This is a genomic window from Nitrospirota bacterium (genome assembly GCA_040755395.1).
In the GTDB taxonomy this organism is placed as follows: Bacteria; Nitrospirota; Nitrospiria; order Nitrospirales; family Nitrospiraceae; genus DATLZU01.
On the sequence record JBFMAX010000014.1, the window covers coordinates 1 to 56,881 of the forward strand.

General features: G+C 62.5%; 53 protein-coding genes, 2 tRNA genes and 1 pseudogene (1 of these 56 cut by a window edge). 37 read left to right on the forward strand and 19 right to left on the reverse strand.

The window, feature by feature from the left end; all coding sequences use genetic code 11:
* Both AB1555_16695 and AB1555_16700 read left to right on the forward strand, forming a co-directional pair.
* A partial coding sequence (locus AB1555_16695; protein MEW6248329.1) for an RHS repeat domain-containing protein occupies positions 1-130 on the forward strand: 130 nt, incomplete at its 5' end.
* A complete protein-coding gene (locus AB1555_16700) occupies positions 127-1,167 on the forward strand; it encodes a hypothetical protein (GenBank protein ID MEW6248330.1) in 1,041 nt (346 codons plus the stop codon). The genes AB1555_16695 and AB1555_16700, both read left to right, overlap by 4 nt.
* Here AB1555_16700 and AB1555_16705 read toward each other — a convergent pair.
* From AB1555_16705 to AB1555_16725, 5 genes and pseudogenes are all read right to left on the reverse strand, one after another.
* Positions 1,166-1,393: pseudogene (locus AB1555_16705) on the reverse strand (transposase). The gene AB1555_16700 and the pseudogene AB1555_16705 overlap by 2 nt on opposite strands.
* A 12-nt stretch (positions 1,394-1,405) precedes the next feature.
* Positions 1,406-1,813, reverse strand: a complete 408-nt coding sequence (locus AB1555_16710) for an ATP-binding protein (protein ID MEW6248331.1) — start codon at positions 1,811-1,813, stop codon at positions 1,406-1,408.
* An 85-nt stretch (positions 1,814-1,898) separates the two neighbouring features.
* Positions 1,899-2,114: a MoaD/ThiS family protein gene (locus AB1555_16715; protein MEW6248332.1), complete on the reverse strand. Its 216-nt coding sequence runs from the start codon at positions 2,112-2,114 to the stop codon at positions 1,899-1,901.
* Between the two features lie 112 nt (positions 2,115-2,226).
* Positions 2,227-3,231 carry a galactose-1-phosphate uridylyltransferase gene (galT, locus tag AB1555_16720; protein ID MEW6248333.1) on the reverse strand — a complete coding sequence of 335 codons (1,005 nt, stop codon included), beginning with the start codon at positions 3,229-3,231 and terminating at the stop codon, positions 2,227-2,229.
* Between the two features lie 136 nt (positions 3,232-3,367).
* Positions 3,368-5,569, reverse strand: coding sequence for a glycoside hydrolase family 57 protein (locus AB1555_16725; GenBank protein MEW6248334.1), 2,202 nt, complete (start codon positions 5,567-5,569; stop codon positions 3,368-3,370).
* 59 nt (positions 5,570-5,628) lie between these two features.
* Between AB1555_16725 and AB1555_16730 the strand changes: the two genes are divergently transcribed.
* A complete protein-coding gene (locus AB1555_16730) occupies positions 5,629-6,123 on the forward strand; it encodes a VanZ family protein (protein MEW6248335.1) in 495 nt (164 codons plus the stop codon).
* Positions 6,124-6,165: 42 nt separating this feature from the next.
* Here AB1555_16730 and AB1555_16735 read toward each other — a convergent pair whose 3' ends face one another.
* Positions 6,166-7,137 carry an aldo/keto reductase gene (locus AB1555_16735; protein MEW6248336.1) on the reverse strand — a complete coding sequence of 324 codons (972 nt, stop codon included), beginning with the start codon at positions 7,135-7,137 and terminating at the stop codon, positions 6,166-6,168.
* A gap of 125 nt (positions 7,138-7,262) precedes the next feature.
* On the opposite strand from AB1555_16735, the gene AB1555_16740 reads away from it, so the two are divergent.
* Together AB1555_16740 and AB1555_16745 are read left to right on the forward strand one after the other, a co-directional pair.
* Complete coding sequence (locus tag AB1555_16740; GenBank protein ID MEW6248337.1) at positions 7,263-8,366, forward strand: phosphotransferase; 1,104 nt, start codon at positions 7,263-7,265, stop codon at positions 8,364-8,366.
* 108 nt (positions 8,367-8,474) lie between these two features.
* A complete protein-coding gene (locus tag AB1555_16745) occupies positions 8,475-9,236 on the forward strand; it encodes an NDP-sugar synthase (GenBank protein ID MEW6248338.1) in 762 nt (253 codons plus the stop codon).
* A gap of 27 nt (positions 9,237-9,263) precedes the next feature.
* Here AB1555_16745 and AB1555_16750 read toward each other — a convergent pair whose 3' ends face one another.
* The 3 genes from AB1555_16750 to AB1555_16760 form a co-directional block, all read right to left on the reverse strand.
* Entirely contained in the window at positions 9,264-10,658 is a 1,395-nt protein-coding gene (locus tag AB1555_16750; GenBank protein ID MEW6248339.1) for a sigma-54 dependent transcriptional regulator, read from the reverse strand.
* Positions 10,659-10,763: 105 nt separating this feature from the next.
* Positions 10,764-12,107: a DUF1015 domain-containing protein gene (locus AB1555_16755; GenBank protein ID MEW6248340.1), complete on the reverse strand. Its 1,344-nt coding sequence runs from the start codon at positions 12,105-12,107 to the stop codon at positions 10,764-10,766.
* A gap of 66 nt (positions 12,108-12,173) precedes the next feature.
* Entirely contained in the window at positions 12,174-13,142 is a 969-nt protein-coding gene (locus tag AB1555_16760) for a polyprenyl synthetase family protein (GenBank protein MEW6248341.1), read from the reverse strand.
* Positions 13,143-13,410: 268 nt separating this feature from the next.
* Between AB1555_16760 and gltB the strand changes: the two genes are divergently transcribed.
* The 8 genes from gltB to AB1555_16800 all read left to right on the forward strand — a co-directional run bounded on the left by gltB (position 13,411) and on the right by AB1555_16800 (position 24,230).
* The gene (gltB, locus tag AB1555_16765; protein MEW6248342.1) at positions 13,411-17,958 is read left to right on the forward strand and encodes a glutamate synthase large subunit; all 4,548 of its coding nucleotides are present in this window, start codon (positions 13,411-13,413) and stop codon (positions 17,956-17,958) included.
* An 88-nt stretch (positions 17,959-18,046) separates the two neighbouring features.
* Positions 18,047-19,483, forward strand: a complete 1,437-nt coding sequence (locus tag AB1555_16770; protein MEW6248343.1) for a glutamate synthase subunit beta — start codon at positions 18,047-18,049, stop codon at positions 19,481-19,483.
* Positions 19,480-19,635, forward strand: a complete 156-nt coding sequence (locus AB1555_16775) for a hypothetical protein (protein ID MEW6248344.1) — start codon at positions 19,480-19,482, stop codon at positions 19,633-19,635. The genes AB1555_16770 and AB1555_16775 overlap by 4 nt, the downstream gene beginning before the upstream one ends.
* 352 nt (positions 19,636-19,987) lie before the next feature.
* Positions 19,988-20,998, forward strand: a complete 1,011-nt coding sequence (locus AB1555_16780; protein MEW6248345.1) for an AAA family ATPase — start codon at positions 19,988-19,990, stop codon at positions 20,996-20,998.
* Positions 20,995-21,501: a hypothetical protein gene (locus tag AB1555_16785; protein MEW6248346.1), complete on the forward strand. Its 507-nt coding sequence runs from the start codon at positions 20,995-20,997 to the stop codon at positions 21,499-21,501. Before AB1555_16780 ends, AB1555_16785 begins: the two co-directional genes overlap by 4 nt.
* A 156-nt stretch (positions 21,502-21,657) precedes the next feature.
* Positions 21,658-22,413 carry a DUF72 domain-containing protein gene (locus AB1555_16790; GenBank protein MEW6248347.1) on the forward strand — a complete coding sequence of 252 codons (756 nt, stop codon included), beginning with the start codon at positions 21,658-21,660 and terminating at the stop codon, positions 22,411-22,413.
* Positions 22,410-23,576 (forward strand): hypothetical protein, encoded by a 1,167-nt coding sequence (locus AB1555_16795; GenBank protein MEW6248348.1) that lies wholly within the window; start codon positions 22,410-22,412, stop codon positions 23,574-23,576. The genes AB1555_16790 and AB1555_16795 overlap by 4 nt, the downstream gene beginning before the upstream one ends.
* Before the next feature lie 201 nt (positions 23,577-23,777).
* The gene (locus tag AB1555_16800) at positions 23,778-24,230 is read left to right on the forward strand and encodes a hypothetical protein (GenBank protein ID MEW6248349.1); all 453 of its coding nucleotides are present in this window, start codon (positions 23,778-23,780) and stop codon (positions 24,228-24,230) included.
* Between the two features lie 196 nt (positions 24,231-24,426).
* Here AB1555_16800 and AB1555_16805 read toward each other — a convergent pair whose 3' ends face one another.
* From AB1555_16805 to AB1555_16815, 3 genes are all read right to left on the reverse strand, one after another.
* Positions 24,427-24,594: a DNA gyrase inhibitor YacG gene (locus AB1555_16805; GenBank protein MEW6248350.1), complete on the reverse strand. Its 168-nt coding sequence runs from the start codon at positions 24,592-24,594 to the stop codon at positions 24,427-24,429.
* 61 nt (positions 24,595-24,655) lie between these two features.
* A complete protein-coding gene (locus AB1555_16810; GenBank protein MEW6248351.1) occupies positions 24,656-25,570 on the reverse strand; it encodes an SUMF1/EgtB/PvdO family nonheme iron enzyme in 915 nt (304 codons plus the stop codon).
* Entirely contained in the window at positions 25,567-26,328 is a 762-nt protein-coding gene (locus AB1555_16815) for a hypothetical protein (GenBank protein MEW6248352.1), read from the reverse strand. Before AB1555_16815 ends, AB1555_16810 begins: the two co-directional genes overlap by 4 nt.
* A gap of 111 nt (positions 26,329-26,439) precedes the next feature.
* Between AB1555_16815 and AB1555_16820 the strand changes: the two genes are divergently transcribed.
* The 3 genes from AB1555_16820 to AB1555_16830 all read left to right on the forward strand — a co-directional run bounded on the left by AB1555_16820 (position 26,440) and on the right by AB1555_16830 (position 28,404).
* Positions 26,440-27,108, forward strand: a complete 669-nt coding sequence (locus AB1555_16820) for a hypothetical protein (protein ID MEW6248353.1) — start codon at positions 26,440-26,442, stop codon at positions 27,106-27,108.
* 103 nt (positions 27,109-27,211) lie between these two features.
* Positions 27,212-27,841, forward strand: coding sequence for an MBL fold metallo-hydrolase (locus tag AB1555_16825; protein MEW6248354.1), 630 nt, complete (start codon positions 27,212-27,214; stop codon positions 27,839-27,841).
* A 38-nt stretch (positions 27,842-27,879) separates the two neighbouring features.
* Positions 27,880-28,404 carry a bifunctional nuclease family protein gene (locus tag AB1555_16830; GenBank protein ID MEW6248355.1) on the forward strand — a complete coding sequence of 175 codons (525 nt, stop codon included), beginning with the start codon at positions 27,880-27,882 and terminating at the stop codon, positions 28,402-28,404.
* 3 nt (positions 28,405-28,407) lie between these two features.
* Here AB1555_16830 and AB1555_16835 read toward each other — a convergent pair whose 3' ends face one another.
* Genes AB1555_16835 through AB1555_16855 form a run of 5 tightly spaced genes read right to left on the reverse strand, consistent with a single transcriptional unit; the run spans position 28,408 to position 32,910 of the window.
* Positions 28,408-28,725 (reverse strand): hypothetical protein, encoded by a 318-nt coding sequence (locus AB1555_16835; GenBank protein ID MEW6248356.1) that lies wholly within the window; start codon positions 28,723-28,725, stop codon positions 28,408-28,410.
* A gap of 45 nt (positions 28,726-28,770) precedes the next feature.
* On the reverse strand, positions 28,771-29,190 hold the full coding sequence (locus AB1555_16840; protein ID MEW6248357.1) for a PEGA domain-containing protein: 420 nt from the start codon (positions 29,188-29,190) through the stop codon (positions 28,771-28,773).
* Positions 29,187-30,176, reverse strand: coding sequence for a tryptophan--tRNA ligase (trpS, locus tag AB1555_16845; protein ID MEW6248358.1), 990 nt, complete (start codon positions 30,174-30,176; stop codon positions 29,187-29,189). The genes AB1555_16840 and trpS overlap by 4 nt, the downstream gene beginning before the upstream one ends.
* Complete coding sequence (locus tag AB1555_16850) at positions 30,173-30,901, reverse strand: site-2 protease family protein (protein MEW6248359.1); 729 nt, start codon at positions 30,899-30,901, stop codon at positions 30,173-30,175. Before AB1555_16850 ends, trpS begins: the two co-directional genes overlap by 4 nt.
* A 26-nt stretch (positions 30,902-30,927) precedes the next feature.
* Positions 30,928-32,910: a penicillin-binding protein activator gene (locus tag AB1555_16855; GenBank protein ID MEW6248360.1), complete on the reverse strand. Its 1,983-nt coding sequence runs from the start codon at positions 32,908-32,910 to the stop codon at positions 30,928-30,930.
* 172 nt (positions 32,911-33,082) lie between these two features.
* On the opposite strand from AB1555_16855, the gene xerD reads away from it, so the two are divergent.
* The 17 genes from xerD to AB1555_16940 all read left to right on the forward strand — a co-directional run bounded on the left by xerD (position 33,083) and on the right by AB1555_16940 (position 49,049).
* Positions 33,083-34,054: a site-specific tyrosine recombinase XerD gene (gene xerD, locus AB1555_16860; protein MEW6248361.1), complete on the forward strand. Its 972-nt coding sequence runs from the start codon at positions 33,083-33,085 to the stop codon at positions 34,052-34,054.
* Between the two features lie 124 nt (positions 34,055-34,178).
* Positions 34,179-34,254: transfer RNA gene (locus AB1555_16865), tRNA-Val, on the forward strand.
* Between the two features lie 158 nt (positions 34,255-34,412).
* Positions 34,413-34,491 (forward strand) — tRNA-Asp (locus tag AB1555_16870).
* A 252-nt stretch (positions 34,492-34,743) separates the two neighbouring features.
* Positions 34,744-35,472 (forward strand): MotA/TolQ/ExbB proton channel family protein, encoded by a 729-nt coding sequence (locus tag AB1555_16875; protein ID MEW6248362.1) that lies wholly within the window; start codon positions 34,744-34,746, stop codon positions 35,470-35,472.
* Positions 35,469-35,930, forward strand: a complete 462-nt coding sequence (locus tag AB1555_16880; protein MEW6248363.1) for a biopolymer transporter ExbD — start codon at positions 35,469-35,471, stop codon at positions 35,928-35,930. Before AB1555_16875 ends, AB1555_16880 begins: the two co-directional genes overlap by 4 nt.
* A gap of 26 nt (positions 35,931-35,956) precedes the next feature.
* On the forward strand, positions 35,957-37,111 hold the full coding sequence (locus tag AB1555_16885; protein ID MEW6248364.1) for a TonB family protein: 1,155 nt from the start codon (positions 35,957-35,959) through the stop codon (positions 37,109-37,111).
* Positions 37,112-37,116: 5 nt separating this feature from the next.
* Entirely contained in the window at positions 37,117-38,439 is a 1,323-nt protein-coding gene (tolB, locus tag AB1555_16890) for a Tol-Pal system beta propeller repeat protein TolB (GenBank protein ID MEW6248365.1), read from the forward strand.
* Between the two features lie 192 nt (positions 38,440-38,631).
* Complete coding sequence (gene pal, locus AB1555_16895) at positions 38,632-39,294, forward strand: peptidoglycan-associated lipoprotein Pal (protein ID MEW6248366.1); 663 nt, start codon at positions 38,632-38,634, stop codon at positions 39,292-39,294.
* Positions 39,295-39,350: 56 nt separating this feature from the next.
* Positions 39,351-40,937, forward strand: coding sequence for a tol-pal system protein YbgF (gene ybgF / locus AB1555_16900; protein ID MEW6248367.1), 1,587 nt, complete (start codon positions 39,351-39,353; stop codon positions 40,935-40,937).
* Positions 40,938-40,954: 17 nt separating this feature from the next.
* The gene (gene ybgF / locus AB1555_16905; protein ID MEW6248368.1) at positions 40,955-41,725 is read left to right on the forward strand and encodes a tol-pal system protein YbgF; all 771 of its coding nucleotides are present in this window, start codon (positions 40,955-40,957) and stop codon (positions 41,723-41,725) included.
* Between the two features lie 68 nt (positions 41,726-41,793).
* Entirely contained in the window at positions 41,794-43,620 is a 1,827-nt protein-coding gene (gene mutL / locus AB1555_16910) for a DNA mismatch repair endonuclease MutL (GenBank protein ID MEW6248369.1), read from the forward strand.
* A gap of 13 nt (positions 43,621-43,633) precedes the next feature.
* Positions 43,634-44,680, forward strand: coding sequence for a tRNA (adenosine(37)-N6)-dimethylallyltransferase MiaA (miaA, locus tag AB1555_16915; GenBank protein ID MEW6248370.1), 1,047 nt, complete (start codon positions 43,634-43,636; stop codon positions 44,678-44,680).
* Complete coding sequence (gene mtnP / locus AB1555_16920; protein MEW6248371.1) at positions 44,677-45,576, forward strand: S-methyl-5'-thioadenosine phosphorylase; 900 nt, start codon at positions 44,677-44,679, stop codon at positions 45,574-45,576. The genes miaA and mtnP overlap by 4 nt, the downstream gene beginning before the upstream one ends.
* Before the next feature lie 45 nt (positions 45,577-45,621).
* Positions 45,622-46,536, forward strand: a complete 915-nt coding sequence (locus AB1555_16925; GenBank protein ID MEW6248372.1) for a PfkB family carbohydrate kinase — start codon at positions 45,622-45,624, stop codon at positions 46,534-46,536.
* Complete coding sequence (locus AB1555_16930; GenBank protein MEW6248373.1) at positions 46,533-47,237, forward strand: tetratricopeptide repeat protein; 705 nt, start codon at positions 46,533-46,535, stop codon at positions 47,235-47,237. The genes AB1555_16925 and AB1555_16930 overlap by 4 nt, the downstream gene beginning before the upstream one ends.
* Before the next feature lie 8 nt (positions 47,238-47,245).
* On the forward strand, positions 47,246-48,160 hold the full coding sequence (locus tag AB1555_16935) for a RodZ domain-containing protein (protein ID MEW6248374.1): 915 nt from the start codon (positions 47,246-47,248) through the stop codon (positions 48,158-48,160).
* Positions 48,161-48,599: 439 nt separating this feature from the next.
* Positions 48,600-49,049, forward strand: a complete 450-nt coding sequence (locus AB1555_16940) for a cytochrome c (protein MEW6248375.1) — start codon at positions 48,600-48,602, stop codon at positions 49,047-49,049.
* A 102-nt stretch (positions 49,050-49,151) separates the two neighbouring features.
* Here AB1555_16940 and AB1555_16945 read toward each other — a convergent pair whose 3' ends face one another.
* Entirely contained in the window at positions 49,152-51,098 is a 1,947-nt protein-coding gene (locus tag AB1555_16945) for a hypothetical protein (protein ID MEW6248376.1), read from the reverse strand.
* 142 nt (positions 51,099-51,240) lie between these two features.
* Here AB1555_16945 and AB1555_16950 point away from each other — a divergent pair, with 142 nt between their 5' ends.
* Together AB1555_16950 and AB1555_16955 are read left to right on the forward strand one after the other, a co-directional pair.
* Entirely contained in the window at positions 51,241-52,959 is a 1,719-nt protein-coding gene (locus AB1555_16950; GenBank protein ID MEW6248377.1) for a carbamoyltransferase C-terminal domain-containing protein, read from the forward strand.
* Between the two features lie 38 nt (positions 52,960-52,997).
* Positions 52,998-54,533, forward strand: a complete 1,536-nt coding sequence (locus AB1555_16955; GenBank protein ID MEW6248378.1) for a hypothetical protein — start codon at positions 52,998-53,000, stop codon at positions 54,531-54,533.
* A gap of 6 nt (positions 54,534-54,539) precedes the next feature.
* Here AB1555_16955 and AB1555_16960 read toward each other — a convergent pair whose 3' ends face one another.
* On the reverse strand, positions 54,540-55,355 hold the full coding sequence (locus AB1555_16960; protein MEW6248379.1) for a dolichyl-phosphate beta-glucosyltransferase: 816 nt from the start codon (positions 55,353-55,355) through the stop codon (positions 54,540-54,542).
* 196 nt (positions 55,356-55,551) lie between these two features.
* Between AB1555_16960 and AB1555_16965 the strand changes: the two genes are divergently transcribed.
* Positions 55,552-56,322, forward strand: coding sequence for a hypothetical protein (locus tag AB1555_16965; GenBank protein ID MEW6248380.1), 771 nt, complete (start codon positions 55,552-55,554; stop codon positions 56,320-56,322).
* A gap of 382 nt (positions 56,323-56,704) precedes the next feature.
* Positions 56,705-56,881 carry the 5' portion of a Do family serine endopeptidase gene (locus AB1555_16970; GenBank protein ID MEW6248381.1) on the forward strand. 1,290 nt of this gene lie beyond the right edge of the window, so the window shows 177 of its 1,467 coding nt (coding positions 1-177); its start codon is at positions 56,705-56,707; the stop codon falls past the right edge of the window.

The following is a 56,881-nucleotide window of genomic DNA, read 5'->3' on the forward strand; positions in this document are numbered from 1 at the left end:
GACCACGACGTTCACGTACGACACGCTCGGTCGGCTCCTCACGACCACCGACCCGTTGAACCGGACGATCACCTTGACCTACGATGCGGCGGGGAACGTGGCGACCAGTACGGATGCGCTGAATCGCTGACGAGCTTTGAATACGATGCGTTCAATCGGCTGAAGAAAGTGACGGACCCGGCCAATGGGGTGACGCTGTATACCTATGATGGGAACGGCAACTTGCTGACAGTGAAGGATGCCAAGAACCAGGTGACGACGTTTGCCTATGATCCGGTGAATCGCTTGGCATCCACCACCGACCCATTAGGAAAAACGGAAAGTTACACGTACAACGGGGCGGATAATTTGTTGACGAGAGTGACGCCGAAGAATGAGACAATTAGCTTTGCCTATGACGCGGTGAACCAACTGCTGAGCAAGACCTTGCCGGGCAACCTGCTCACCAGCTACACCTATGACCAGGTCGGCAATCTGCTGACAGTTGAAGATCCCGATAGTAAGCTGACCATGACCTATGATCTCGCCAATCGCCTGACGAGCGTGAAAACGGACGGGTCCCCGAACCAGCCGGCGGTCACGTTGACTTATACCTATGACAAGAATGGAAACCGGTTAACGCTGACTGACGGCACCGCGACGAACACCTACACCTATGACGCCCTCAATCGTCTCGGGAGTCTCGCCAGTCCCGCCGGTCTCGCGACCTTTGCTTACGATGGAGAGGAAAAAGGGGACAGGCTACTTATACGAAGACTTGCGGGGACGCCCACGCGGTCGCAGGGTCGATTCGAGCCCGTGCGTGGTCGCGATGTGCGCTTGCCACTCAGGTGCGCCATAGGGCGCTTGTCGTGTGACACTGCGGCGGAGTGCGTTCAACTCCGGTTCCGAGAACGGCTGCGCCAACCAGCCCTCCCAGTCGGCGGGCAGAGGGACAGGGCAGGGATCCAGCAGCGTGGGGGCATGCAGACTGGTCCAGGGCCAGTCCTGGACGCTCTGCACCAGTCCCGCGCGCACGGGGTTCCAGAGTATATAGCGGAGCACGGTGAGGAGATGTGCGTCCTGCTGGATCGGGAAACTCTTGAAGCGGCCCTGCCAGACATGGCCGCTGCTGTCGTAATGTTTGGTGATAGCGCCGGACGTGACTTGTCAACCACCACTGCATGAAGGGGCTGAGCGTGCTCGCGGTCGCGGGCTGCAGGACCAGATGGAAATGGCTCGGCATGAGGCAAAACCCGAGGAGGCGCACGGGGAAGCGGGCCTTGGCCGCGGCGAGCAGATCGAGGAAGGCCCGGTAGGTGCCGTCCTTGTGAAAAACTATGGCCCGGCCATTGCCGCGGTTGGGGACGTGATAAGCGTGGCCGGCCAAGAGGCCGCGAGGGATCCGGGGCATGGAGGACGGAGGTTAGCGCGTTCCGCGGGTGAGGATCAACGGAAAACCAGCCTGTCCCCTTTTTTTCTTCTCCTGTTCGACCTTGTGGATATGGAGCCTCGCACCGTGCGCGGCTGCGACGGTGTCGGCGAAGGTCTGCACCTTCTGCTGCGACTGCTCCGAGTAGCTCCCGATACCGAGGTTGACGTAGAGCGCGTCGGCGCGATAGCCGAGCTTGAGCAGAATGTCCCACAGCGCGAGGCTGTCCTTGCCGCCGGAGACGGCGACCAGGATGCGGTCCTGTTTCCCGAACATGTGCTCGGCCTTGATCGCCCGCGCAACCTGGTCGTGGACGAACTCGTTGAAGCAGGGCTTGCAGAAGGCCGCATTGTGCCGCGGGAGGCCGATGACTGCTTTGGTTTTGCATTTGATGCAGCGCATAGCCTGGCAAAATTCTGAATTAGGAATTATGAATGCTGAATTACCGGCACAAACCGTTTCGAAATGACAATTCAGAACTCACAATTCAGAATTCATAATTCCCGTCATTTCCTCCGGAAATGACGGGTCGCACTTCCACGCTGTCCGTGTCGGCCAGCAGCTCGTCCTCGGTGACCAGGTCGTCGCCGCGGATCACGAGGTGCGCTTCCGCCACCAGGCTCAGCTCGCGCAACAACTCGCGGACGCGCTTGGGGCCTTTGATTTCGACGGATCGTTCCGGGTGGCTGAGCCGGACCTTCATAGCCACATGATACGGGTGGCAAGAGGCGCGAGGCAATAGGCGATAGGTAACGGGATAGCGGGGTAACGGGGTAGAGGCGCCCCATCCACCTCTATCCCGCTCTCCCTCGCAACTAAATTTCCGCTTCGCGCAGAAATTTCGCGGATTCCTCGGGCGAGACGGGGTTGATGTAGAAACCGGTGCCCCATTCGAAGCCGGCGACCTGCGTGAGCTTGGGGATGAGTTCCAGGTGCCAGTGGTAGAAGTCGCCGGTCTTCTCGTGCTGGGGAGAGCTGTGGAGGATGAAATTATACGCCGGCTTGGCCAGGACCTTGTCCATCCGCCGCAGCGCCTCGGACAGAATCGGCGCCAGAAACTCGAATTGGCTTTTCTGGCTTTCCTCGAAGTGGCCGGCATGTCGTTTGGGTAGGATCCACATCTCGAATGGAAACCGCGCGGCGAAGGGGGTGAGGCAGAGAAATTCCGGATTCTCGGCGACGATACGCGACCCGTCGCCGAGTTCCTGGCGCAGGATATCGCAATAAATGCATCGCTCCTTTTGCTGGAAATGGGTCCGGCATCCTTCGATTTCGTTGACGACGCTGGTCGGCACGATCGGCAGGGCGATCAGTTGCGAATGCGTATGCTCCAGGGTCGCCCCGGCCGCCGCGCCGTGGTTCTTGAAGATGAGGATATACCGCAGCCGTACGTCTTTCTTGAGGTCGACGATCCGATCGCGATAGGCCCACAGCACGTCCTCGATCCGCTTGGCCGGCATCTCGGCCAGGCTGTCCTTGTGATTCGGCGTCTCGATGATCACCTCGTGCGCGCCGATCCCGTTCATGCGGTCGTACAGGCCGATCCCTTCCCGCCCCAGTTCGCCTTCCACCTGCAGCGCGGGGAACTTGTTGGGCACGACGCGGATGGTCCACCCCGGCGAATTGGGCTCGCCGGGCTGCGGGCGATAGGCCAGGATCTCTTTGGGTGTCAGGCGCTCCTGGCCCGGGCAAAACGGGCACAGCGCCGTCGACGGCGATCGCGCCGGCAGGTTGCGGAGAAAATCCTGCGGCCGGGCGCTCCGCTCCGTCGAAATGATGACCCATCGGCCGACAATCGGATCGCGTCTGAGTTCAGGCATGGTTCCTCCGGGAAATGAGAAATGTGGAATGTGGAATTGTGAAGGATTGAAGAGAAACCATATCCCTTCTCACGACCTCGTGAAGTCAGCATTCCTAATTCCTCATTCAACATTCCTCATTCAGCGCGCAGCGCCGTTACACTCTCCACATCGTGGCTTCAAAGTCCCGATCCGGCACCGTGATCGTGGCCGGTTGATGGTGCGGATAGCGGGCGACTTCCAGGCCATGCTCCGTCACGACGACGCTGAGCCGCCACTCCTGCCTGGCTTCGGCCTGCAGATCCTTGAACGGCACGGCCAGCTCGATGATCTTGCGGCGACGGATCGAACGGAAGCTTCCGACCTCGACGTAAGGCCCTCCGTCCGTCGCCAGCAGGGTGAACGATTCGGCGCCGGCCGGGGCGAGCGAAAAGACGAGCTTGTGCGCGCGGCCGCCGTGCGCCAGGTGGATCTCCGCCGTGAGCCCGGCTTGGCGTTCCAGCGTGCGCTCATCCGGGTCCAGCCGAAGGAACAACTGCTCGAGGCTGAAGCCGAACCAGATCGCGCGGAAGAGGCCCTCCGACTTCCACATGGCGCCGAGGGGTGGGTTGGGATTGATCGAACCCGCGCCCTGCCATTCGAAGAAATCCGTCACAAGTCCGTCGATGACGGGGTTCAGCAAGCCGGTCGGTTGGCGGACCTCGTCTCCATCCAATCGGACGCTGTCCCCGATGATCGGCAGGGTCAGCAACTCCGGCGGCGGGAGCCCGGCGCGCGTCCAGACGTTCCGCAGGTGCGCGCGGAAGAGGCGGTCGAATTCCACCTTGTAATCCGTGTCGAAGTCGTCGCCGTACCACCAGAACCAATCGCTGCCTTCCGCCGCGTAGAGTTCCTCCCAGGCCGTTCGCGCTTGCTCGGCCGGCAGGGTTCCACTGACCTCGGCCAACCGGGACCTGGTGTGCCGGAGAAGGTCCCAGGCGCGGTTGTCCTCCGGGTGCCCGATCCAAATCTTGTAATCCTGGTTGATCCAGGAACCCGAATGCAGATGGTCGAGCCGCGTTGTCGGCGGACAGGCGGACAGCGCCTCGCTGACGGTGGAGGGGGCCACCTGGGCCTGGCCGCTGCGGTTCAGGGCCCCGTCGGCCAAGGCCTTGTAGAGCAGCGACAGGAAGCGTTCCCCGCCGTCGTGGTAATGCTCCCAAGGATTTTCCCCGTCGAGGATCACGGCGATCAACGCGCGTTCGGCCGGCACGTCTTCCATGATGGCGCCGAGGCGGCGCAGGACGTCCTCCGCTGCCGACTCCGGGGTGGTCTTGTGGTAGACGAACCCGAACGCGTCGGAGAGGTCGCGGTCGCGAAAGACGATCGTGAGATCCTCTCCCGGTTGTCCGACCAGATACGGCCGGTAGAGCGCGGCGTGTCGATCCCACGGGTGGTGCTGAGCCTCCAACGACCGGGCCAGGATGCCTTCATCGGTGGCAAGCCAGCGGATTCCGGCCGCGCGCACCAGCGGAAGCATTTCGGGACAGACCGAACCTTCCGACGGCCAGAGCCCTGCCGGCGGCCGGCCGAACGTCGCGGTGTGAAAGGCGACGGCCTGGCGGATCTGGGCCTCCGCGTCTGCCTTGGCTTGGAAGCGCGCGGGCAGGGAAAGCTCGGGCCGCGCACGCCGGGCAAAGTCCGTGTCGATGATCAATGGAAGAATCGGGTGGTAGAACGGGGTCGTCGTCAATTCGATCTGGCCGCGGTCGGCGAGCTGCCGGTACATGGGGATGATCTCCCGCACGGCGGTCCGCTGCAGCGCCAGGACTTCCTGCTTGTCCTCCTCCGTGAACCCGCGGGCCTTCGCCCGGAGCGCGGCCAGACGCGGATACCGACCGACCATGCCGTATCCGAACCACGCCAGGTTGTGCCAGACCTGAAGATCCAGCAGTTCCTGCGTGGAAAACTGGCGGGCCAGCCGTTCCAGATCGCGCCCTGGCACGTCCGCGCCGCGCTTGACCAACAGCTCGTGATACCGGGGGAAGGGGCGGACCATCGTGGCCCAGTTGGCGGAGAAGAAGTGCCGGATGATAAACGCCTTCTCGGCCGAGGTCAGATCGGCCGTCGGCCGTTCCGCATGGTCCAGAAACACATCGCGCACCGAGCCCGCGCCGATCTCCTGCAGTTGGAGCAGCAACGAGGGCGTGAAATTGAACGTCGCCTTGACGACCGGAAACCGGTCCAGCAGGTGCGCCATATCGAAATAGGCCTTGGTGGCGTGCAAACGGACCCACGGCATGCTGGCACACCCGGCCACCGGGTCGGTGTAGTAGGGCTGGTGCATATGCCAGAGGAAGCAAAGCCGGACGGTTTTCATGGAGCGATGAATTCGCAGGACGCGCTTGCAGATTCAAGCGCAGTATGTCACAGGGGTAGATGGGTTGCAAACAATCCCGCGGATTGCAAGCCTGCTGGGCGGCCGTCTGCGCCGGGGCTGACGGTCATGGGCGAGGCGCCGTGCACGTCAACGGAATTCAAAACGGGTCGCTGATCCGCCGCCTCTCGTTCCTCTGTTGGTACTGGGCGCCGCCACTGGCCTACGCGACGCTGATCTTCGCCCTCTCTTCGGTCTCGCATCCTGAAGAGACGCTGCCCTCGTTTCTGACGGAGCTGGGGGACAAGACGTTGCACCTGGCGGAGTACGGTGTGTTGGGCGCGTTGTGCTATCGGGCCTTCCGATATGCGGCCGGAGTCCGGGGAGCGCGCTACAGTCTGACGCTCGCGATCCTTGCCGCGGCGCTCTACGGGGTGACGGACGAAGTGCACCAGGCATTTGTGCCGTTGCGGGAAGCGAGCGCATGGGATTGGCTCGCCGATACCGTCGGTGCGACGGTCGGGGTCATCGGCTGGCGGTATCTCAGCGAGGACTGACGAACCGCAAGGCTCGCGAGACAGGCGAGACTCGCGGGTCTGTCACCACGCGTAGGCTTCCGGCGCGGGACCGCCGGGGCCGGGAAAGATCTCGTCGAGGCGCTTGAGGGTCTCCGCGCTCAGCCTGATGTCCAGCGCCCGCATGGATCCGTTCAATTGGTCCAGCGTCCGGGGACCGAGAATAGGGGATGTCACCGCCTTCTGATGCAGCAGCCAGGCGATCGCGACGTCGGCCGGTTGCTCACCGAGGTCGGCACAGAGTTTCTCATAGGCTTCAAGTCTCGCGCGGTATTGATCCGCGTCTTTCTTCACATCCTCGTCGGCGCGCCGCCCGACCCGTGCCGATCGCAGCGATCCCGCCAAGAGGCCGCCCGCCAGCGGGCTCCAAGGAATGAGTCCGATCCCGTAGGCCTCGCAAGCCGGGATCACCTCCAGTTCGATCATCCGCTGGTTCAGGTTGTAGAGACTCTGCTCGGAAACCAGGCCGAGAAACCGGCGGCTCCCGGCCGTTTCCTGGGCCTGCGCGAGGTGCCAGCCGGCGAAGTTGCTGCTCCCGATGTAGATGGCCTTGCCGTCACGGACGAGCTGTTCCATCGTCTGCCAGATTTCGTCCCAGGGCGTCTCGCGATCGACGTGGTGCATCTGATACAGGTCGATGTGATCCGTGCGCAACCGGCGCAAACTGTCTTCGCAGGCGCGCGTGATGTGCAGCGCCGACAGTTTGGATTGATTGGGCCAGTCGCCCATGCGGCCGTACACCTTGGTCGCCAGCACGACCTTGTCGCGCCGGCCGCCGCCCTGCGCGAACCAGCGGCCGATGATCTGCTCCGTCAGCCCTTCACCTTTTTTGTCGCCGTACACGTTCGCCGTGTCGAAAAAGTTGATCCCCAGCTCCAGCGCCCGGTCCATGATCCGAAAACTGGAAGACTCGTCGATATGCGGCCCGAAGTTCATCGTGCCGAGGCAGAGCCGGCTGACCGTCAGACCCGAACGGCCGAGGTGCACGTACCGCATGCGGTCATCTTACAGGGTTGGACACCGCAAAGAAACTCCGTCGGGGTACCCATTGCTCTGCTGATGCACTGGGTCGTGGCCTTCTGATCGCAATCCTCGACGACTCGGAGTATAATGCGCGGCCGATGGCTACGGTCGATCCGGCTGCCCCGAAGACTCCGCTCGCCCCGCCAGATCCCGATCTCGTCGCGTATACCGTCCGAACCAAGCTGCCCTTCAGCGCGGACCTTGTCGCGCTCGCTCCGCTCGCCGGCGACGCGTCCAACCGTCGCTATTTTCGCGTCGAGTTACGCGACGGACCGCCGCCGTCGCTGATTCTCATGCAGCTTGCCGAGCCCGAAGCCTTCAAGCAATCGGAAGAAGCGGTCAGCGGGGCGTCGGCGCAGATCGCGGAGCTGCCGTTCCTGAACGTGCATTCCCATCTGGAACGGGCCGGAATTCCGGTGCCCGGACTGTACTACTACGACCGGGAGGCGGGCCTCCTCTATTTGGAGGATTTCGGCGACCTCACGCTGACGGAGGCGTGCCGGGATGCGTCTCCGGCCGAGGTCTTGGCGTTCTACCGGCAGGCGATCGACATCCTGGTGCGGATGCAGTTGAAGGCCACGTCTCCGGCCGATCCGGCCTGCGTGGCGTTCCACCGGAGCTTCGACGTGCCGCTGTTGATGTGGGAATTCGATCATTTTCTGGAGTACGGGATCGTGGCTCGGCGGGGGAAGCCCATGTGCGCGGATGATTGGGAGGCGATCCGGGCCGAGTTTCGGAAAATCGCCGAGATCCTGGCCGGCTTGCCGCGCGTCTTTACCCACCGCGACTATCATTCCCGCAACCTGATGGTCGACGGCCCGCGGCTGGGGGTACTCGATTTTCAGGACGCGCTGATGGGACCGGCCACCTACGACCTGGCCTCGCTGCTGCGCGACGCCTATATCTCGCTGGAGGAAGGGCTCGTCGAGGACCTGATCGACTACTATACGGCGCAGCTCGCGGAACACAAACACGTCTGGACCGACCGCGGCGCGTTTCAGCGGCTGTTCGATTGGACGAGCATCCAGCGGAATCTCAAAGCGGCGGGCCGCTTCGTCTATATCGACCGGGTGAAGAAGAACCCGAAATTCCTGGCCGACATTCCTCGGGTCTTGGGCTACGTGCGGCGCAATTTGGAGAAGTATCCTGAGCTGGCGGCGCTGCGGAAACATCTGACACCATACGTGCCGGAACTTCAGTAGCCGAATAATGAGAAATGAGGAATGTGGAATGAGTAATGATGGTGTGCAGAAGTTTTCCCGCCATGCCACATTTCTCATTCCTCATTTCTCATTGGCTCTATGAAGGCCATGATTCTCGCCGCTGGGCTGGGCACACGCCTGCGGCCCCTGACCAACACGATTCCCAAGCCGCTGTTGCCCGTCGCCGGCACGCCGCTCATCGTCTGGAACCTTCTGTTGTTGAAGCGGCACGGCTTCCGCGAGGTGGTCATTAATCTGCACCACCTGGGGCCGATGATCGAGCAGACGTTGGGCGACGGCGACCGGTACGGGCTGCGGATTTCGTACTCGCGCGAGCCGGTCATTTTGGGCACCGGGGGCGGGATCAAGCAGGTCGAGGCGTTTTTTTCCGGGGAGCCGTTCCTGGTGGTGAACGGGGACACGCTCTTCGAGCTGGACCTTGACGCGCTGGTCGAGTTTCACCGCCGGCGCGCGGCCGCCGCCACGCTGGTGCTGCGCAAAGATCCGGAGGCCGAACGGTGGGGACTCGTGGAAGTGGGGACGGAACACCGGATCGTCAGGATCACCGGACGAGGATTGCCGGACGCCGGCCCGACCGAGCCGCGCATGTTCGCGGGCATCCACATCCTGCATCCCCGATTGCTGCGCGACGTGCCGAAGGGCCGAGCCTCGTCCATCATCGACGCCTATGTCGCGGCGATCCAGCGCGGCGAGGCGGTGCTGGGCTACGATTCGGAAGGCTACTGGTCCGATGTGGGCTCGCCGGAGCGGTATGCGCAGACCGAACGGGACGCGGAGGCCGGGCTGATCAACCTGGCGGCGCGGAAGTCCGGGTGCGCGTCCGTCCCGGCAACAGGCGGGAATCGGTAGCGTCGGCCGCCGTCGTTCGGCTCGCGCTCACTCCTCCGCTTCATCGTCCGGCCGAACCTTCTTTTGCTTGATCAGCCTCGCCAGATACGTCCGCTGCAGCCCCAGTCGTTCGGCCGCTTTGGTCTGGTTCCCTTCCGCCTCACGCAACGCCTGGTCGATGATGAAGCGGCTGTGCGCTTCCATGGACTCGTGGTAGGGGAGGCGCACATACGCGAGCGCCTGATGGGGTCCGGCGGGATGGGTCGTGTCCTGGAACGACATCGCCAACACTTCCGGTTCGATCGTATCGGTGGGGCTCAACACGACGGCGCGCTGGATCGCGTTCTCCAGTTCACGGATATTGCCGGGCCAGACATACCGCTTCATGGCCTCGAGCGCGGCCGGGCTGAATTTCATGCCGGGCCGTTTGGTCTCCCGCATATGCCGTTCGAGGAAAAACTCCGCGAGCGCGGGGATGTCTTCGGTCCGTTCGCGCAGGGGCGGCAGGGTGAGGTTAATGACGCTCAGCCGGAAATACACGTCCTCGCGAAACTGGCCAGCCTTGACGGCCTGCTTCAGATCGCGGTTGGTCGCCGCGATCACGCGGATATTGACGGAGACGAGCCGCGTGCCGCCGACACGATGGAATTCGCGGTCCTGCAACACGCGCAGCAGCTTGGCCTGGAGGCTTAGAGGCATGTCCCCGATCTCATCGAGGAACACGGTCCCGCCGTCCGCCATCTCGATCTGCCCTTTCTTCTGACGATCCGCGCCGGTGAACGCCCCCTTCTCGTACCCGAACAATTCGCTTTCCAGCAGGGCTTCCGGGAGCGCGCTGCAGTTGATCGCCACCATCGGCATGGCCTGACGCGGGCTCCAATAATGGATGGAGCGGGCGAAGAGCTCCTTGCCGGTCCCGGTCTCTCCCAACAGCAGGATGCTGGCGTCCGACTTGGCCGCGCGCTGGGCCGCTTCCAGGAGCGATTTCATCTTGGGACTGTCGCCGACGATTCTCGCGTACCTGCTCTGAAGCTCCGACTCGAGCACGGCAATCCGGCGTTTCGCCGACACCCAGTCGAGCGCCTTGCGGATGACGATCAGCAGGTGGTCCTTGTCCAGAGGTTTGGTCAGAAAATCATAGGCGCCCAACTTCATGGCCTCGACGGCCGTCGGGATGGTGCCGTACGCGGTCATCATAATGATCGGAGTTTCCGCGAGCAGGCCCGGGCGGTTGGCGGAGAGGTGCTTCAACACCTCCAGACCGGACTGGCGCGGCAATTCCAGGTCGAGCAGCGCGAGATTGGGGGACTCCTGGTCGAGCGCCGCCAGCGCGCGCTCGCCGTCTCCCGCCGTGACGACGCGATAGCCGAGCGACTCCAGCCGATCCTTGAGCATCGTGAGGATGTCGGGGTTGTCGTCGACGACCAGGATCTTGGCGTTCATCTTCTCGGTCCGTAGCGAATAGCGAGCAGCAAATAGCTCCTAGCTGTCAACTATCACCTTTATAGCACTCGGTCCCGTCATGGAATGCGCCTGACCCCTTACGCGTTACGGGTTACGCGTCACGGGTTCCTCCATCACATTGATCACCAGCCCAGTCAGCGGCTTGGGGAAGAAATAGGTCGACTTGTGCGGCATGCGCTCGCCGGCGGACGCCACGGCCCGGACTTCGCCGACTTTCGTCGGATTGAGCAGGAGCGCGGCTTCCCCGGTTCCTTGGCGAACCCAGTCGAGCGCCTCGTCGTCGTCTTTGGTGTAGAGGATGGCTTCCTGTTCGCGCTGGGTCGGGCAGAGCTTGGCGATCACCTGGTGCTGGAGAATGGAGACGTCCAACCGGTCTCGGGGAGAGGCGGTAGAAGGACGGTGCTGCGGGCGAAGCGCGAGGATCGTATAGGCGCCGGCATCCCGGCAGGCGAGGCCGAACACCGTGGCGGACTGTCCCCGTTCGCGGAGCGCCTGCAGGAATCGCCGCCTGACGGCCGGTTCATCGGCGCTGGTGAAGGGGAACGCGTGGAACTCGAACGCTTCGCCCAGCAGGCTTTGCAGGCGCTGAACGGGCGGGACGGCGGCGCTCAGCACGCGGTGCGTCGGCAGCACGGTCAGGCCGGGGTCCTCCAGGCCGGCGAAGAGCATCAGCACGCTGTCGTAAGGCTGGCGGGCGATGGATGTGGAAGCGCCGGCCCGCTCGCGGCGAAGCCGCCGATACGTCAGCGCCGTCTCGTACCGATGATGCCCGTCCGCGATGAACAACGGCTTCGGCTTCATGGCGGCGATGAGCAGGTCGAGGACGGCAGGATCCGTGACCGCCCACAGGCGCTGGCGAAAGCCCGCGTCATCCTGAAACTCGATCCGCGGCTTGTCGGCCTCAACGGCTCGCTCCAGCAAGGCGATGATCGAACCGTCCGGGTCTGAATAGAGCGCCCAGATCGGGCTGAAATTGGCCCGGCAGGCTTCCAGCAGGCTGAGCCGATCCGTCTTGGCCGCGGCGCGGGTGTTTTCATGCGGGTAAATGTGACCGGTCCCGAACTCTTCCAGTTCGGCGGTCGCGAGAAACCCTTTGAGCGTCCGCATGGAACCGCCCGGGTCGCCCGCCGGCGGCCGGTACTCGATGGTGTGGTAGTACACGGCCGGTTGCGAGTCGCGGCGCAGCGCGCCGGTCCGCAGCCAATCCGTGAGCCACGCGGCTGCGCGCGTGTACTTGTTGGAGGTCGGCCCGTCGCCCGGCTCGTCGAGCCCCAGTTCCAACCTGACGATGTTCTGGGGATGCCGCTCGTACAGCGCACGCTGGGTTGCGGCGTCGATCACGTCGTACGGCGGCGCGACGACGTTGCGAATATCGCCCACGACGGCCGGATTGTAGAGTGTGCCTTGCAACGGAAGGATGCTCGCCATGACGACTCCGCATGAACGATGAACGTGATGGAGAAACGGTGGCGGCGGGTGTGTCTGTCGTCCAAGCTACCGGTCGCGGCTCACCATGTAGTCGGCGACGACCGACAGCGCTCGCCTGGGTGGGCAATCGTCGAACAACTCCAAATCGCGCTTCGCCGCGGTCACGAACGCGCGGGCCCGGTCCATCGCGTACGCGATCGATCCGTACTCCTGCATCAGCGCGATGATGCGCAGCAGATCCGGTTCGGTCAGGGTCCGCGTTTCCATGCAGTCTTTGATCATCTGCTTGTCTTCGTCCGAGCAATGCTGGAGGAGGTGCAGCAGCGGCAAGGTCGCCTTCCCCTGCCGCAGGTCCTGCCCCAGCGATTTTCCCAAACGGTCCCCGTTGGCCGCATAGTCCAACGTGTCGTCCGCCACCTGAAACGCGATGCCGAGGTGCTGCCCGAAGCGAAACAAGGCCTCCTGTTTCTCCTCGGACGCGCCGCCGATGATCGCGCCCATGCGGCACGAAGCGGCCATGAGGCCGGCGGTCTTATGTTCGGCGATGCGCAGGTACTCCGATTCGGGCATCGCCGGATTGCCGTTGTAGTAAAGCTGGAGGACCTCACCTTCGGCCATCTTCCGGCAGGCCTCCGAGAGCACTTCGTTGATCGCCTGGCTGCGGAATTCGACGATCTGGCAGATGGCTTTCGAATAGAGGTAATCCCCGACCAGGATGCTGATCTGGTTGCCCCAGACTTTGCGCGCCGTCCGGCGCCCCCGCCGCAGGTCCGCGTCGTCCACGACATCGTCGTGGAGCAGCGTGGCGGTGTGGATATATTCCACTAAGCTGCCCAGCAACAGATCGTCTTTGTCCGTATAGCCGCAGAGACGGGCGGAGAGGAGGAGCAGCAGGGGGCGGATGCGTTTGCCGCCGCTGCTGAGGATGTGGGCGGCGACGGTGTTGACGAGCGCGACTTTCGAGTCGAGGTTTTTCCGGACCTGATCTTCGACGCCTTGGAGTTCCTCGCGATAGGCCTCCCACACATCGGTCATCGTCTGGATCGTCGAGGCGACGGGTCCGTGAGACATGCGGCGGATAGTAGGGCAGCGGGTGAAACAAAGTCAAGCGAGTAGAGGCGCTCGTGCGCGCCCGAATCTTGACAGAAGAAGGGCCCATCCAGTAAGGTGTCGATTCAATTTCCCAATGAGTTACACGGTTACGTCGTTCACGGGCCCGCACGCGTTCTGCCTTCCAAGAACGGTCCGACCGACAGGCACAGCACCTGCCTTTTAGTTAGATAGAGACGTGAGAGACAACATGATGATGGTTCCCGGATTGCCCCCGAAGCAAGGGCTCTACGATCCTCGATTCGAGAAAGATTCCTGCGGGATCGGGTTTGTCGTCAACATCAAGGGACAGAAGTCCCACAGCATCGTGCAGAAGGGCTTGCAGGTCCTGGAGAATCTGTTCCATCGAGGCGCGCAGGGATGCGACCCCTGCACGGGCGACGGGGCCGGCATTCTGCTCCAGGTGCCGCACGAATTTCTCAGGCGGGCGGCGGCGGATGTCGGGATCAAACTGCCGGGCGCGGGCGAATACGGCGTCGGGATGGTGTTCCTGCCGCGCGACGCCGCCGCGCGCAAGCCATGCGAGGTGTTGGTCGAAAAGGTAATCGCCGAGGAACGCGCGCGGTTGCTCGGCTGGCGCGACGTGCCGGTGAAGAGCGAGGCGATCGGCACGGTGGCGCGCCGGACGGAGCCGGTCATCCGGCAGGTCTTCATCGCGCGCGACATCCTCAACGAGGGCCAGTTCGAGCGCAAGCTCTACGTCATCCGCAAACGCGTGGAGAAGGCGGTCCGGGAATCGGCCATCGAGGGCCGTGAACACTTCTATATCCCGAGCCTGTCCAGCAACACGATCGTCTATAAGGGGCTGCTGCTGCCCCGTCAGATTCCGCAGTATTACCAGGACCTGACCGATTCCAGCGTGGTGAGCGCGCTGGCGTTGGTGCACTCGCGTTTCAGCACGAACACCTTCCCCACCTGGCCCTTGGCGCATCCGTACCGCTACATTTGCCACAACGGCGAGATCAACACGCTCAAGGGCAACGTCAACTGGATGCGGGCCAGACAGGGCCGGTTGAAGTCGGACCTGTTCGGCGAGGACCTGCCGAAGCTGTTCCCCATCGTGTACGAGCATCAGAGCGACTCGGCCTGTCTGGACAATGCGCTGGAGTTCCTGGTCTTGGGCGGCCGCTCGCTGCCGCACGCGATGATGATGCTGATCCCGGAGCCCTGGGTCGGCAATCCGCACATGGACTTGGACCGTCGCGGGTTCTACGAATACCACGCGGCGATGATGGAGCCGTGGGACGGGCCGGCCGCCGTCTGCTTCACGGACGGGGAGCTGATCGGCGCGACGCTGGACCGCAACGGCCTCCGGCCCTGCCGGTATCAGGTCATGACCGATGACCTGGTCGTGCTGGCGTCCGAAGCCGGCGTGTTGCCGGCGGACGTGAAAGAAATCCGCCAGAAAGGCCGGCTCCAGCCCGGCCGCATGTTCCTGGTCGACACGGTACAGGGGCGGATCATCGACGACGAAGAAATCAAGGCCGATATCGTCGGCCGCAAGCCCTACCGTTCTTGGGTCACACAGTACCGCATTTCGCTCGACGAGTTGCCGGAGCCGCTGAACGTGCCGCAGCCGGACCACCCGACGATCCGCCAGCGCCAACAGGCGTTCGGCTACACGGTGGAAGAGCTGAAAATGGTCATCACCCCGATGGTGGTGACCGGCGAGGAGCCCGTCTCCTCCATGGGCACAGACACGCCGCTGGCCGTGCTGTCGGAGCGGCCGCAACTGCTGTTCAAGTACTTCAAGCAACTGTTCGCCCAGGTGACCAACCCGCCGATCGATCCGATCCGCGAGGAATTGGTCATGTCGCTGGTCACGAACATCGGGCCCAAACCCAATCTCATGGAGGAGCATCCGGAATCCTGCCGCCGGATCAGAGTCAAGCAACCGATCCTGACCAATGCGGACTTGCAGAAAATCCGGGAGCTCGAGGACCCGCATTTCCGGAGCAAGACCTTACGCATGCTGTTCCGCGTGGCCGAGGGCCCGGACGGGCTCGGCGCGGCGGTGGAGGAGTTGTGTCACCAGGCGTCCGAGGCGATCAGGGAAGGCGATCGGTTCCTGATCCTCAGCGACCGGGGCGTCAACGAAGAATGGGCGCCGATCCCCAGTCTGCTGGGCATCGCCGCAGTGCACCACCATCTGGTGCGGGAGTGCACGAGGACGGAAGTGGGCTTGATCCTCGAGACCGGCGAACCGCGCGACGTGCATCATTTCGCCTGTCTGATCGGCTACGGGGCGGGGACGATCAACCCCTATCTCGTGTTCGAGACGCTGGTGGACATGGAGCGCGACGGCTACTTGCCGGAGGGGTTGGACGCGCAGACGGCCGAGGGCAAGTTCATCAAGGCGATCAACAAGGGGCTGCTCAAGATCTTCTCCAAGATGGGCATCTCCACCGTGCAGTCCTACTGCGGGGCGCAGATCTTCGAGGCCATCGGCCTGAACCGTGAACTGATCGACCGCTATTTCACCGGCACGGCTTCGCGGATCGAAGGGATCGGGATCCGCGAGATCGGCGAGGAGACCCTGCGGCGGCATGCGCTGGCCTATGCGCCGGCGCCGATTCGCCAGCTCGACTTCGGCGGAGAGATTCATTACCGGGTGCAGGGCGAGCATCACAACTGGAATCCGGAGACCATTTATAAGCTGCAGCACGCTACGCGCGCCAACGATGCCAAGACCTACGCCGAGTTCGCCGCGCTGGTGAACGACGAGAGCAAGCGGCGCTCGAACCTGCGCGGCCTGCTGGACTTCAAGTTCCTGCCCGAGCCGATCCCGCTGGAGGAAGTGGAGCCGGCCAAGGAGATCGTCAAGCGGTTCACGACCGGGGCCATGTCGTTCGGCGCGATCAGCAAAGAAGCGCACGAGACCTTGGCCATCGCGATGAACCGGATCGGCGCCAAGAGCAACACCGGCGAGGGCGGCGAAGACCCCGAACGCTTCATTCCGCTCCCGAACGGCGACTCCAAGAATTCCTCTATCAAGCAGGTGGCGTCGGCCCGCTTCGGTGTGACGTCCCACTATCTCGTCAACGCCAAAGAACTGCAGATCAAGATGGCGCAGGGCGCCAAGCCCGGGGAAGGCGGACAGTTGCCCGGTCACAAGGTGGACGAGGTCATCGCCAAGCTGCGGTATTCCACGCCGGGCGTCCAGTTGATCTCGCCGCCGCCGCATCACGACATTTATTCGATCGAAGATCTGGCGCAGTTGATCTTCGACTTGAAGAACTCGAATCCGGAGGCGGATGTGTCCGTGAAATTGGTGGCGGAGGTCGGGGTCGGCACGGTCGCGGCCGGGGTGGCCAAAGCCCATGCCGACAAGGTGCTGATCAGCGGCGATTCCGGAGGGACGGGCGCGTCGCCGCTCTCTTCCATTAAATATGCCGGCATCCCGTGGGAACTGGGGCTGGCCGAGACGCATCAGACCCTGGTGGTCAACGACCTGCGCGGGCGGATCCGGGTCGAGACCGACGGTCAATTGAAGACCGGGCGCGACGTGGTGATCGCGGCCCTGCTGGGCGCGGAGGAGTTCGGGTTCTCGACGGCGCCGCTGATCGTCGAAGGCTGCATCATGATGCGCAAGTGCCACCTGAACACGTGCCCGGTCGGAGTGGCGACGCAGGACCCGGTGCTGCGCAAGAAATTCACGGGCCAGCCGGAGCACGTCGTCAACTATTTCTTCTTCGTGGCCGAGGAAGTGCGGCAGCTCATGGCCAAGTTAGGCTTCCGCAAGATGGACGAGATGATCGGCCGAGTGGACAAGTTGAAAGTCCAAAAGGCCATCGACCATTGGAAGGCCAAAGGTCTGGACCTAACGCCGCTTCTCACGATGCCCGAGGTGGGACCCGAGGTCGCCCGGTACTGCGTCCAGAAGCAGGATCACGGCATCGCGAATGTGCTCGACAACCAGTTGATCGAGCTGTGCAAACCGGCCATCGAGCGGGGCGAGAAGGTCGCGCTCGATCTACCGATCCGGAACGTGAACCGGACGACCGGCACCATGCTCTCCAGCCGCATCGCGAAGAAGTATGGGTTGGAGGGGCTGCCGCCCGACACGATCACGATCAAGTTCACCGGCTCGGCCGGGCAGTCGTTCGGCGCGTTTCTCTCCCGGGGCATCACGTTGATCCTGGAGGGCGAGTCCAACGACTATCTGGGCAAGGGGCTGTCCGGCGGCAAGATTATCGTGTACCCGCCCAAGGGCTGCACCTATGTGCCGGAGGAGACGATCCTGATCGGCAACACGTCGCTCTACGGCGCGACCCAAGGCGAGTGCTATTTCTATGGGACGGCTGGCGAACGGTTTGCGGTCCGGAACAGCGGCGTACGGGCGGTGATCGAAGGAACGGGCGATCACGGGTGCGAATATATGACCGGCGGCGTCGTGGTGGTGTTGGGGAAGACCGGGCGGAACTTCGCGGCCGGCATGTCCGGCGGGATCGCCTTCGTGCTGAACGAGGACGGCAGATTCGAGTCCCGCTGCAATCTGGGCATGGTGGAACTGGAGAGGGTCGTCACCGCCGAAGACAAGCAGTTGTTGCGCGGCATGATCGAATCGCACCTGAAGTACACAGGCAGCCGCAAGGCCAAGCTGGTGTTGGAGACCTGGGAGGCGATGCTCCCCAAGTTCGTCAAGATCATGCCGATCGACTACAAACGGGTGCTGGCCGAACGGAAAGCGGCGGCCGCCAAAGAACAGGCGCATCGGGAAAAAGAGATGGTGGCGCATTAAAAGACGTGATGCGTGACGCGTATCTCGTGAACCGTGCGTGACACATGCGACGAGATGCGAGATACGAACGACGAAATACGAGTAGCGAATGGCTGACCCGAAAGGCTTCATGAAATACGCCCGCGAGGGCCCTAAGCGCCGGCCGGTCGAGCTGCGCGTGCTCGACTGGAAGGAATTCTACGAGCCGATGCCGGAAGACAAACTCCAGATCCAGGGCGCGCGGTGCATGGACTGTGGGGTGCCCTTCTGCCAAAGCACCAACGGCTGTCCGGTCGTCAATCTGATCCCGGAGTGGAACGACCTCGTCCACCGCGGGCGTTGGAAAGACGCACTGAAAGCGCTCCACACTACGAACAATTTCCCGGAGTTCACCGGCCGGCTTTGTCCCGCTCCCTGCGAATCGGCCTGCGTGCTGGGGATCAACAGCGATCCGGTGTCGATCCGCGTTATCGAGTGGAACATCATCGACAAGGGGTTCGACGAAGGCTGGGTGCAGCCCGTCCTGCCGACGACCCGCACCGGCAAGACCGTGGCCGTCGTGGGCTCCGGTCCGGCCGGGCTGGCCGCGGCGCAGCAACTGGCGCGGGCCGGTCACAGCGTCACGGTGTTCGAGAAGGCCGACCGGATCGGCGGCCTACTGCGTTACGGGATTCCCGATTTCAAGATGGAGAAATGGGTCATCGACCGGCGGCTGGAGCAGATGAAGGCCGAAGGCGTCGAGTTCAAGACCGGCGTCCATGTCGGCAGGGACATCAGCGGGGAAGAACTGCGCCGACGGTTCGACGCGGTGTGTCTGGCCATGGGCGCGGAACAGGCGCGCGACCTGCCGGTGCCGGGCCGGGAGCTCAAGGGCATCCATTTCGCGATGGACTACCTTACCCAGCAGAACAAGCGGAACGCCGGCGACGTGATTGCGGACGAGCCGATCACCGCGAAGGGCAAGCGCGTCGTCATCATCGGCGGCGGCGACACCGGGTCGGACTGTCTAGGCACCGCACACCGGCAGGGCTGCACGGAAGTGCATCAATTCGAATTGCTGCCGGAGCCCCCGCCGCAGCGGGCCGATTCAACGCCGTGGCCGCTCTGGCCGATGCAGCTCCGCACCTCGCACGCGCATGAGGAAGGCTGCGACCGGCAGTGGAGCGTCTCGACGACGAAGTTCACCGGCCGCAACGGGCATGTGACCAAGCTGCATGCGCACCGGGTGGCCTTCGAGAACGGCAGGTTCGTGCCGATCCCGAACACCGAGTTCGAGATGGAAGTCGATCTCGTTTTGTTGGCGATGGGTTTCACCGGCCCGGTGAAGAACGGCCTGCTCGACAGCTTCGGCGTCAAGTACGACGCGCGCGGCAACGTGGCCGTGGACGACAATTATATGACCTCCGTCGAAGGCGTCTTCGCCGGCGGCGACGTCAAACGCGGCGCCTCGCTCATCGTCTGGGCCATCGCCGAAGGCCGCAAGATGGCCGCCGGCGTGGACAAGTATCTGCGGGCGGGCCGGAGTGCGAAGGCGGCGGTGAGATGAAGAAGATCAGCAAGAAAGAAGCCCGCGAGTACATGAAGCGCTGGCGCTTGGTGAATCAGGTGCTCGATGAGGAACTGCGACACACTCCAGTCGGGATCAAATTCCAAACGATGGACGTCGCTTACCGGATGGCTGTGGAATCGAATTTGTGAGGGCTTCCTCGCCCGTCTCGCTCGTTCCCGTCCCCTGAGCTTCCCGCAAGTCCACAAAACAGCTCCGAAGAGAGGGATGGTGGGGCCTGCGCTGCTCAAGCGCCGGGGAACCTATTGCTGTCTGTGTGCAATGGGTCGCACGACCGCACGTAAGTCTTTCGACTCAATTCGCAGTGCAGGACCAACCCTCCACCGTCCTATCGATGAAGGATTGGTCTAAAAGACAGTATCCCGAGTCTGGTCCAGCCAAGGAAGTCAGAGAAGAGAGTGCTTTCCAAGTCCCGCTTTGCTAAAATCCAACCCGCCGAATAAAGATGCAATAGGCCGCCGGCGTTGTCCCGCGGAGGCGGTTGTGATCGAGAAACTTTCGATAGAACGATTCAAATCGATCAAGTCGCTTTCCATTCCATGCCGAAAGGTTAACGTCTTTATCGGCGCTCCCGACACCGGCAAAACCAACATTCTGGAGGCTCTGGGCTTTCTGTCCGGGCTTGGTTGGGGCTGGTCGTTGGGCCCATCTCTCCGCCTCCGGCCAGAACTCGGCTTCGATCCGCTCTTCTATCGACAATTTTTTGATCAGCCGTTCCAGATTTCTATGCATCTCGGTGCTCCACCCGCCGCGCACCAGGCGCAACAGGTGGCGCTGAAGGCGGCAATCGCAGGAGGACCGGACCGTCGACTAAAGATTAGCTTCCCTTCATACGGATCTCCCACTGTTAACTTTGGTGGCTTTTGCCATATCCCTGCCTTAGACTGGATTCGGTTTTATTCCTATACCACTTCCCAGGATTGGCAGTACAACAGCGGTTATCATCTAGGTACGAAGGCGATCACTCCTCCCCATGGCCCCAACTTACTTTACATTGCTCGGCACAATGCTCGGGTCTATGAGTTCTTGAAGGATACAGTGGCCGGACTCAATTGGAAATTGAGGTTCGATCAAGCTCAGCGGACGTTCCGGCTTTCGGAAGTCAGACAGGATGAAATCCTGGATTACAATTTGGACTTGCTGTCGGATAGCTTGAAAAGACAGTTTTTTTATGGCGCGATTCTTCAATCCTCGGAAGAAGTGACCTTAGTGTTCGACGAGCCGGATGTCTTCGCGTTTCCGCCTTATCCAAAGGCCCTCGGTGAGATGATCGGCGCGGATCGCTCGAACCAGTTCTTCCTGACTACTCATAACCCGTATTTCTTAACCGGTATCGTCGAAAAGACGCCCGCCGAGGACCTCGCCATTTTTGTCTGCTATCGTGACAAGGAAGGCGGCACAGGTGCGAAGCTGCTCACTCAGGAAGATACCGCCAAGGTGGTCGTGCTGGGCGCGAGCGTCTTCTTCAATCTCGACGACTTCATCGGATCATGACGCTCACGTTTGCGTATGAGTGTTACGCCGACGAAGACGTTGTCCTTTTTCTTCGTGACCATCGCCATCTCCCACTTCGAAAACGCCACAGCTTTGGCCAGGGCGAAGTGGTCAACGATCTCCTGAAAAAGGCTCTGGCTCATATCGGAATGGTGGACGAAGATCCCGGGAGTTCCCATCACCCTCTACGGGATCAAATGGAAGTTATAGATAGAACTGATGACCTGGAAAGACGCAGCAAGTCAGGCCGGCATCTGATCATCTTGAAGCCGGAGTTGGAAGACTGTTTCCTTCGTTCGATGAGACGGGCTTCATTGAAGACGAACCTGCCTTCAAATCCCAAGGAGCTTCAAAAGCTTCTGAACTTACCGAGGCATCCGGCTCACAAAACCTTTCGCGCAGAGTTGAGCGAATTGTACAAGGCAGCGACTGCCCAAAGGATAAACACGTTCATAACCGACCTCGAACGCATCATCCAAACATTGCTCTCTGCTAAGCTTTAGAGCGGTCCTGTAGCGGCGCCTACCTGCCGTGTTCCGGCCGAGATGATTTCCCCTGCACAGTTGTGCAAGCACCTTGGAAGGAAAACGCCACACAGCGACAAGTAGGATTCGTATACAATACACATCCCAACCGGTGAATTTCGCACTGGATCAGTTATGCCCCGCATTCTCATCGGCACGTCGGGTTGGACCTATCCGAGTTGGAAGGGGACTTTCTATCCCGAAGACCTGCCCAGCGCTCGGTTTCTGGAGTTCTACGCCAAGGAGTTCTCCACCACCGAAGTCAATTATTCCTTCTACCATCTCCCTCGGCCGGCGACGTATGAGAAATGGGCGGCGCAGGTGCCGGAGGGGTTTGTCTTCGCGGTCAAGGCCAGCCGGCTGATTACTCATACCAAGCGGCTGGTCGATGTGGAAGACCCCTGGCGCGTCTTCCTGCAAAACGCCCGCTCGCTCGGCCCGCACCTGGGACCGATTCTGTTTCAGTTCCCGCCGTCGTTCCGCTGCGATCTTGCGCGATTGGAGAACTTTCTGAAGATCGCCCAACAGGCGGTCTCCAAATCTCACCAATTGTGCCTCGCCTTCGAGTTCCGCCACGACTCCTGGTTCACGGACGACGTCTATCGCCTGCTGAGCCGGCACGAGGCGGCCTTGTGTATCGCGGATTCGCCCCGCTATCCGCGGAAGGATGTGCTGACCGCCGGGTTCACCTATCTGCGGTTTCACGGGCGGACAAAATTGTTTGCGTCCTGCTATACGAAGAAGGAACTGGCTGAAGAGGCGAAAAAGATCAAACGGTACCTGGGCGACGGGCTCGACGTGTACGCGTATTTCAACAACGATGCGGAAGGTCATGCCGTGGCTAACGCGCGAACGCTGCGAACCCTCGTCGAAGGACGCAGGTTCAGGTGATGCTGCGGATCACCAGAATTGCGTTCGTGGTCACGCTGCTTCTCGGCTTGCCGCTGTTGGGCGTGCTCCTTGCCGGCCAGCCGCTCGAGCGCTACCTGGAATTTCCCCCACGCACCCGCTACGTCGAACATGAGCCGTTCTCTTGGTCAGTGTTTGTGGTGCTGGCGATTGCCATCCTCGGCACGGTCTATCCATTCGTCGTTCGGATCTCCTCGTCCCTCGCGCGGATCTCGGATCTCGGATCTCGTCGGTCCTCGGTGACGCTTCACGCTTCACACGTGACGCGTCACGTCCTGCCTTGGTGGGGCTGGCTGGGGGTTGGGCTGACGGTTGTCGCCTGGGTCTTGGCCTGGAATCGCTTTCCGTGGTTCGAGCTGTTCCAACCGTTCACCTTCACGCCGCTCTGGCTCGGCTACATCCTGGCGGTCAACGCCCGGACGTTTGCCCGGACCGGGCGCTGCATGATGCGGGACCGGCCCCGGTATTTTCTCTTGCTCTTTCCCCTCAGCTCGGCGTTCTGGTGGTTCTTCGAGTATCTCAATCGCTTCGTGCAGAACTGGTACTACATGGGAGTCCAGGAGTTCACGCCGCTCGAGTACTTCATCCATGCGACGATCCCGTTCTCCACGGTGCTTCCGGCCGTGCTCGGGACAACCGAATGGCTGGCATCGTATCCGCGGCTCAGTGCCGGGTTGGACAAGTGGCGGCCGATCCGGATGGTCAACGCGAAGTTGGTCGGCTGGTCTGTCCTGGTGCTGGGATCCGGTGGGCTGATCGGGATCGGCCTCTGGCCGAACTATCTGTTTCCGCTGGTCTGGGTCGCGCCGCTGCTCCTGATCACCGCGCTGCAGACGGTGTTGGGTGAGGAAACCATCTTCTCACCACTGACTCATGGCGATTGGCGGCCGCTTTGGCTGCCCGCCCTGGCCGCGCTGTTGTGCGGCTTCTTTTGGGAGATGTGGAATGTCAAGAGCCTCGCCCACTGGGAGTATGCGATCCCGTTCGTGCACCGGTTTCAAATCTTCCAGATGCCGATCCTCGGCTACGCGGGCTATCTCCCGTTCGGCCTTGAATGCGTGGCGGTCGCGCGGTGGATCTTTCCACGGGAACGCGCTTTGCTTGACGGCCTGGCCGGCAGAGCGGTACAACCTCGCCTCGCGTGACTACGACCGCGTCGGCGTGCCGGTCAATTTTGCGACGATGGCGATCTTGGGCGCCTACTTGTGGCTACGTACCGCATGAACGCCGGCGTGTGCAACCCCGGAGAAGGTCCGGGCCTTCTCCCCGCGGACCCGGCTCGTGACAGATTGGTCGCCGGTCCGCCCGAGGATTCATCCCGCTGCGGCTAAAGGAGAAATCCCACGGTGAATCTGCGCGCGGCGTTGATCTTTCTTGTGCTCGGCTTCATCGGACTGCTGCTCGTGGTGGGGGCGGTCGGTTTCGTCCGATGGCTCAAGGTTTCCTATCCTCGGCGCTTCCGATCGATCCTCGCGGCGCTCGGTGTCTCGGTCGTCGGCCTCGGGTTTTGGGGCTACCGGGAGGCAGCGGAGCGCCCGGCCTTTCACCCGGGCGATCTCATCACGCTGGAAGCGCCGGTCGTCGCTCGTCTCGTTCCGGCCGAGCGCAATGCGTCCAAGACGAGCTGCATCGTGGAGATCTACGAACATCTTGCGGTCGTGGAGGTGGAGAGCGGCACGCTGACGGCGCAGGTGGAGAGCAATACTCGGTCAGGGCCGAGTTTCTGCCCGATCGGAGCCGAAGTGCAGCTCGATCCCGCATGGCTGCATCGCTACACGCTGACGCACCGGCACTCCTGATCTCAACACCGCAGGGCCGTAGCAAACAGCACGCAGCTCGCAGCGAACAGCTTTGTGGAGTAATGGGCTGCAACTCCACGGGGTCATGGGGACTGCCGTCCACAAGTCTCGCTGTGGTGTTCCGAGATGGAACTCAAGGCCATAAGGCCGGCTGAAAGGAAGCCGGCACTGGACGCGGTATGCGCCGAATTTGGACCTATTCGGATTCCGGCTCAGAGGGTTCGGTCGGGAGACCGGGACCGGGGACCCGGTAACGCTCTGCGGCCCACGCGCCCAGATCGATCAGTTGGCAGCGTTCGGAGCAGAACGGCCGCCAGGGATTCCCTTCCCAGGTGGTCGTTTTTCGACAGATTGGGCAGGTCATGGGCGAAATTATACCTCTTTGGCGGGAAGAAGTTTCTGAGGGTAGAAAGGGGAGACACGCGTCAGTGGAAGGACTTTGCGCAGCGGAAACCGATCGTAGCGGACCGTTGGTCCGGCGGCGCCCCGCCGCGAGTGGCCGCCCGCAGCATGTGGGGCTTGCTCTTCCAGGATCCGCCGCGCACACTCTTGTATCGGCTCAGGGACGGTCCGCGTGGATTCCGCTCCGGCATGATGGAATAGTAGTCGAATCCGAACCAATCCTGGACCCACTCAGCCACATTGCCTGCCATGTGGCGGAGCCCGTAGGGGCTCTGTCCTTCTTCTCCGCTGTCCACCGCCGCGACAAGCGGGATCTCATGCACGTGATACTGCCCGAATACGGCCAGTCCCGGCTCGGGCGTCTTGGGGCCCCAGGGGAACAGGTTGCCCTCGCTGCCGCGGGCGGCCTTTTCCCATTCTGCTTCGGTCGGGAGACGCTTTCCCCGCTTGCGGCAGAAATCGTCGGCCTCCGCCCAGGTGACATACATCGCGGGCCAGCGGGCCAAGACATAATCGGGCATCGCGTGGACCGTGATCACGTGCCAGATGAGCCGTTGCAGCTCGTCGGGGATAGACCGGCGCTGTGACCGAAGGTACGCGAGATATTCGGCCAGGCTGACTTCATCGCGGTCTATCTCATAGGCGTCCAGCCAGATGCGCCGCTGCGGCAGCTCGGTGTCGTCGAACTGGGTTTCCAGCCCGTAGGGGTCGTCGTCCTTTCGATTCGTCCCCATGAGGAACCAGCCTTCCGGGACGGCCACCGTCGGAGAGAGCTGAGCCAATGCGGCGATCGCAGCGAGGTGTGCGGGCAGGGCAGTCTTCATGTCCGGCCCCGCGGCGCGCACCAAGGACGGCAGCAGGGCGGCGGTCACGAGCAGGAGGGAAACAACCCGATACTCGGCCGGCCGGTGACGCTCAGAAGGAGGGAGGATACTCACAACTTGTTCGGCGACGAGACGGCTTTGGAAATTTCCGCGATCAGCCGCCGCTCGATCTCCGCGGTTTCCTCGGGGCTGACGGCCAACGCCCGTCCGCCCTGCGCCAGTTTTTCGAACTCCGCTTTCACGCTCAGGCGGGTGACGTTGGAGGGGAGGGCTTGCAGCGAGACGAGATACTGGTTCCGAAATCCGGAGACTTCCAATGACGCCGGCGCCGACACCTTTCGCTCCGTCACGTAAACGGCCTTCTGGTCGGTCTTCACGCTCACCTTGACCGTATAGCCGTTGCGCGCCAGGGCCTCCTCGGCGGCCTTGCTGACCGCCGCCAGCGGGCGCGGCAGCTCCTCCACCTGGGCGCCTTTCTCGTCCACGCGGAGATTTTGCGACACCTGGGCGTTGGTCGCGGCGGTGCGCTGCACCTGCGCGGCGAGCTTCCTCGCTTCCGCCGCCTGGGCCTCCAGCTTGGCCGTCAGAGCCTTCACCTCGGCTTCGGCTCGTTCCGCCTCTTTCTTGGCATCGCGCAGTTCTCGATTGAGGAGGTCGATCTGCTGCTGCATCACCTTGTTGCCGTCCTGCAGCGAGACGACCACCGACTCCTGCTTCGCCACCTGCTTACGGAGGTTGTCGTTCTCGATCCTGAGCGGAGAGTCGTCCGGCTTGCAGCCAGCGATCCAGGCGCCGGTGATAAGCAAGAGCGCTGCGGGGAGCGAACGGGACGATCGCCGGGACGGCTCGATGAGAACGCTCCTTTGCGACATGCTGACCCGATTATCCATGCTTCAGCGTCGCTTGTCTATCCCGTTGGCCCGCCCGTTCGCCCGCAAGCGCGTTGGTTTGACTGCCTGTGGCGCGCACGTTATGCTCCCGGCATGCGGGCAAGAACGCTGGCTCCGTTCATGCTGGCCGGTTGGGCGTGGATGATCGCGCCCGCGCTGGGGACCGCTTCCGACCGGCAGGCGGAGCCGCCCGACTCGGTTCCCGCCGAGGACTATTCGATCTACGATGTCGTCGTGCGGTCCAAGTTCGTGACCTCCGCGACGCAACTCGTGGTCATCGAGCGGTTGACGGCCACGACGCTGTATCCGGAACAGGACAAGCCGACGCCCCGCGCGTCGCTCGAGCAGAATGCGTACTTTGAAGGGCGGCTCCCTGCGGAGCTGATGAAAGATTTCGTGATGAAGAACAGCCGTCCGTTCAGGCTGGAGTCACGGTTCGACTTCGGCGTGCGTTACCGGTTCGTGTCCGGTGACGGAGCCGAGCAACCGGAAGTCTCGCTCGCGCCGATCCCCGTGGCGTTTCCGCGCAGGGACCTGGTGCAGGAGGGGCCTCTCCCGGTGATCGACCGGCTGGCGTTCTCGCGTGTGGCGTTCACGTCGCGCAAGGATCAGGCCCTCGTCTATGTGGCCAACACCCGTCCCGACGGCACAGGCGCGGGCTTTCTCTTCTGGCTGCACAAACCGGCCGGCACATGGGAGATCGTCGACACCGAGGTGCTGTGGGTGGCGCAGGTCGACGGGCCGCCTCAGGGAGAACGCTGACTTGAGATTCGACACGGATGAGCGATAGCATCAAGCGGGATAAGGAACTGGTGACGTGAGCGGGTGAAACAAGGCGAGGGATGGTCGCTGAACGATGACCGGGATGATCCGCAAGACCTTCTCCGTTCCTCCGTTGGGCTGTAACTGTTCCATCATCGGGGACCCCGTCACCAAACGGGCGATCGTGGTCGATCCGGGAGGCGCGCCCGAGCGGATCCTCCGAGAGGTGCAGGATCTGGGATTGACCGTCGTGAGCGTCCTCCACACGCACGCCCATTTTGACCATTTCCTCGCATCAGGCGAGATCAAGAAAGCCACCGGGGCGGCGCTGTGTCTGCATCCCGACGATCGGGATCTCTGGCGGATGCTCGACGTCCAGTGCCGCGTATTCGGCGTGCCCTACGTGCCGGTGCCGCCTCCGGACTACTGGTTACAGGACGAAGAAAAGATCATCGTAGGCGGGCTCGAAGGCCTGGCGCTGCATACGCCCGGCCACACGCCCGGGTCGATGAGCTTTCACTTTCCGGCGGAGAAGCTGCTGCTCGCCGGCGATACGCTGTTTCGGGGAGGGATCGGGCGGACGGACCTGTGGGGCGGGGATTTCGACGCGATCGAGCGGTCCATCCGCGAGCGCCTCTATACGTTGGACGAAACGACGCGTGTGATCACCGGTCATGGACCGGACACGGAGATCGGCCTGGAACGGGAATCCAACCCGTTTGTCCGGGCGTAAGCAGGAGCCTTTCGGCGCTTCAGCCGAAGGAGGGAACCATGAAACATCTCGGTCGGTCGATGCAGGTGTGGCTGGTCTTCATCGTCGTAGCCGGTTTGCCGGGGTCGGTCTCCCGCGCGCAAACCGAGCCGCCAAGTCCTCCGTCTTCTTCGCAGGTGACGATCTCGGACGTGCAGGTCCGGCTTTCGGATCATGGGCCGGTGGTTCTCCTCAAGGCCGAGGGCAAGACCATTCCCATCTTCGTGGACATGACGGTCGCCAGCTCCATCTACGGCGCGCTCACGGGCGAGAAGATGCCGCGGCCCATGTCGCACGACCTGATGCATTCGATTCTCGAAGCCTTCGGCGGAAAGGTGACGCAGACCGTGATTACGTTGAAAGGCGGTACCTATTACGGCGCGCTGACGGTGGCGTTCAAAGACCAGGTGAAGGTGTTCGACAGCCGATCCTCCGACTCCATCGCGCTGGCCATTCACTTCAAGGCGCCGATCATCGTCAGCCGGGAATTGTTGGATTCGGCGGGCAAGGTGCTGACCCCCGAGAGCAAGGCGCAGACGTTGTAACGCTTACTCTTTCGCCATCCGCTCATCAAGCAGCTTGAGGCGCTTTTCGGTCGCTTGCTTGATGAAGGCGATGTTTTCCTGCAGGTGTTGCTCCGCGGTGATTTTGCCTTCTTCCCGGCGTTTCTGCTGCGCCAACCCGAACCGCGCGACTTCGGCCTCGCCCTGCTCGTTCAACTCTTTCCAGATCGCCGCGCACCGCACCTGTTTGTTGGTGGGATAGCGGTCGCATGGCGGCTCCGCCGCGGCCGGACTCCCGATCCAGAAGAGGGAAAGCAGTGAAAAGAAGCACGTCCACCATCCGCGTGCGCCCGATTCGTGCATGATGGACCTCCCGTGAAACGCGGTCGAACGACTGCGGACGCCGAGTCAAGGAGATTGAGGCGGGAGAGAGTCGCCCGACGCCTGCTTCGCCAAGGTGACGCGGATCTCGTCGTCGAAGGCGTAGTAGCCGCCGTCGCGGCGGTCTTTCTGGATGCAGTTGACGATGAAGATGAGGCAGACCACATTGCCCATCACCCACCAGGACATCCCGCGCTCGATTTTGATGGTCGCCGGTTCGTACCCGTCTTTCTCCACGATCGCGACATGGTCGGATTTCCGGTTCAACGACACCGTGCCCGGCGCGATGACGCGCAGATAGTCGTCGATGACGACGTTGGCTTCCGGCGGATCGGTGAAAATCGTCACGGACTGACGGTCGGAATTGATGCTCGTGGCGCAACTTGACAGGGCGAGCATGATCCCGGCCAGCGCGTGAAGGGGCGGACGCAGCGAAACTCTCCTCATATCTTCATCGCCTCCTTGACTTCTTCCAGCGTCTGATGCGCGACGGCCGCTGCGCGCCGGCTGCCGTCCTGGACGATGTCGTCGAGCTCGCTCGGGTGTTTCGTCAACTTGCCGCGCGCTTCCCAGATGGGCGCCATGCGCTCCACGATCCGATCCGCCACCAGTTTCTTGCAGTCGATGCAGCCGATCGCCGCGGTGCGGCATTCGCGGTTGACCCGGTCGATGACGGGCTGAGGCGAGAAAATTTTGTGGAAATCGAAGACCGGGCAAACGTCGGGGTTGCCGGGATCGTTGCGGCGGACCCTCGCCGGATCCGTGACCATCGTCTTGAGTTTCTGCCGGACCGTCGGCTCGGGATCCGACAGGTTGATCGTGTTCCCGTAGCTCTTGCTCATTTTACGGCCGTCGGTGCCGAGGACCTTCGGGAACCGGGTGAGATGTTCCATCGGTTCGGGGAAGACCGGCTTGTAGAGACTGTTGAACCGTCGCGCCAATTCGCGAGTAAGCTCCAGATGGGGCAACTGGTCCTTTCCGACCGGGACGTAGTCGGGTTTGTACAGGAGGATATCCGCCGCCTGAAGCACGGGATACCCGAGGAAGCCGTAGGTGCTGAGGTCGCGCTCTTTGATCTCTTCCTGTTTTTCCTTGTAGGTGGGGTTTCGTTCCAGCCAGGAGATCGGGATGATCATCGAGAACAGCAGGTGCAGGATCGCATGCTCCGACACGCGGGACTGGATGAAGACCGTGGATCGTTTCGGATCGATGCCGGCCGCCAGCCAGTCGATCAGGAGTTCGCGCACGAATTCCCGGATCCGGCTGGTGTCGGCGTAATTGGTGGACAGCGCGTGCCAGTCGGCGACGAAAAAGTAGCAGTCATACTGCTCTTGCAGCGCTTTCCAGTTGTCGAGGGCGCCCAGCAGGTTCCCCAAATGCAGCAGGCCGCTGGGCTGCATGCCGCTCAGGACGCGCTTTCGCTGTGTGGTCATGCTCCACTCAGAACGGTGGTGAGCAGTGTTCCGGCCATCACGTTGACCAGTGTGCCGGTGATCGTTCGAATGACGTGAATCTGCGGGTCGAATGCGATCAGCGCAACGATGATTAGCATGCCATAGGGCTCCAGCCTGGCCAGAGCCAACGCAGGACGAGCGGGCAGGAGGCTCGTCAGGACGCGCCCGCCGTCGAGCGGAGGAATCGGGATGAGATTGAAGACCATCAACAGGATGTTGATGAACACCGAGTACAGCGCCATCGCCGCGATCGGCAACAGCAACATGCCGAGCCAGTCGCGTCGCGGTTCTTGGCCCGGCTGCGGCGGCCAGGACGCCATGAGCGTCGGATCGATCAAGATCAAGACGCTCAGCAAGACAGCGCTGGCGATCGCCAGTGCGAGGTTCATCCCCGGTCCGGCCGCCGCCACCAGCGCCATGTCGCGACGCGGGTTGTCGAGTCGTCTGGGATCGATCGGGACAGGTTTCGCCCAGCCCAGAAAAAGCCCACCGGGCATAAGGAGACAGATCAGCGGCAGAATCACTGTGCCGAACGGGTCGATATGCGCGAGCGGATTGATCGTCAGCCGTCCTGCCAGCTTGGCGGTGGGATCGCCATAGTGATTGGCGACCCAGCCGTGCGCGTACTCATGGAGCACCATGGCCAACATCAGCGGAAGAGCCATGTAGGAGAGGGTATGAAGAATCTGGGTGAGCGAGTTCATGGAGCCGCGCTTCCGTCCGATCGAGTTTATTCCACCTGCACGAATCTGCCCTGTTTCACTTGGATCACGAACACGCGACGGTTGAGCGTACCTCCGGCGTCGAAACCGGCCGGCCCGGCCAACGTCGGCAGATCCTGCTGCAACGCCAGATAGTCCCGCACGGCTTCGCCCGATGCCGCCCCTTTCCGAATGGCCTCCAGCACGAGGCGCGCGGCTTCGTAGGCCTGAGCTGCGAACAGCGTGGGACTGGTCTGAAACCGCCGCTGATAGCGTTCGACGAAATCCTGCACGTTTGCGAGAGGACTGTCAATAAAGAATCCGTCGACAAAGACGCCGCCGTCGATGGTACGGTCGGCCAGGCGGGGGAAGTCGGGCGAGTTCCAGCCGTTCGCGCCCAGCAGCGGAACTTTGATGTCGTGGAACACAAGCTGCGCTGCGATCAGCGCCACCTCGATGGAACGGCCGGGGACAAACACCGCGTCGAATCCCGGCGTATAGATGACGCGCTTGGCGCCCTTCATTGTCTTGCCGTTTTCCACCGGAACGGCGATCCCGTACTTCTTCAGGTCTTCCGCTTGGAGTCGTTTGATCTGGGGGCCGAAGTCCGTTTCGCCTTCTTTGTAGGATTCGACCGCGACAATCTCTCCGTTATGTCGGCGCACCTCCTGTGCAAACAGCCGGGCCAGTTCGCGGCCGTAGACCGTGTCCGGATGGAGGATGCAGAACCGACGGTACCCCGGCTCTCCGGTCGCATAGTCCGCGATGCGCTTCGCTTGGAGCGGATAGGTGAGCGCCGTGCTGAAGACATAGGCGCCCAAGCGGCGGACGTTCGGAAAGGTGGCGGCCGGCGTGATGACCGGGATTTTGGTCCGCTCGGCCAACTCCGCCATCACCGGAAGATTCTTCGAGAGCAGCGGCCCGATGACGGCCAACGGCCGGTCTTCGAACAACAGATCAGTGAGGTCGTTGAGAAACGTCGCGCGATCGGCTTCGCTGTCCTTGACGATCAGTCCGACCGAGGCGAGCCCTAAACTGTCCTTGCCTTTCTCCAGCGCCAGTTGAATCCCGTTGAGGACTTCGGCGCCGAACGGCGCGAGTTTGCCGGAGAGCGGGAGCACCGCGGCGATCACGTGCTGATACGACTTGAGCTTGGCCTTGAATGAGGCGAGCAGGTCTGACGCCTTGGCCGCAAACTCATGGTTGGGAAAACGTCGCACGAAGAGCCGGATGTTCCGTTCGGCCAGATGGTCCTCGCCCTTGGCTGTTTGCAGTTCGATGAGCCGGATCAACGCGATGTCGCCGGGAAACGACTTCGGGTAGGCGTCGCGCAGGCGAATGAGGGTTTTTCGGTCGAGCTGCTCCCTGACCAATTCCTGGATACGGTTCTTTATTTCAGCCGCCTGCTCTTCCGGGCTCAGTTCGATTTCATCCAGCCAGGCTTGAACGGCGCGCAGATGATCCTTTTTTTGAAGCTGTAGCTCGCCCGTCAGCCGGAGCGCTTCGCGTTTCGTCTCGAGATCGGATGAGAGACTCCGGATTTCGGCCAACACGGGCAACGCGAGATCGAGATTGCCCAAGGCCGCCTGAGAGCGCGCCAGCATCAGGCGCGCACGATCGGCCAGATCGGACGTCGGAAGCTCGCCGAGAAGCTGGTTCAAATACCTGATCGCCTCGCCGTACTCCTTCGTGTGATACAACGCGGCGCCGAGCAGGAGATACGCGTCATCCAAGTGTTCGGGTTTCGGAGAAGCGCCGATGAAGCTCTTGAGCAGAGGCACCGCCGCGTCGGCCCGTTGAGTTTCGATCAGCCGTTTGGCTTGGTCCAAGACGACGGGGATGGACTGGTTTCCCGGGGATTTGCCCCGTTCAGCGCGGGTCGGGCGGGGCGAAGGCTCCGTCGCGCCGAAAGTCGTGGAGGCGTCGGCAAGGGCGAACGATAACAACAGGACGACGAACGGAGAAACGAACGTCGAACCGGCGAGGGGGCGAAAGAAAAGCGGATTGGACATCGCCTTCGATAATCATCATAGCGGACGCTCACGCCGCGACACAGCTACTATAGGAAAGGCTCGGAGGGGTGTCAAGGTCAAGTCCTCGGCGGCATTGTGTTCCGTTCGGGGCTTGGCTATAGTCGCCGTCAAACCGCATGACACGCGGACTTCGCCGGGCGAGATGAGCAGAATGGATCGAGATGGGAATCCGCCGGCATGCGTCGAGGCTCGACCGCATGCGGTGATGGCCGGCTTGATCGAGCGGTATTGGAGCTATCTCCGGGTTGAAGGCGGACTCTCGACGCTGACGCTGGAGGCCTACCGACGCGACCTGGAGAAGTTTGCATCCTTTCTGCTCGGTCAGAAGATCCGGAGCCCGGCCGACGTCACGCGACACACGATAGCGGAGTTTCTCATTCATCTGAAGCGGCTGCGGCTGGCTCCGGCCTCGACGGCTCGTTGCTTGTCGGCGCTTCGAGGGTTTTTTCGGTTTCTCGTGCGAGAACGGTTGGTGCGGGAAAATCCGATGGTCGGGCTGAACAGTCCGCACCGGGGGACGCGCCTGCCGGCCGTGCTGACACAACACGAAGTGACCGCCTTGCTGGAATGGGCGGGCAAGTCCGGACCGGAAGATGTGCGTGACGCCGCGATGATTGAATTATTGTACGCGACGGGCGTGCGGGTTTCGGAATTGGTCGGCCTCCGGATGACCGACCTCAACCTGGATTCGGGTTACGTGCTGGCGACGGGGAAGGGTTCCAAACAACGGCTGGTGCCGATGGGAGAAATCGCGAAGCGCAAGATCATGCGCTATTTGCGGAGCGGGCGAGCCGAGTTGCTCAAGAACCGGGAATCGGCCTATGTCTTCATCACGCGTCGAGGACGGCCGCTGACCCGGCAAGGGTTTTGGAAATTGTTGCGCCTCCGCGCCGCCGCCGCAGGCATCCCCAAAACGATTTCGCCGCATATGTTGCGTCACTCGTTCGCCACGCATCTGTTGGACCGCGGCGCCGATCTCCGCTCGGTCCAGGCGATGTTGGGTCATGCGAACATTGCGACGACGCAGATCTACACGCACGTCGAACGCGAACGATTGAAGCGACTGCATGCACAGTTTTTCCCGCGCAAGCAGCGCCGCCGCATGCCGGGCCCGACGGCTTGAACGAGATGGAACATGCAGGGGTGATCCGACACGAAGGCGGTTGTGCAAGAAAGGTGCGAGATTCGGTTGACAAGGTATGCCGGACTTGATAGCATCCGCAACCATTCGGGCTATCAAGGAAATTAGGCGGATAGCTCAGTCGGGAGAGCGCTGCCCTTACAAGGCAGAGGTCACAGGTTCAATCCCTGTTCCGCCTACCAGGTCGGCGGACAGAGGGCCTCAGCGGTGGGGGCAGAGCCTGAAGACTTAAGCGCAGCAGGAACTCACAGGAACAGTAAGCATCGACCACTCCAGACCTCTACCGGGAGCCGGTCGAATTGTGAGGACGTCCAGTTTCTTCTCTACCTCTGATCTGCGCGGGGCCGTCGTTCAGCTTGGTTTAGGACGCCAGATTGTCAATCTGGAGGTCGCGGGTTCAAATCCCGTCGGCCCCGCCACATATCTCAGTCTCAGCCCTCTGTCGAGTGGATGTGAATCCGCGACGGAGGGTTCCGAAGGGGATCGGTCCCCTTCGTGGGGAGCGTACGAGGGGGCTGGCCCCCTCGGTAGGAGCCGGCGAGACGCCCTTCAGGGTCGAGCTGGCGACAGAGCGGGCTCAAATCCCGTCGGCCCCGCCCTCTTTCCCCTACGATCGGATTCGTTTAGGTGGGCTGTTCATTTCTTGACAGAGGAGGAGAAGCTCTAGAGTAATGATGTTTCAATCGGGCCTGACGGGGCTTATCGGTTCTCTCGGACTTGTCTCAAAGGTTATTCTGCTCCTGCTTTTTCTCTTCTCCGTTATTTCCTGGGCCGTGATTCTGTACAAGTGGCGCGTTTTCCGCACAATTGATCGAGAAGACCAACGCTTCCTGACCGCCTTCGCGAAGAGCAAGGATTCCGATGAACTGCGGCGGCAAGCGCGCCGGGCGATCGGAAGCCCAAGCGCCAGTGTTTTCATGGGGTTAATGGATCGGCTGGACACCGGACAAGCAGAGGAATCAGGCGGCCGACTTTCTCACCTGCGTAGCCAGGAGGGCGGGGATGATCCTGGCAGCTTGGATCGACAATATATCGAGCGGACTGTGGCATATATCGTGCAGAATCAGATCGCTCAATTAGAGGCGTACTTGCCGTTCTTGGCCACCACGGGAAACATTACTCCGTTTATCGGCTTGCTCGGCACTGTCTTGGGGATTATTGATTCGTTCAGGGAGATCGGGCTCCAGGGAACGGCCAGCATCGCGGCTGTGGCGCCGGGAGTGGCGGAGGCGCTGATCGCCACGGCGGCCGGACTGTTCACGGCTATTCCCGCGGTGATTGCGTATAATTATTACTTGACGCGCATTCGCCGGACGGCGTTCCGCCTGGAAACGTTCAGCGTCGATCTGCTGAACTCGGTCCAGACCCAGAGGAGACAGGCCGGCTTGGGGGTCCGATGACGATCTTTGAGACCAGGCATCGGCGCTTCCTCGCCGAAATCAATGTCATTCCGCTGGTCGACGTCGTTCTGGTCCTGTTGGTGATTTTTATGGTGACGGCCCCCATGCTGTATCGCGGCATCGACATCAAACTCCCGGCCTCCGCGACCAACACGATCAAGCCGGAGATGCGCGTCGTCTTGACGATCGAGAAGGATCAACGACTCTATCTCGATAAGGACGCGGTGAGCGTCGCGCAGCTTGAACGCCGTCTCAAGTCGCTGAAGGAACAGAACTCGGAGGTGTCGGTGTACTTGCGGGCCGATCGCGAGGTGCCGTACGGGATCGTCGTGCAGGTGATGGACGGCGTGAAGCGGGCGGGGATCGAAAAACTCGGCATGGTGACCGATCCCGTCGTCGGAGAACGAGTGATGGAACAGCAGGTCACGCCAGCGAATCGTCCTAAAAGGACGCTCTGAAAAGGACGCTCTGACTCACGGCTCTTATGGCGACGCATGCGCTCCCCCATCTGCTGCCCCTTGCGCTCAGCGCGGACCAGCGCGATGCGTTGGGCGTGCGGTTGAAATGGACCGTGATCGCCTCGCTGGCGTTGCACGTGTGCGTACTGCTCGCGGCTTCGGGGATGCGATTCATGCAACACGGTGAACGTCCGCTGGCGTCGGTGCAGGTCTCGCTGGTGACGATGCCGGCCCCCGCCCGGCCGACTGAGATTCCTCCTGCGCGGCAAGCCGATGCGATGAAGCCTCACAAGGTTGTCCAGCCGACTGTTCCGCCGCCTCCGGTCAAGTCCGCGCCGCCGGTCCCGGCTGCGGCAGCCAAGCCGGTCGCGCCGGCGCCGGTCCTGCCTCCGCCGGTGCGAAGCGACGCGCCCGGCGCCCGACGGTCGTCGGGGGACGTGATGCGTGACGTCTTGAAGGGCATCGAGTTGCCGCCCGATGCGCCGAAATTCGGCGAACTGAGCCCGGCCAAACCCGTGACTCCATCGCAGCGGGTGGATGTGCCGCGGCCCGACCGCGCTCCCGAAAAAGTCAACAGCGACATCGATACGCTCTTGGGCAAGTTAAGAGTTCCCGACGTGACGCCCATGACGCCGGCGGCTCCCAAGGAGCCGGTCAAGACGGCGCAGGTGCAACCGCGCCAGCCGTCGTTGGCCGAACAGTTCGACCAAGAGTTGGAGGAAGAGATCAAGAAGCTCCGGTCCATACCGCGTTCCGTCAAGCCGGTCGAGCCGCCGCAAGAGGCCAAACCGATGCCGGAACCGGCAGTCAAGCAGGCCCCGGCGGCTGTGGCCAAGGTGCCGACCGTCCGGAGCCCCGAAACGTCCATGAAGGTCTCTTCGACAGGGCCCGGGTCCAATCGCTACCTCGCCAGGGTGCAGCAGAAGATCAGCAGCCTCTGGACGGCTCCGCCGGTCGATGTCCCGGAGAAGGCGCTTACCGTCGTGGTAAAGTTTAGGCTGCACCGCAGCGGGTCGGTCAGCAATGTGATCATCGAGCAGTCGTCCGGAAACGACTATTACGATCTGGCGGGAAAACGCGCGGTCTTGAGCGCCAACCCGCTCCCCGCGTTTCCCCCGGAGATGACGGAGTCGTATCTGGACGCCCACTTCAGTTTTACGGTCGGAGAGCAGGTCGGTTGACTCTCATGAAAGGTCTGAGCGTTTTGATCATGGCCCTCGTCCTCGGGGCGGGGTTGGTGGGAATTCTGGAGTCCAAGGCAACGGACGTCTTTCTCGAGGCGACCCGTCCGGACTTCGAGAAAATTCCCATCGGGGTGTTGGGCTTCAAGAACGGCAGCGGGCCCGAGTGGCTCGGCGGGCGGGTGGAGGAGGTGCTCAAGGCCGATCTTCGACGCTCGCTGGTGTTCACCTTGGTCGATTTGCCCAGCCTCGGCATCAAAGTGCGGGATGTCGGAAACGCCGAAAAGGCCGTCTTCAAGCAGGCGACGGACAACGGCGTCGCCGTCCTGGTGTGGGGGAGGGCGGGGCTCAAAGAAAATGGCAAAGAAGCCGACGTCGTCGTGGATGGCTATGTCTATGACGGCGGCAGCGACGAGGTCGTGGGAGGGAAGCGGTACGTCGGCTCGACCTCCGTCGTCAGGCTGATGGCGCACCGATTTGCGGACGAGCTGGTCTACCGCTATACGGGGGAGCCGGGCATCGCGAGGACAAAAATCGCGTTCGTCTCGGAAATCGGCAATGCGCGCGAGCTGTTCGTCATGGATTACGACGGATACGAGCCTCGGCAGATCACGGCCGACGGCTTTCTGAATCTGATGCCGCGATGGTCGCCCGATCGGCGGTTTCTGGTGTTCACGGCGTACCGGAGCCGAAATACCCAGGACATCGATCTGATCGAACTGGCCACGGGGAAACGGTGGACGCTCGTATCGCTGGGGGGATTGAACATTACGCCGGCGCTTTCTCCGGACGGCAATTATCTGGCGTTCACGACGAGCCAGGACGGCAATGCGGAAATTTACCGGCTCGACACCAGGACGAAAGTGCTGCAGCGGCTCACCGTCAATCCAGCCGGAGACCTCTCGCCGTCCTGGTCGCCTTCCGGACGGGAGATCGCCTTCACCTCCGATCGGGGCGGCGGGCCTCAAATCTACTTGATGAGCGCGGACGGGTCGAATGTCCGACGACTGACCTATGAAGGCGACTACAACGCCGCACCTGCCTGGTCTCCTCGAGGAAACTGGATCGCGCACGTCTGCCGGACTCCTCGAAGAGAATATAAGCTGTGTCTCATCAGTCCGGACGGGCAGAAGCGTGTCCAGATCACGACCGGCCCCGGTGTGGACGACTCGCCGGCGTGGTCTCCGGACGGCCGGCACTTGGTGTTCAGCTCGACGGCCGACGGGAAAAGCCATATCTATATGATCAATGCCGACGGAAAAGATTTGGAACGGTTGACGTACGGGGGGACCCATTACAGTTCGCCCGCATGGTCGCCGGCTCTTTAATCGAACTGCCGTGAGAAGCCTTGATGAGCGAGGTCGAGCGATCCATTAAACACAAGAGGAGAGCAACCCATGAATGCACGATCCTTAACAACCTGCCTTGTAGTCATAGTCGGGCTGATATTGATGACCGGGGCCGGTTGCTCCAAGAAATCCGTGCAGGCCGGCTCGGGTTCGAAGTCCTCGGAGGAGAGAATGGCAAAGTCCCGGAGCGGAGCCGGTGCGCCGGGCGAAAGCTTGAGCGAGGGATCTCTGGGCATGTCGGGAGGAGCCGGTGATTCCGGGCAAGGCGCAGGGGCGAGCTCCAGTTTCCCCGATCTGACCGTCGCGGGCCGCGGAACCGATGCGTCAAGCGCCGGGTCCGAAGGCGGAGGCCTCAGGGGCTTGGAGCCGGTCGGGCCAGGCAAAGGCGCCACTGAGGAGCGGGTCGGAGGCGGGACCATGATGGCGAAGGTCCAGCCTTCGGACAGCGCCTCCAGGCAGGTCGAGGAGATGCGCCGTGAGCAAGCCGCAGCCGCTGCGGCCGGGCTGCGGGACGTGTTCTTCGCATTCGACAGTTGGACGATCACGGAAGAGGGACGGATGGCCTTGGCCCATGATGCGGAATGGATCAAAGCGAACCCCGGTTCGCTGATCAAGATCGAAGGGCATTGCGATGAGCGCGGCACGTTGGCGTACAATTTGGTGTTGGGTGAGAAGCGCGCCAAGGCCGTACGGAATTATCTGGTCGAGCTTGGCGTGAGCGCCAATCGGCTGGCGGTCGTGTCCTACGGAAAGGAGCGGCCGTTCTGCAAGGAGCATACGGAGTCTTGTTACCAGCAGAACCGGCGAGGCCACCTCGTGCTTCGAACAAAGTGACGTCGCAGAGCGACGAGGTGACCGAAGATTCGATGCGCGGCAACGACGGAGCTCCGATGAGTAAACCGAAGGCAAGCAAGGTCAGTCCGTACGGTTATGGTCTTCCGATCTTCGGCTTGTTGGGGGGCCTGGTCCTGTCCGGTTGCCTGGCCCAGCAGGCGGATTTGAGACAAACCAACAGGGAGCTGCAGAAAAGTCATCAGGAGTTGCAGCTCAAGATCCAGAAGGCCAAAGAGGAAATCGATCGGATGGTGGGAGAAACACGTGCGCGCCTGGCTGAAGAGATCAGGAGCGTGAAGGAGGAGCAATTGCCCAGCCTCCGAGGAGACATCCAGGTGACGGCGCACCAGGCCATGCAGTTGGTCAGGTCTCAGGAAGACAAGCTGGTCAGGCTGGAGCAATTTGTGCACAAGCAGGAACATGAGCAGAAGGCCAAACTGGCTTCTTTGGAGAGCAAGTTCGAGAAAGACCTGCGCGATCACACCGCGGCCCTGAAACAGGAGTTGGGATCGGAATCTGCCAGGACGTCGGCCCGTCTGGATGAAGTGGCGGCCCGTCTGGACGCCGTGCACAAGACGGTCAGCGCGCTGACCAAGGCGATCGACGCGCGGCTTGATGAGCATCAAAAGTCGATCGCCGCCGCCGACGCCAGGTCCGCCGCGTTGGCCCAGCAACTGGACGCGCAAAGCAAGACGTCGAACGAGCAGGCGGCGAAGTTCACTCATGCGCTGAGCGACTTTAAGCAGGGCTTGATCAAGTTGGGCGAGGAAATGAAGCAGCAGGAGCAAGCCGTCAAACAACTGTCGGCTTCTTTTGAGCAGCAGACCGCTGCGCTTTCAAAGCGAACCGACGCCCTGGCCGCCAAAGTCGAAGCGGACACCAAGGCCGCGACCAATCACATCAACGAGGTGAACCGGGTCATGACCGGCCATCTCAACGAGGTCAACAGGAGCGTCTCGTCCGTGGCCAAGGCTCTTGAGACCGCGGGCGAGAAGTTCGCCGCGCGTTTGGACGAACAGGATCGCCGCCTGGACGATATCTCCAGAGCGGTAGGAGAGGTTGCGCAGGTTCGCTCCCAGCCCGGTCCGCCGCAGCGACAACCGAGCCAACGGCCGGCTCAACGCTCGACGCTCAACCAAATGGTCGAGCAACCCAAGGCCGCCGCTGAAGAGCCGGGAGCGGCGGCTTCGCAGTCAGCGCAGGGGGATGCCGCCGGTTCTGTCGAAGCGGCCTCCAGGGCCGAATCCGACGCCGCGGACATCAATCCGCGCGAAGTGTACGAACGCGTGCTCAACAAGTTCAAGGCGGGCGACTTGGAAGGAGCCCGCCAGGGGTTCGCCGCCTTTCTGGCCGAGTATCCCAATTCGGAGCTTGCGCCGAACGCGCGGTTCTGGCTGGGGGAGACCTATTACGGCAAGAAGGACTTCAAGCGAGCGATCGAGGCGTACGATCATGTACAATTGGATTATCCGAACAGTGAAAAGGTGCCGGCCGCGCTCCTCAAAAAAGGCTATGCCTACCTGGCCCTGAAGGATCGGAAGCGCGCGTCTACGACCTTGAGACAGGTCATCGAGCTGTACCCTCGGACACCAGAAGCCGGAAAGGCGCTCGACAAACTCAACCAGCTGAAGGATTCGCGTTAATCCGAAAGGCGCCCCGCATGTCCCGTCGCGCGAAGATGTTCTCCGGATTGCTGGCAGCGTCGTTGGCGGCCTCCGGTTGCGCCAAGCACGCGGATTTCGTCGACCTGCGGGAAGAGCTGCGCACCGTTGCCAAAACGCAGGAGCAGGAGCTGAAGCGGCAGGAAGCGATGCAACGGCGGCTGGAGTCTTTGGAAAAGGGCAGAGACGCCGACGGGTTGAAACAGCGGCTCGAAGACGTCGCCGCCCGACTCCAGAAACTGGAAGGTCGCTTGGCCAAGTTGGAAGAGGGGCAGATCAGTCAGGCGGCCGCTTCGAAAGCGGATGCCGCGATGGCGGAATCCTCCCGTCAGTCCAAGCCGGCGAAATCGCCGGCAGTGCCGGATCTCTCTCCGGCGCTGCCCGGCATGCCGGCGATCACGCCGACCTCGGCCTTCAATCTGGCGTATAACGATTACCTGAACGGCCGGTATGAGTTGGCCGTGACGGGATTCCAGCGGTTCATCAAAGATTTTCCCGCCACTTCGCTGACCCCCAACGCGTATTACTGGCTCGGGGAATCGTACTACAACATGAAAGACTACGTGCGGGCGATCCAATCGTTCGAGCACGTCGTGAACGAATATCCCGGGAACGAGAAAGTGCCGTCGGCTTTGTTCAAGTTGGGGTTGTCGGCCGCCGAGACCGGCGATATCGCCAAATCCCGGAAGTTCCTGAAGCGGGTGATCGAAGAGTTCTCTTCCTCCGACGAAGCGAAGCTGGCCAAGGCCAAGTTGGCCGAGATCCGATGACCGCAGGCCTGCCGCGACAGTTTCCGTTCGCCTGTTTTGTCCCTTCCACCTCTCCTGGAGCGTGATCGATGAGTCCCGACGGCGGCGTCGGAAAAATCCGCGTGCTGCCTGTCGAGGTCGTCGGCCGCATCGCGGCCGGTGAGGTCATCGAGCGTCCGGCGGCCGTCGTCAAAGAGTTGCTCGACAACAGTCTGGATGCCGGAAGTTCCACGATTACGGTCGAGGTGAGAGATGGAGGATTGGGGCTGATCCGCGTGACCGACGACGGCGAGGGGATGAGCCGCGTGGATGCGCCCCTGGCGTTTGAGCGGCATGCCACGAGCAAGCTGCGCTCGGATCGAGACCTCTGGTCCGTGCGCACGATGGGATTTCGCGGTGAAGCCCTGCCCAGCATCGCCGCCGTCTCGAAAGTCCGGCTGCTGACGAGCAGTCGGGACGAGCCGGTTGGCACGCAGGTGTCCGTCGTCGGGGGCTCGGTGACCGGCGTCGAAGACGTCGCTGCGGCGCGGGGCACACGCGTCGAGGTCACCGATCTGTTCTTCAACACGCCGGCACGGAAGAAGTTTCTCAGGTCATCGACCACCGAGTTCGCCCGCATCAGCCAGACGGTTCAGCAAGCCGGCCTGGCCTGGCCCTCCGTCCATTTCCGTCTCCTCCACAACGGCCGCGAAGTGCTCAATCTCCCGGCCGTCTCTTCCGTGCGCGATCGGGTCCTGCAGATCCACCGCGCCCTCTTTCTCGACCGGGCGGTCGAAGTGAGCGGACAACGGCCCGGCCTCAGCATCGGAGGCTTCGCGATTCAGCCGGTCCACGCGCGCGCGTCCAGGACGCCGCAGGATCTGTTCGTCAATCGTCGGCCGGTCCGCAACGCGGCGGTCTTCCACGCGATCACCGAGGGCTATGCGTCTTTTCTCGCGAAAGGCCGTTATCCGGTGTTCGTTCTGTTTTTGGACGTGGATGCGAATCGGGTGGATGTCAATGTCCATCCGACCAAGCGGGAGATCCGTTTCGTCGATCAGGAGACCGTGCACCAAGCCGTCCGCCAGGCCGTACGCGAAGCCTTGGGCGCCACGCTGCGTTCCGTTCAGGTTGCGGGTGTCCGGTTCGACGGCAGAAGCGGCGGCGTCCATGCATCGAGGGAATCGACCGCCTCAAGTCCGGCCCAGGCCGCGTTGGGCCCGCCGGACGTCCGGTCCGGTCAACGGCCGGGTACGGCTGTAGCGATCGAACAGTCGATGGTAAAGGAAGCCTTAGGTGGAGAGACCCTTCAGACATCATTTGTTCATGAACCGGACCGATCCTACGAGACGGCGGGAGGACTTGAAGTCCTCCCGCTCGGGCAGGTCAATCGGACCTTTCTCGTGGCGCAGGTGGGGTCGGAACTCCAGGTGGTCGATCAGCATACGGCCCACGAGCGGGTCTTGTTTGAACGGCTCTGGCGGGCCTGGCAGAGCCGAGCCGTTCAGTCGCAGCCGCTGCTGCTCCCGGAGCCGATCGAAGTGCCGTCCGACAAGGCGATTTTGTTGGAACAGCGCCTGAGCGAATTCGAGCAACTGGGGTTGGCGATCGAGCCCTTCGGCTCGGGAACGTTCATCGTCCGGGCGGCTCCTGCGCTCTTAGGGCGCCTCGATGCGGCGTCGCTGATTCAGGATTTGATCGACGATCTGTCTGAATGGGAATCGCTGTCGTCGCTGGAGGCGAAGATGCGCCCCGTGATCGCGTCCTTGGCTTGCCATGGAGCGGTTCGAGCGGGGCGAGCGATGGCCCTGCCGGAAATGAAGCAGTTGATCGAGGACTGGGTCCGAGAAGGTCTCATCATGACCTGCCCGCATGGTCGCCGCGTCGCCTTGCGCCTGCCGGCCGAGGAGCTGTCGAAGATATTCGGTCGGGCATGAGCGCGTCGAAGGTATGTCCCCTGTTTCAACCATGAGCCGGACCGAGGAATTCGTCAGATTCAAGCCGGTCGTGGTCGTGGTCGGCCCGACCGCCGTCGGCAAAAGCCGGGTCGCCGTCGGATTGGCCAAGCGCCTGCAGACCGAAGTCCTGGCGGCGGATTCCAGACAGGTCTATCGGGGAATGGATATCGGAACGGACAAGCCGACTCTGGAAGAGCGGGACGGCGTGCCGCACCGTCTGATCGACTTGGTCGATCCCGATGAGGCGTTCAATGCAGGGATATACCGGCGAACGGCCTTGCCGGAAATCGACCGGCTGCATCGCGAAGGCCGTCTGCCGCTGGTGGTGGGGGGGACAGGGCTCTATGTCCGCACTCTGATTCGCGGGCTGTGCGAGGGGCCGGAGGCCGACCCGACTTTCCGCGCCAAGCTTGAGGAGGAAGCGCGACGAACAGGGGCGGAGGCCCTGCATCGTGAGCTGACCCGTGTCGATCCGGAGTCGGCCGCCCGGCTGCATCCGCATGACCAAGTCAAAGTCATGCGGGCGTTGGAGGTCTATCATCTGCTGGGACGACCGCTCTCCTCGATGCATCAACGCCACGTATTCGGCGAGTCGCCGTTTTCAGCGCTTCTGATCGGCCTCATGAGGGAGCGGAAAGCCTTGTACCGCCGGATCGAAGAGCGGGTGGATTCGCAGTTGGCCCGCGGGTTGGTCGACGAAGTTCGGGGTCTGCTGGCGAGAGGCTGCGATCGACGGTTGGGCTCGATGAAGGGGCTTGGCTATCGGCAGATTGCCGCCTATCTCGCCGGGGACTGCGAGTACACGGAAGCCGTTCGGTTGTTGAAGCGGGACACGAGGCGGTTTGCCAAGCGGCAACTCACCTGGTTCCGGAAGGAACCCGGGATCCTCTGGTTGTCGCTCGCGGAGGACGAATCGGTGGAACGGATCACCGACAAGGTTCTGGCGATGATCGAAGGGTTCCTCGCGGGGTTGGGTCGGGAAGCGCAGGGGAACAAACAAAGCGGCCGCATGGCTGCAGCGGGAGTCACGGCGGGATGAAGACGGCGACAAACAAGGCCCGGGCGACGGTGGGAATTATCGGAGGGAGCGGTCTCTATGAAATGGACGGCCTGAGCCAGGTTCGCAAAGCCAGCGTGCGGACTCCGTTCGGGCGGCCGTCGGATGCCGTCGTGCTCGGAACGCTGGACGGGGTGCGGGTGGCCTTCCTCTCCCGCCACGGGCGCGGTCATCGCTTCAACCCCGGCGAAATCAACTATCGTGCCAACATCTATGCGCTGAAGTCGCTCGGCGTGCACCGTGTCATTTCGATCAGCGCAGTCGGGAGCATGAAGGAGACGATCAAGCCGGGCGAGGTCGTCCTGCCCGATCAATTCATCGACCTGACCAAACGGCGCATGTCCACCTTCTTCGAAGGAGGAGTCGTCGCCCACGTCGCCTTCGGCGATCCTGTGTGCCGGTCGTTGGCCCGGTCCTTGTCCAAAGCGGCGCATGAAGCCGGCGCCGCCGTTCATGAGGGCGGCACGTATCTCTGCATAGAGGGCCCGCAGTTTTCATCCCGTGCGGAGTCCCTGCTGTACCGCAAGTGGGGCGTGGACGTGATCGGCATGACCAACATGCCGGAAGCCAAGCTGGCGCGGGAAGCCGAGCTGTGCTACGCGACGGTCGCTCTCGTGACGGACTATGATTGCTGGCACGAGACCGAAGAGGCGGTCACGGTTGAAGCTATTCTCGCGACCTTGCGCAACAACGTCGCGCTGGCGAAACGCCTGCTGCGGAAGGCGCTAGAGTCGACCGGGATCGAGCAGACCGGTTGCGCGTGCGGACAGGCGCTGAGAGACGCCCTCGTGACGGATCCGCGGACGATCCCCACAGAGACACGGAAGCGTCTGGACCTCTTGATCGGCCGGTATCTGAACGTGACGCGTGAGGCGTGAAGCGGACTGCGGAAAACAGGTCGTGGAAACGAGGGTGAAGATAAAATGGGCAAATTGCTAGTTGTCGGGTCGGTGGCGCTCGATACGGTCAGAACGCCGTTCGGCGAAGCGGCCGAGGTGCTGGGAGGGTCGGCAACCTACTTTGCCACCGCCGCGAGTTACTTCACCAGCGTCGATCTGATCGCCGTCGTCGGGGAGGACTTCCCGGAACACCATATGAAGTTTCTCAAAAGCCGCGGAATCGACCTGGCGGGTCTGGAGCGGCGGCCGGGGGCGACCTTTCGGTGGAAAGGCGAATATACCCATCAGCTCAACGAGGCCCACACGTTGGACACGCGGCTGAATGTCTTCGAGTCCTTCCGGCCGAAGATCCCCCCGCACTATCGAACGCCCGACGTGCTGTTCCTCGGCAATATCGATCCGGAGCTTCAGTTGGATGTGCTGCGGCAGGTGAAGCGACCATCGCTGGTCGCCTGCGACACCATGAATTTCTGGATCACGGGCAAGCGCGAGGCGCTGTGGCGGGTTCTCGAGCACGTCGACATGCTGATCATCAACGACGCCGAGGCCAGGGCACTCGGCGATCATCCCAATCTGGTTCGGGTGGCCAAAACCATTTTGGCGAGAGGGCCGAAGCATCTGATCGTCAAGCGCGGAGAATACGGGGTCCTGATGTTCAACGAGAAGCAGGTGTTCGGAGCGCCGGCGTTTCCTTTGGAAGAAGTCCGTGATCCGACCGGAGCGGGCGACACGTTCGCGGGCGGGTTCCTGGGATTCCTGGCGGCGACGGGGAATCGGTCTCCCGAGGCGATCCGCCAAGCGGTCGTCTTCGGTAGCGTGATGGCCTCCTTTACCGTGGAAGCCTTTAGTCTTGACCGGTTGCGCGTCCTGGATTACAAAGAGATCCAAGATCGATTCCGTGAGTTTAAGCGATTGACGCATTTCGAGGATTTGCCGTGACGGTCGGAGTCGACAGATATCCCGCATCCCGGAGGCATGACCGTCGCGCCCTGCTCCTCTGGCTGCTGGCGTTGGCGGCGATTCAAACCTCGGCGCTCACCGGATGTGCGACGGAAGAGAAGATCAAGAAGTCCAACGGATACTATCAGGAAGGCGTAGCCAGCCTGAGCGTCGATCGCCAAAAAGCGTTCGTGTCGTTCCAGAAAGCGATTCAACTGAATCCCGACAACAAGGAAGCCCATTACGGCCTCGGCCATATTTACGCCTTGCAGGGCAAGTTCAGGGAGGCGGAAGAGGCGTTCCGTGAGGCGATCCGTCTCGACGCCGACTATTCGGAAGCCCATACGTATCTCGGGCAGGTGCTGGCTCAGCAGGATCGGTGGAGCGAAGCGATCAAGTCGTATAAACAGGCGTTGAGCAATCCGCTCTACGCCACGCCCGATCTGGCGCGATTCCACCTGGGCCGCGCCTTGGCGCACGAAGGCGATATGCAGGCGGCCGTGGAGGCGTTCGAAGATGCGTTGCTGGTCGATCCTCCGAGCGTGCCGCCGGCCATGCTGCATCTGGAGTTGGGGCGCGCTTACTACAAATTGGGCTACGACAACAAGGCGCGCGAAGTGTTGGCGAAAGTCTCGACCTTCGACAAAGGAGGCGAGTATACCGCCGCCGCCGATCGACTCCTGGAGCGGCTGAAACGATAGGACATCGCGTGGAATCGGTCGGCGAATTTTTCAAGCAAGTGCGGGAGACCAAAGGTCTGACGATCGACGAAGTCGCGTCCAAGACCCGCATCCGCTCCGACTTTGTCAAGGCGCTGGAAGAGGGCAACTTCGCCAAGCTGCCCGATCAGGTGTTTGCGAGAGGATTCGTCCGATCCTATGCCCGTTCACTGGGGCTGGACGAGGAGGACGCGATTCACCGGTTCGTCCAGTCGGCCGGCGCCTTCTATGAAAAACAGGATGAACGGGAGCGGTTGCGGATCCGGCAGGCGGAAGAAGAGCGGCGCCGGAAAGCGAACCGCAAAGCAATCAGTATCGCGGTCGGCGTCGCCGTGTTGGCCCTGGTCCTGCTCCTGAGTCGCGAACAATCCTCGGTGATCCAGCGTTCCGTTCCGGAGCCCTCCTCTGCTGTGTCGAAAAAATTGACACTTCCGCCGAAGGAGACGCGCGAGACCGTTCAGAGGCAGGCTCAGGAGCATGCCGAGCCGAGCGGCCTATCCGCGGTCGGCGAAGGATCGACGGGCAGGGCGGAAAGCCGGCCGTCAGAGGCAGTATCCCAGTCGTCGACCGCGTCGGTGGCTGAGCCGGAACCGGCGAGCACCTCGTCGCCGGGTTCGGAGGGTCCATTGGCCGGGTTGGCGCTCGACGGACCGGGCTCGGGAGACGAGCCGTTGATCTTGGATCTTGAAGCAACGGAGTTAAGCTGGGTAGTGGTACAAATCGACGGCGGCAGCCCGCAAGAAGCGCTCCTGAGGCCAGGCGAAAAAGCCCGCTGGAAGGCGCAAGACCAATTCACGCTCACGTTGGGGAACGCCGGCGGCGTGCGGGCTGAACTGAACGGGAAACCGCAGAAACCCTTCGGCCCTAGCGGCAAGGTCGCACGGGATATCGTGCTGAAACGCTGAGCCGGTTTCCTGACTCCTGCCATCCTCCTCCGCCGCGATCCAATAAAACCCCTTTGCCGGTGGGGCGGACGTGAAAGCTGAGGCGCAAAGGCGCCTCGTGCGCCCGGTCTCGGGTGCCGCTTAGGCGCGTCTCTCCGCTAACCGGTCGGCAGAATGCGCGTCTTTGCACGTTGTCGCGTGGCACGGTCCTTGTGATGAGAACGGCTTGGGAAGTCGGACGGTTCCGCCCGGGGAGTTGGAAGCGGAGGCGGGAAAAGCCGGCCACGACGCGTGGTCTTGCGCGGCAGCGCAATTCTTGACAAAGCGCGCGGCTCGTTGCTATAGTGCCGCCGCTTCAGCGGCTTGGATGATCGCTGTCGGCTCATCCGCTTCATTTATTATTTACTCAGGGCACAATATCAACCACGGAGTGGTTCTTCTACAAAAAGGAGGAGTCGTGATGGGGTATCTGTCGAGGTCTCTTGGTATCTTGACCGCATTCATGTTCGTGACGGCCACGGTGGCTGTCGCCGAGGAACGCGATCCGCTCAAACCCCGGGTCCCGCCGGATCAGATCGCTGAGGCCAAGGCGCTGAAGAACCCGATCCCGAAAACGCCGGAAAACCTGGCCAAGGGCAAGGCCTTGTTTGAGGGGAAGGGCACCTGCTTCAACTGCCACGGCAAGGAAGGGAAAGGTGATGGGCCCGCCGGGCAGATCCTGAACCCCAGCCCGCGCAACTTCACGAACTGCAAGTTCCACAAGAAGCGGAAGGATGGAGAGCTGTTCTGGGTGATTAAGAACGGCAGCCCGGGCACGGGCATGGTTTCCTTGATCCCTGCCGCCATTACGGAGGAAGAAGCCTGGACGATCATCAATTACGAGCGGAGCTTCTGCAAAGAAGGCAGCTGATAAAGCGGTTTTGACGACTGCACAAAAGGCGGCGGGACCCGAGTCCCGCCGCCTTTTGTATTTGGTTCAAAACTCGGGCGGCCTTGTCAAACGTCCCTCGACCTACCGAACCTCCGAGAGCGTCCCCCCAGGCCCGGGTTGGGTCAGGATCACGCCCGCGACCGCATCCGTCGGTCGCAGGGCCGGCACGATAAGCGGACGTTGCTCCAGGCTGAAGCCCGATTTGGCGGCGGCCGGCACCTTCTGGTCCAAAAAATCGATCAGTTCGCCCAGCGTCACCGCTCCGTCACGGTTGGCATCGGCGTCGCCTTCCAAGCCGCGGAGCAGATAGTGCGTGAACAATCCATGCCGGAGCTTGTCAGACTCCAACCCTTTGCCGAATCCGTTGAGACCGATGAGGTGAATCACCCCGTTGTTCGCGGCGTCCCAGCGCGGAGGCTTGCTTTTCGTGCGGGCGTCTCCGCCGAGCCTGGCCACGCCTCCGTCGAAGATAAAGAGCGTCTGTTTGGGGTGGAGTTTCGCCAGCGCCGCTTCCAGCTCCTTCAGCGGATAGAGTCGCGAGGGCGAGGCGCTGCCGCCGTCGTAGGGAACGAGAAAGGTCTCGCCCGTCGACGCGACGAAGGCCTGTCCGGCGAAATAGACGATCACGAGGGATTCGCCATGCACGCGCGTGGGCAACCAGTCGAGCAGCGCTTCCTCGATGTCCGGCCGCAGGGCCTTCACATCCTGCAGGACCCGTACGTTGGCGGCGGGAACGCCGCCCAGCGACCGGAACGAGGCGGCAACGTGCTCGGCGTCCCGCGCCGCGTATTTGCGTCCCGGGATCTGTTGATCGCGATAAAGACTGAGTCCGATCGCGACGACGTAGGTGTCGAGACGGCGGAGGGCGGTCGGAACGGTCGGAGCCGCATCGGCTGCCTCCGGTCTCGAGTCCCTTGAACGGATGGATGCGGTGAGGGTCTGAACCGGCGCGATGGGAGCCCCCGACGGGTCCAACAGGGTTACCTGCAATTCGCCGCGCTGCGGCTGGATCGACGGCGGGAGCGTGGCGACGAATTCGATAGAGCGGGAGTCCCCCGGCTGAAGCGTGCCGACCGGCAGTGTCGTGGCCGGAAATTGCGACACCACCGCCGGTGTGCCCGCAATCGAAGCGGAGACACCGTGGACGGCCTGTCCGCCGCCGTTTGCCAGGTCGATACGAACCCGAAGGCGTTCGCCTCCCTCCAGAAGAAGATCGCCGTTCTCGTCCACCAACGTCGCTTTGAACGAGACGGCGGAGATCGACGATCTCGTCGGGGCGGGCCCCGACGGTGGAACCGCCTGGGCCTGAGCCGCCGGCGCGGGAGGCGCAGGCGAGACCGTCCGGCTGCCGGACTCATACTGGGCTCGGGCAGCCCGAACGAACTGGGTCGACAGCGCGACCGCCGCCTCGTAGATGAACTCGTCCATATTGCCGTAGTTGCACCGACGCTGCGTCGGTTCAAGGATCAGTCGCTGCTTGTGCTGGACGGAGAGCGCTTGTTGGTTCACCACCGTTCCCGAGGCGTCTTTGAATGTCGCAACGGCTTCCAAGACCAGTTCGGCGGGCACTCGGTCGTAAATATTGTCCGTGAGCAGCTTGAGCCCCGACCGTTGCAAGTCGATGTGTATTTCATAGGTCGGCGAAGTCGGCTGAGGGTTCGCCCCGGAGGCCGAGACCGACTGGAAGTTTTGCGCGGCCGCGTCGAGCAATACCGACTCCAGTTCGGCGCCGAGAGGGATTTCGTAAGGACTGTTGCAGGCGTCGATATACTGCGCCCTCGCGTTGGTCAGCGACGGGTCGAACGTCAGCTTCACGGAGACGGGAAGGCGAGGACCCATGTCCGGCAGCGGCGTGCGCCGAACCAAGCCGGTGAGTTTGTCACAGGCCGTCAGCTCCAGTGCGAGGAGACCCAAAACCACGACGGTGCAGGTCCGCACGGCGATCCGGTTCGCCGACAACCGAACGTCGGTTGAACGAACACTTCCACGACCGAGCATCGACACCCCATCGGCAACGGGAAGGAGCAAGAAGTCCACACCGTACAGAAACCGCCGGACGATTGCAACACGCCCCTCATGATTGTGCCTTGCCAGTGGAGGAGAGCTCGTTTATCCTTACGCCGCCGGTGGAGGCTGGGCAGCGTTCTCGTCGACCTCCGGAGATCGTCTGATGCTGGTCCTGGGTCTGTCGAACATGCGGGATGCGGCCGCCGCGCTCGTCCGGGATGGACGGATTGTGGCGGCGGCCGAAGAGGAGCGGTTCGTCCGCGTCAAACACGTGACCGCCTTACCCCTGCAGGCGATTCGCTATTGCCTGCGCGAAGCCGGGGTGCGGCTCGACGAGGTGGACGCGATCGCCGTTCCGTGGAAGTACTGGGTGCTGGGACGCCGAGCGGCGCTGGCGCTCGGGTCGATGCTGCGGTCTCCGCAGCTCTTCCGGGTGAAGGGCCGGCGGAGCCTCGAACGGCTCAGCCGGGAGTGGGCGGAGCTGGTGTTCCTGAAGCGCCGGCTGAGCCGGCACCTCGGCGGCGTCGACCGCCGTCCGGTGTTTTTGGATCACCATCTCTGTCATGCCGCGAGCGCTTTCCTGGTGTCGCCCTTCGAGCGGGCGGCGATCTTGGTGGTCGACGGGGCGTCCGAATCGCATACCGTGATGCTGGCGGCGGGGGAAGGACAGGACATCCGCGTGCTGAAACGGATCGCGTTGCCGCATTCCCTCGGACAATTCTATGCCGCCGTCACGTCGTTTCTGGGGTTTCGTCCGGACTACGATGAGTACATCGTGATGGGGCTCGCCGCCTACGGGGAGCCCACATTCGCGCCCCTGCTCCGCGCCCACATATTGCCTCTGCGGCCGGACGGCGAATTTCGGCTGAACACCGGATTGCTGGACTTTCACCTGGCGCGGGTGCGGATCTTTTCGCCCGAGTTGATCCGCTTGCTGGGGCCGAATCGGCGCCCCGGTGAAGAGATCACCCAGCGCCACCGCGACATCGCCGCCAGCGCGCAATTGGTGTTGGAAGACACGTTGCTGCACCTGGCTCGCTCGCTGTACGCGGGCACTCGCGCCCAATCGCTCTGTCTGGCCGGAGGCGTCGCCTACAACTGCGTAGCGAACAGCCGGCTGCTCCGGGAAACGGATTTCCGGCGGATCTATGTCCAGCCGGCGGCGGGGGACTCGGGTGCGGCCTTGGGCGCCGCGCTCCGGTGGACGTCCCGTTGCGGCGGGATGCCCGACCGGGACGTGATGCGGTCGGCGTATCTGGGGCCCGCATTCGACGAACAGGAGTGCCGGCGCGCGCTCGATCGGGCCGGCTTGATCGCCGCCGCGCTGCCGGAGGGCGAGCTGTGTGAACGCACCGCGGCGGAACTGGCACGAGGCCGCCTCGTCTTCTGGTTCCAGGGCCGAATGGAGTGGGGCCCGCGCGCGCTGGGCAACCGCAGCCTCTTGGCGGATCCGCGGCGCGAAGACATGCGCGAACTGATCAACGCCAAGGTGAAGTTGCGGGAATGGTTTCGCCCGTTTGCGCCGTCGGTCTTGGAAGAGCGCGCCGGAGACTATTTCGATCCACCGTCGCCGTCGCCCTTCATGCTCCTCACCGCACGGGTGTTGCCGGCCGCCAAGGGTCTCATCCCCGCGGTCACCCACGTGGACGGAACCGCCCGGGTGCACACCGTCGATCGCGAGTCCAATCCGCGCTTCCGGAAATTGCTGGAAGCCTTCGAACGTCGGACCGGGGTGCCGGTCCTGCTCAACACCTCCTTTAACGTGAACGAGCCGATCGTGTGCACACCGGACGACGCGATCCGTTGTTTCCTCCGCACGGGCGTCGACTGGCTGGTGTTGGACAATCTGCTGGTCGGGCGACCGGAGGCCGTCACGCGGTAACCGTTGAACGTGATGGTTTGTGCGCGGACGTACTCTCCGTGGCGATTCGCGATTTACGTGAAACGAAGAACCCGGCTTCGGGTTTTCCCGCCCTCGACGCGCTGCTGCTTTTCTTCATTCTGAACCTCGCGCTCCAACCCCTCGTCGAACCCGACTTCGGCTGGCACTTGCGGACGGGGCTCGATCTGATCCGTCAGGGATGGCGATTGCCGGCCACCGATCCCTATTCCCACACCATGCCCGATTGGCCTTGGGTGGAGCACGCGTGGCTCACGGACGGGCTCATCGCCGCCATCTTTCAGGGTCCGGGTCCGGTCGGCCCGTTGGGGGTCATCCTGTTGTTCTCGGCGGTGACGATCGGCGCATGCTGGACGGCTGTGGGAGCGGCGGAGACCGGGCGGACGCAAAAACTCGTCGCCGTCGCCGTCGTCCTCTGGGTGGCCTTGCCGTTCCTGGGCGCCAGGACGCAACTGGTGACCCTCCTGGGGATGGCGCTCGCGCTCCGAACCGTTCACCATGCCCGCTTCGCCGGACGAGGCCGCTGGTGGGTGCTGCCGCCGTTGTTTCTGCTCTGGGCCAATCTCCATGGCGGGTTTACGGCCGGGCTGTTCCTGCTGGGATTGATCCTGAGCGCCTCCGCGATCATGCGATGGATCGTCTCCCGCCGGCCATGGCTGGAGGATCGTCTCGATGAACCGGTCATGCCCGGGCGCGAGATCGGTCGGTTCGCCGTTGCCCTGGCCGCATCGGCATTGGTGACGCTTATCAATCCCTACGGCTGGCGACTGTATGCGGAAATCTATGCGTCGCTGAACGACCGCTTCATGATTGACGTGTTACACGAGTGGCAGCCAGTCTCCCTCCAGAGCCGCGCCGGGCTTGTCTACGTCGCCTATGTGCTCGGACTCGGCTTGACCGGCTTCTGCTGCTATCGCCGGGTCGAACCGGTTCGCTGGACCGTCCTCCTCGTCTTTCTCGTCCTCTCCTTGCAACATTGGCGGAATGTGCCGCTCTTTCTCATCGTCAGCCTGCCGTGGTGCGCGGAACAAGTGGCCACGGTGACTGAACGAGCGACGCGATTCCTACCGGCGCGGGTCTCCCGGACCAAGGCCTGGCTGTTGGCCGCGACGGTCGTCATGGGCCTCCTGATGGGGCTGGCCGGGCCGGACCATCTCCGACGGGTGGCGCTCTCGGGACTCGATCCCGGCGAGTTCTTCCGCCAGACCGACTACCCCATCGAGGCGGTGCAGTGGGTGCAAACGCATCGCGATCAGGTGGGGACCAGGCTGTACAACGACTACGGCTATGGAGGGTTCCTGCTCTGGTGGCTCCCGGAAGAGAAGATTTTTATCGACGGCCGCATGCCAGCCTGGCGGATCGGCGATCGGTGGATTTTTTATGACTACGTCGCGTTGACGAACTGGGACCCTCCGGCGCTGGGCGTGCTCGACAAGTACGGGGTCGACTGGGCGCTCGTTCGCCGCGGGAGCCCGCTGGACCAAGCCCTTCGGCGCGAAGCCGGTTGGCACCCGGTGTACGAAGACGCCAAGGCCGTCATTTACGTGAGAAAGTGAGGGAATTTAAGAAGGCGGGGAGCCGGGATGGCTCAGCACGACGTCGGCGGCGTGCGGCAACGACCCGGCGGGGGCATACCGTCCCTGCGCGTCGCTGCGTCGGATGGCGAAGAGGTCGCGCACCATGCGAAGGCCGTCGCGGACGACCTGGACTTTCGAACCCGGCTGATCAGCCCAGTTGACCGGAACCTCCGCGATGCGATAGCCGCGGCGTTGGGCGACGTAGAGCAGTTCGAGGTCGAAGCCATACCCGTTGATGCTGGCGACCGAAAACAGGTCCTGGGCGACGGACCTCCGAAACAACTTGAACCCGCACTGGGTGTCGGCGATGCCGACGATGCCCGCGCGCCGGACCAGCATGTTGAAGAGCGCCCCCAACACGCTGCGATGCCATCGCGCGCGAACCGTGTAACGCGGATCGCGGGAGGCGAGCGTGCGGGAACCGATGGCCAGATCGGCCCCGTCGATCACGGCCTGTTCCAACCGCTGAAGCTCTTCGATCGGGGTCGCGCCGTCCGCATCGGTGAACAGGAGCAGCCGGCCTCTGGCCTCCAGCATGCCCTTGCGCACGGCCGCGCCCTTCCCTTGATTCGCCGGCAACCGGATCAGTCGGACCGCCTGGCACTCGGCGCCGAAACGTTCGACCACGGCCGCGGTGCCATCCCGACTGCCGTCGTCCACCACAAGAACCTCGTAAGGCGCGCCATGCCGGTCGAGGTAGCGCACAAGACGGTGAAGGGAGGGGAAAATGCGCGCCGCTTCGTTGTAGGCCGGAACAATGACCGAAAGATCCGGGAGGAACGAAGGATGTCGCACAGGCATCGGACGCTCCGAGGGTCGCCACCCTGCCGCTTCTCCACCGTAGATGGTCGAGGGCGGTTGAGCCGCCACACCCTAGCCGAGTCCGAAGTCGATTGCAAGGTCCGGAGGGGCTTGACAGATCCGTCGAACGGGAGCGAACGTATGTGTATGCTAAAGAGAAGTCCCGAGGCAGGCTGAACGACGGGAGGGGGGAATTATGCGGATCCAAGTCAAAACCGTCTGTCTTGCGTTAGGGCTGCTCTCACTGGCCGCCTGTGCGTCCGCGGTTCCTCCGAGCCGGATGGCCGATTATCTTGGCCCGCAGGCGATCACGGAACCGCCGGTCTCGCTTCTGCCCGCGGAGCGACCCATTCACGCCGGGCTGGTCGTGATCGCCGATGCGTCGGCCCCGGATGCAGCCCCGTCTCCGCCGGACGAAGCGGTGAACCGGCTGGCTCAGACCCTGAAGGAACAGATCAGTCAACATCTTCCGATCGCCATCGACAAGATTCTCCCCGCCGATGACCTCAAACCCACAGGAGACATCGCCTCGTTCCGCGAGTTGGGCAAGCGGTACGGCGTGGACTATTTGGCCGTCGCGGTGCTCTCCAGTACCGAGCAAGAATATCCGATCTACGTGTTTCTCGGATGGACGACGCATATGCAACCGGGGTTCCGGCGCGATAACTGGTCGTTGATCGAAGTCGCGTTGATCGACGTCAACGCCGGCCGGTCTTTGCTGCATGCGGAGGGGCGCGCGTGGGCGACGCTCGACAGTCCGTCGGCTCCCGGAATCAACCAATGGTATCCCGTGGTGTATCTCCGACCGCAGGATCCCGAGCGACGCTTCTGGCCGCCGACCTTCGAAGGTGCGCCGAACACTCTGCGCGTCGTATCCATGAACCAGGCCGCAAAACGTCTCATCTTGAGTCTCCAGGATGCCTGGCTCCACAAGCGACGGACAGAAATGAATCCGGCCCAGGGATAACCACGGGGCATGACCTTTGGAGCCATTTGACAGGACGAACAGACTCAACGGCGAGCAGCGAATAGCCGATAGCGAATAGCTCGGAACTCTTTCCTGTTTGCTACGGCTACCCGCTATTTTCTAAAAAAGGACGATCCCTTCTCGGCGAGGCTTTTTCTCGCCCAGAAGGGACTTTTAGTCTTTGAAGGCGGTTCGGTGAATGGTGTACAATCACCTTTCGCAGAACGCAAGAAACCGGATCAGTGAGGTTTAAGGGGACAAGAGCGATCGCATTCCGTGGCCCCGTGCTCGGACCAGGTGAGTCGAGGAAATCATCATCATGAAGCATATCAGCAATGCGGAGGAATCCGTTATGGGACATCGAGATCAACGAGCTCTCGCTGTGGGCTCAGCTTTTTTCATGGGCTTGGTAGCTGTGGCTGGGATCGCCTTTCAGCACGTCACCACGGCTGACGCGGCAGGTGTGCCGCCGGCGTTTGCTCAAGGGTTCTCGGAAATCGTGAAGCGGGTGACTCCGGCGGTGGTCAACATCGCCGTGACCGGCGGCGGGGAGGGGCGC

What these genes read in the sequence shown, in the direction of transcription:
- AB1555_16710 (MEW6248331.1), bottom strand. Translation starts at nt 1,813, where the DNA reads ATGCGCTGCATCAAATGCAAAACCAAAGCAGTCATCGGCCTCCCGCGG.
- AB1555_16715 (MEW6248332.1), bottom strand. Translation starts at nt 2,114, where the DNA reads ATGAAGGTCCGGCTCAGCCACCCGGAACGATCCGTCGAAATCAAAGGC.
- galT (MEW6248333.1), bottom strand. Translation starts at nt 3,231, where the DNA reads ATGCCTGAACTCAGACGCGATCCGATTGTCGGCCGATGGGTCATCATT.
- AB1555_16725 (MEW6248334.1), bottom strand. Translation starts at nt 5,569, where the DNA reads ATGAAAACCGTCCGGCTTTGCTTCCTCTGGCATATGCACCAGCCCTAC.
- AB1555_16730 (MEW6248335.1), top strand. Translation starts at nt 5,629, where the DNA reads ATGGGTTGCAAACAATCCCGCGGATTGCAAGCCTGCTGGGCGGCCGTC.
- AB1555_16735 (MEW6248336.1), bottom strand. Translation starts at nt 7,137, where the DNA reads ATGCGGTACGTGCACCTCGGCCGTTCGGGTCTGACGGTCAGCCGGCTC.
- AB1555_16740 (MEW6248337.1), top strand. Translation starts at nt 7,263, where the DNA reads ATGGCTACGGTCGATCCGGCTGCCCCGAAGACTCCGCTCGCCCCGCCA.
- AB1555_16745 (MEW6248338.1), top strand. Translation starts at nt 8,475, where the DNA reads ATGATTCTCGCCGCTGGGCTGGGCACACGCCTGCGGCCCCTGACCAAC.
- AB1555_16750 (MEW6248339.1), bottom strand. Translation starts at nt 10,658, where the DNA reads ATGAACGCCAAGATCCTGGTCGTCGACGACAACCCCGACATCCTCACG.
- AB1555_16755 (MEW6248340.1), bottom strand. Translation starts at nt 12,107, where the DNA reads ATGGCGAGCATCCTTCCGTTGCAAGGCACACTCTACAATCCGGCCGTC.
- AB1555_16760 (MEW6248341.1), bottom strand. Translation starts at nt 13,142, where the DNA reads ATGACCGATGTGTGGGAGGCCTATCGCGAGGAACTCCAAGGCGTCGAA.
- gltB (MEW6248342.1), top strand. Translation starts at nt 13,411, where the DNA reads ATGATGGTTCCCGGATTGCCCCCGAAGCAAGGGCTCTACGATCCTCGA.
- AB1555_16770 (MEW6248343.1), top strand. Translation starts at nt 18,047, where the DNA reads ATGGCTGACCCGAAAGGCTTCATGAAATACGCCCGCGAGGGCCCTAAG.
- AB1555_16775 (MEW6248344.1), top strand. Translation starts at nt 19,480, where the DNA reads ATGAAGAAGATCAGCAAGAAAGAAGCCCGCGAGTACATGAAGCGCTGG.
- AB1555_16785 (MEW6248346.1), top strand. Translation starts at nt 20,995, where the DNA reads ATGACGCTCACGTTTGCGTATGAGTGTTACGCCGACGAAGACGTTGTC.
- AB1555_16790 (MEW6248347.1), top strand. Translation starts at nt 21,658, where the DNA reads ATGCCCCGCATTCTCATCGGCACGTCGGGTTGGACCTATCCGAGTTGG.
- AB1555_16805 (MEW6248350.1), bottom strand. Translation starts at nt 24,594, where the DNA reads ATGACCTGCCCAATCTGTCGAAAAACGACCACCTGGGAAGGGAATCCC.
- AB1555_16815 (MEW6248352.1), bottom strand. Translation starts at nt 26,328, where the DNA reads ATGTCGCAAAGGAGCGTTCTCATCGAGCCGTCCCGGCGATCGTCCCGT.
- AB1555_16820 (MEW6248353.1), top strand. Translation starts at nt 26,440, where the DNA reads ATGCGGGCAAGAACGCTGGCTCCGTTCATGCTGGCCGGTTGGGCGTGG.
- AB1555_16825 (MEW6248354.1), top strand. Translation starts at nt 27,212, where the DNA reads ATGATCCGCAAGACCTTCTCCGTTCCTCCGTTGGGCTGTAACTGTTCC.
- AB1555_16830 (MEW6248355.1), top strand. Translation starts at nt 27,880, where the DNA reads ATGAAACATCTCGGTCGGTCGATGCAGGTGTGGCTGGTCTTCATCGTC.
- AB1555_16835 (MEW6248356.1), bottom strand. Translation starts at nt 28,725, where the DNA reads ATGCACGAATCGGGCGCACGCGGATGGTGGACGTGCTTCTTTTCACTG.
- AB1555_16840 (MEW6248357.1), bottom strand. Translation starts at nt 29,190, where the DNA reads ATGAGGAGAGTTTCGCTGCGTCCGCCCCTTCACGCGCTGGCCGGGATC.
- trpS (MEW6248358.1), bottom strand. Translation starts at nt 30,176, where the DNA reads ATGACCACACAGCGAAAGCGCGTCCTGAGCGGCATGCAGCCCAGCGGC.
- AB1555_16850 (MEW6248359.1), bottom strand. Translation starts at nt 30,901, where the DNA reads ATGAACTCGCTCACCCAGATTCTTCATACCCTCTCCTACATGGCTCTT.
- AB1555_16855 (MEW6248360.1), bottom strand. Translation starts at nt 32,910, where the DNA reads ATGTCCAATCCGCTTTTCTTTCGCCCCCTCGCCGGTTCGACGTTCGTT.
- xerD (MEW6248361.1), top strand. Translation starts at nt 33,083, where the DNA reads ATGGATCGAGATGGGAATCCGCCGGCATGCGTCGAGGCTCGACCGCAT.
- AB1555_16875 (MEW6248362.1), top strand. Translation starts at nt 34,744, where the DNA reads ATGATGTTTCAATCGGGCCTGACGGGGCTTATCGGTTCTCTCGGACTT.
- AB1555_16880 (MEW6248363.1), top strand. Translation starts at nt 35,469, where the DNA reads ATGACGATCTTTGAGACCAGGCATCGGCGCTTCCTCGCCGAAATCAAT.
- AB1555_16885 (MEW6248364.1), top strand. Translation starts at nt 35,957, where the DNA reads ATGGCGACGCATGCGCTCCCCCATCTGCTGCCCCTTGCGCTCAGCGCG.
- tolB (MEW6248365.1), top strand. Translation starts at nt 37,117, where the DNA reads ATGAAAGGTCTGAGCGTTTTGATCATGGCCCTCGTCCTCGGGGCGGGG.
- pal (MEW6248366.1), top strand. Translation starts at nt 38,632, where the DNA reads ATGGCAAAGTCCCGGAGCGGAGCCGGTGCGCCGGGCGAAAGCTTGAGC.
- ybgF (MEW6248367.1), top strand. Translation starts at nt 39,351, where the DNA reads ATGAGTAAACCGAAGGCAAGCAAGGTCAGTCCGTACGGTTATGGTCTT.
- ybgF (MEW6248368.1), top strand. Translation starts at nt 40,955, where the DNA reads ATGTCCCGTCGCGCGAAGATGTTCTCCGGATTGCTGGCAGCGTCGTTG.
- mutL (MEW6248369.1), top strand. Translation starts at nt 41,794, where the DNA reads ATGAGTCCCGACGGCGGCGTCGGAAAAATCCGCGTGCTGCCTGTCGAG.
- miaA (MEW6248370.1), top strand. Translation starts at nt 43,634, where the DNA reads ATGTCCCCTGTTTCAACCATGAGCCGGACCGAGGAATTCGTCAGATTC.
- mtnP (MEW6248371.1), top strand. Translation starts at nt 44,677, where the DNA reads ATGAAGACGGCGACAAACAAGGCCCGGGCGACGGTGGGAATTATCGGA.
- AB1555_16925 (MEW6248372.1), top strand. Translation starts at nt 45,622, where the DNA reads ATGGGCAAATTGCTAGTTGTCGGGTCGGTGGCGCTCGATACGGTCAGA.
- AB1555_16940 (MEW6248375.1), top strand. Translation starts at nt 48,600, where the DNA reads ATGGGGTATCTGTCGAGGTCTCTTGGTATCTTGACCGCATTCATGTTC.
- AB1555_16950 (MEW6248377.1), top strand. Translation starts at nt 51,241, where the DNA reads ATGCTGGTCCTGGGTCTGTCGAACATGCGGGATGCGGCCGCCGCGCTC.
- AB1555_16960 (MEW6248379.1), bottom strand. Translation starts at nt 55,355, where the DNA reads ATGCCTGTGCGACATCCTTCGTTCCTCCCGGATCTTTCGGTCATTGTT.
- AB1555_16965 (MEW6248380.1), top strand. Translation starts at nt 55,552, where the DNA reads ATGCGGATCCAAGTCAAAACCGTCTGTCTTGCGTTAGGGCTGCTCTCA.